Origin of the sequence: Thaumasiovibrio clandestinus (assembly GCF_047250365.1) — a bacterium.
Taxonomy (GTDB): Bacteria; Pseudomonadota; Gammaproteobacteria; order Enterobacterales; family Vibrionaceae; genus Thaumasiovibrio.
Window position 1 is genome coordinate 1 of the sequence record NZ_JBLBVL010000019.1, and the last position, 57,671, is coordinate 57,671.

Consider the following 57,671-nt stretch of genomic DNA (forward strand, 5'->3'; position numbering starts at 1 on the left):
TGGTGTACTGACGGCTGATCGGCAGTGGCGCCCAACAAGGAAACTGACATATCTATTCCCTGTAAAAGCGCTATCAGTTCGTTTTAAGAAGGAGATGCTTTCTCGCGTTCGTCAAATTATCGATACTCACAACAACTTACTGGATGATGCGCGAGAAAAGTCTTGTGTGGTTTACAGTAAACCGGTATTACACCAAACAGAAGCTGTTGTCGGCTACCTCTCTAGGTATTGCAATAGAATAGGATTAAGTCCTAGCCAGTTGAGCTATGAGAGTGATGGACGAATAAATCTGAGTGTGCCAACAGGCATTTATCCATAGTGCTTCGACAATGGATAAATGCTTAAGCGTTACCGAACTCAGCTACGTATTTCATTGTGTTACACAGTAGTCATTGGTTTTGTCGCATATCGACGATTGACAAATAGGTAAATAAGTTTGGACTGAATATCTTCGATCTCTCGAGAAAAGGAGATCAAGAAATGAAAATAAAAAATCGACCTATTGTATTATTAAAATCAAAATCTCAATGTGTAACTTATTCAGGAGATCCGTTGCATGACAAGGTGCGGATTATTTCTGCTGCGGCCAACTCAAAGAGAAAAATATTGTCACGAGCTGAGATAGCAAAAACTATACTCATTGTGGAAGAGGAATAGTGAATGAGTGATAAAGTTAGAATATTTGCTTATAAGCCGTTTAAAGATTCGCTCTCCCCTGATGTTTATGAGGCTTTAAAAAACAAGTTTCGTGAGTACAAGGAAAAAGGTGTGCAACCACATGATTTTGGGAGAGATACGACGTTTGATTTTCCCGAAAAGCTTCGATTATCCGGGTTGCGACATATACATATAAAAGATAAAACGTCCAAGCGTTGGAACTTGAAGAAGTTTGCATTTGATAAAACTAGCAATACAGCTCTTATCTATTCTAGTAACTATTTTGATGACAATTGCTATTTACTTATTGGTTTGCTAGACAATGCTCATCACGCCTACAAAAATAACCTATTATATTTATTGGAAATGTCTGATATTGCTGATAGCTTTAGCAATAAAAATTTATAGGAACAAATATGAAAACCACTTTAAACTGGAAAAAAGGCACACCACCAACTCCCGGCATTTACTTTGTAGCACTGAAGTTGGGGCAATCTATAGGTAGATATGACTTCATGCTGTGGAGTGGAGAGGTGTGGGAGACAGATCAGCAGGTTGAAATTGTAGCCTATGTAGATGCCGATGATATCAAAACGGCGTTATCCCCAGAGTGGCCAGAGAATCCTGATAGAGAATTGCCTCAAACCAATAAAAAAGATCTCCCTAATGATATTTGGGTAGAAGATTAAAACTAAAGGCTAACAAATAAGGATACGTGTCGCGCAGCCGACACTTCTATCCGGTTGTTGGACAAGCCCGTATAACCTTATTAAGTAAATTGCTCGGAGGGAGTTTGATGGGCCTTGCGGCTATCTCGGTCGGGTGGCGCCGACACAGCGCATAGCATGCTGGCAACATGGCAGTCCCGTTTTGCTTTCTGGGGTGTAGTGGATGAGTAAAACTAGCCACTAGTTCGTAGGTGTTTTGAATAATTTACCTTAGCAGTACTTATCCAAGACCTCGCAATCACCACGGATTCGTAACAAGGTTTTGTCCAAATGAGATAGAAATTGATCAAACGTTATGTGATCAAGCTATATTGGCTTCCGACAAGTGACAGTTTTACCAAAAGGAGTGCCTTAAAATATCAAGCCTGATCACCACTCCAATATTTCAGTTGTTAACTAATTGATGGTTCGGTAACGCTGTAACTCACTCAATAACCAATCACTGCTATAAACAACGGGGCGCCCTTCGCAATGCACTTGATATCTCTGCTTACTTAGCATGCTTTTCGTCGCTGAATATTCAATAAAGTCTTCCGCTGCTTGGATGTCATCAGCATAATAATCGGCTTTCTTTTGAATGTGCTCAAACGCTTTAGGTCCTGTATGCAAGACGCCATTTCGTTCATAGAAACAAGGCGTCATACGGACAAATTCCAACAGGTGCTCGATCTCTGCTTGAGGCGATGACATAACACTAATCGGAAGCAACAACGAAAGAATAAAGCCTATTTTTTTCATAATCTTACCTGTTCATCTATCACGCTTTAAAACAGTGTAAAAAGCTGTTCAACATTATCTTTAAAGTGCTACGCCCTTAGTATACACAAGGTGACGATAACGAACGGCTCCAAAAAGAAAGCCTCTAATGGTCTGTGTAATATTTTTAATCGCGAACACGTCACCATTACCACCACAATTCAACGGCATCGTTTATCTATAATAATATGAACCCTTCCTTTAAAACATTGAAGTGACTCGTAAATTACTTGTAATCAACCCTTGCGTGCTACACAGCAATACAAGGTAAATAACAGTTAGCACATATTTCCCTCTCGATTATTTTCCACCACCTACACTGTTGATGTAAAAATCAACAAGAAACAATAACGTGAGGGAATACAATGAATAAGATCAATAAGCTAATATGGCTATCTGCACTGATAATATCACCAGCAGCACTAGCCGAAAATATCACTATAGAGTATGAAGATACCAGCACCTACTACGGTGGGTTTAGAGGAAAACTAACGTTTACAAACAACAGCAATACGGACATTGATGGTTGGGCACTTTCTTGTGTCACTAACTTCACCATTACTGACGCTTCTGGCGCCATCGTTACTTCAGGTACGCCAACAACATTAACTAATGAATCATGGACAAATATGATTCAGGCAGGAGGCACTCGAGCAATAGAGTTTGGTGGAGAACCTGAAGTCAATCAAGATTCATTCAATGATTGCACCTTTAACCAAGAACCCGTCACCATCGCCATTAATGGAACAGACAACGCAGAAGATCAACATGATGCAAGCCAGCTCTCCGCTAGCTTCAAAATGACCTCATCATATGAAGGCGCCTTTCGAGGAAAAGTTGTTATCAAAAATGATGATGAGGTGAAAACCTCCTACTGGCAACTCGCTTGTGATACTGATTTTACCATCAGTGATGCATCTGGAGCTGAGTACACACAAGAAAATGGCCGTTTTGAATTTAACAACACCGAGTGGGGTGCGGAAATTCAGCCAGGCAGCAGTGCAACCATTAATTTTGGCGCGACTCCTGCTTTAACGGAGCAAGCGTTTGAAAACTGCACACTCAACAGTATTGCCACTGATATTCATATCCTCTCTGGCGCGGCAGAAGGTATAGAGACACAAACCATCACTTTCCCTGAACTAGACGCAACTGAACAAATTATCTATCAACATACGATCCCATTAGGACAAAGCGAACTACTGATCGCTGGTGTAAGTGATCCGATCGTCAAAACCAATAATGATGAGGTCATCACCGTTTCAGCTAACGGCAATAAGGTTCTGCTAAATGGCCTTCGTTCAGGTCGCGCAAGTTTGAAAATATCTGACGGGCAGAGCAAAGAGCGCTACATCGGAATTAGGGTAAGGAACGCTGACGGAAGCCTACCTGGTATGCCAAATTACCTCGCGGTAGGCTCTGTGTCCGAAGACTCAATTGCCGATTTAGACTTCTGGAAAAGCTTCGATGAGGAAGGCAAAAATAAGCGTGTCGATATTCGATACATTTACCTAAATGGCGGCCCTTTCCCTCTCGTTCAAGCAGGTTGGGCAACCACTGAAAACCGGCTTAATACGAAAGGTGGACGCGCAATTAGCTTCATACGTGAAAGCTTGAAATATGGCATGATTCCTTCTTTTGTTTACTACAACATTCCAGATGGGAATGAAAGTTATACTCGGAATATGAGTCATCTCATCAGCCAAGAATATATGCAAGCCTATTTCACCGATCTAAAATACGCCATCGACATCATCAATAAAGAAGCCGGCGATGAAACGGTACAAATGATCCTTGAGCCTGATGCATTGGGTTACATGGCGCAAAATGATGATGACCCCGTAACGACGTTTGTTTATACCCAAGCTGCGTATGAACTCGGCTTTCTGGGCGAAGGCGATCCTGTTTTCGACAATACCCTGACCGATTTCGTTAGCGCCGTTAACTACATTATTGAACGTGACGCACCGAATGTTGAGTTTGGCTGGCAAATGAACCTTTGGGCAATCAAACCAGGAGGCTATACAACACCTGTTGGTGTGCGGGGATTAATGCATATTACGGATGAAGGTCCAGCACATCAGGGCTATTTGGGTTGGGAGCAAGGTCGAATAAATATTTACGAAGAAGCAAAAGCGATTACGGATTACTACCTGCGTTCTGGGGTCAGCAGCTATGGTGCTGATTTTATCTCCATTGATAAATATGGACTCGATGCGACAGGCTATGGTGGAGACAGCGCCATCAATATTGCAGAAGAGCCTGAGAAGTCGACTTGGTTCTGGAATGCCGATCATTGGAATAACTATTTGCTCTTTGTTAAAGCGATGAAAGACATTAGCGATCTACCCGTTGTGTTATGGCAAATTCCCGTTGGCCATATCAACTCCAGTACCGCAATCAGTCCATATAGTGCCGATGGGTCGTTCCCCAACCTAACTAATACACCGATGAAATATGAAGACTCCGCTGCCACTTATTTCTTGGGTGACCAATTTACACCCGGTAGTGCTGCAAGGATGGCTCATTTTAGCCAGAACAAAAGTCTAGATGCCAAAGTGTACACTCAAGGTAACGACATTATTTGGGCGGACCACATGCAAGAAGCGGCAGATGCCGGTGCACATACTGTACTCTTTGGTGCGGGCGTCGGGGTTAGTACTGATGGGGTAGGTCTATCTGAAACCCATCCGACAGATGGGTTCTACTGGATTCATAAGGTGCAACGCTACTATGAGAACACGCCTATTGCATTAACAGTCGAACAATAGTCGCATGAACAACAGAGATAGATAATCATTGAAAGCAGCCTATATTGGCTGCTTTTCATAAGCCAAGTATCGAATGCAACAATGCAAACTAGTTAAAAACATCAATCGCGTTAGATTGGGCACAATTAACACCGAAACGACATAGACAAACTTTTGCATAATGCTGTTTGACTTCAGATATAAGCCATTTTCTTTTCTGCCCTCGCAAAAAAAGCGCAACAACCATTGCCAAGTGCAACAACGATTCAATACAATCAGATAACAATAAGGACTTATTACTTTGTAATCTATTAATAGGAAGACAAATAATGTGGCATTTAGAGCAACTACAAACACTGCTTTCAGAGCATGCCGGTTGGGAAGTCACGCTTCAAAGTGGTACCCTGCTGATCACCAACGAAGACAACATCGAAGCTTACCTCGCTGTCGCTGGAGAACAAATTTTAGTTGAGGTGCTGCTTTTCCCATCAACGTCTGTTAATGATGCCAACTTGCTAAATGAAGAGATCTTACGCACCCATAAGATGTTTCCTCTCTCAACAATTGGCATTAATACCATTCAAAACCAAAGCTACTACGTCGCATTTGGCTCACTCTCTTCACAATCCAAAGCAGAAAGTATCGTCATCGAAGTGGCAACGCTATTCAAAAATGTTGAAGCATTTATTGAACTGTACCAAGAGCACTTAAAATAAGGAAAGATCATGAGCGTGTGGAAAAAACTGGTGACCGCGATTAAAGGCGGTGCCAACGAGGCGGCAGAAGCCGTTGCTGATAGCCAAGCATTACGTATTCTTGATCAGGAAATTAGAGAAGCAAAAGAAGAGCTACGTCGTTCTGATCAGGCATTGGTTTCAATTATTGCTAAGCGCAAAGTGGCCCAACAGAAGATTGCTGCCATCACCAGCAGTGTCGATGAGTACGAAGCGCATGCGCGCGCGGCTATGGAGAAGTCCCAGCAAGATTTAGCCCTTGAATGTGCGAAGAAAGTGGCCGAGTTGCGAAACGAGCTAGACAGTGAACAAGTCTATCTAGATCAATTTACAGCCTCTGAAAGCACCATGCTGAGCAATATCACTCAAGCCAAAGAGAAACTACGCCAACTTGAGCAACAGGTCGATGTTGTGAAAGCGAACGAAGCCGTTCAAAAAGCACAAACTGCCGTATCTGCGACCAATGTCGGTGCCAACGCAAAAATGCACACCGCCGTCGAATCACTCGAGCGGATCAAACAACGTCAAACCCAACGTCAAGCCGAACTTGAAGCCGCAGCAGAGTTAGCAGAAGAGCAATCAGGCAGCAGTTTAGATAAGAAACTGGCTGACGCTGGGATTACGCCAGGAGGAAAAAGCTCTGCCGAGGATGAACTAGCACGAATTCTTGGTAATAAGTAATGCCGATATGGTTAGCTTTGCGCCAATGGGCTTTTAAACACTTTAATCGCTTAACTGGTCGAAATTTACTCATTCTATTTGGCAGCTACGTCATCTTGTCGTGGCTTGCCTTATGGCTCGCGAATGAACACGACCTTACTGCGTCTTTTACCGACTTTCTCTATTATTTAGTCGTCACAGCATCAACCGTTGGCTATGGCGACATGTCACCTAGCACCGCACTGGGCAAATGGTGCTCATTGCTCTTTATTATTCCAGCCGGGCTGGGATTATTTGCGATTATTGTCGGTCATATTGCGTCCATGATGGTGGATTATTGGCGCAGAGGAATAACCGGAAAACGAGGAATTAACGTGACCGATCATATCGTTATTTTAGGTTGGAACGGACAGCGTACTTTACAGCTCATTCGAATGCTGCAGCACGATGTAAAAAGCAAACAAACCATCGTACTGTGCGTAAGACCAGAGATGGAAAATCCGTTGCCAGGAGAAATTGACTTTATTCGTACAGAGACCTTTACCGACCAACAATCGATGCAACGCGCTTGCCTTAATAAGGCCAGCACCATTCTGATTGATAACCCAGAAGATGACATCACGCTTAGCTCAGCGCTCTACTGCGCAGGCATGAATCCCAACGCGCATATTTTGGCATACTTTAATGATGAAACACTCAGTGAGCTGTTGAAGCAGCATTGCCCTAATGTCGAATGTATTCCGTCAGTATCGGTTGAGATGATGGCCAAGGCAGCGGTCGACCCCGGTTCAAGTCGATTGCATCATGAACTCTTAGCAACCAATAAAGGCATGACACAATATGCTGTTACCTACCCTTCAGGCACAACAGCAACCAATGTTAGTGTTCTATTTGAGCGATTCAAGCACACGTTCAATGCCACCCTTATCGGGTTGGCTGACACCGAGGGTCGCATTACCTTAAACCCCTCCCTTGATACCGAAGTTTATTCAGGAATGACGCTATTTTATATTGCTGATGAGCGTGTCTCAGACTTTCACTGGTAAAATATTATGTTTGATTGGTTCAAAAAGAAAAGCGCTTCAGACAACGCGGCGTCAGTTTCACCACCGCCTGAGGTGCTAGGGCTATACCTTGGCGGAGCCTTTGAGCTAGACCCACTAAAACTAAAGCTTATAGAACCAGAGCTGATCATTGAAGGAGCAAGCCAAACGCAATTGATTCAGGCGGTTGGTGTTGTTCAACTTGATGAAAATACTCGACTGGTACGCTACTACACTGATGATGATGGGTTTATCCAGATCTTACAGCATGGTACCGAGGATGCGGATATTAGTGAGGTCAAACTGTTCTATTTCTATGAAACAAAATCAGTTGATACCTCTTCGCAATGGCAACAGTGGTTAGACAACGACATTGTTAACGATAGCTGGCAGCTGGAAGGGCATCACTTTGACAAAGTCTGGGACAATATAAAGCCCGTTGCTATGACTGAAAAAACATGGTCTGCCTCAAACAATATAACTGAAACAGATCAATTCGCCATGCTGTACGAGCGTGAAGTTAATAGTAACCTGTTTGAAAGTCTCATTGTTGCTGGGGAAGAAAAAATACAACAGGGACAAGCAGAGCGTTGCGTCGTGATCAGCACCGGATTTGCTCTCTCCCCTACCGATTTTAAACTTATTGCTTAAGGATTCTCTGTTATGTTGACACAATACCTCTCTGGGCTTCCCGCTTTCCTGATGTATTTTGGTTTATCTCTGCTGTTCTTACTTGTTTTCAAGTTTATTTATACCCGTGTAACCCCACACGATGAATGGCACTTAGTAAAAGAAGAGAAAAACAGTGCTGCCGCGATTGCATTAGCTGGGGCATTTTTAGGCTACGCACTTGCTATTGGCGGTGCTGCTAGCAACGCTGTCAACCTGATTGACTTTGCGTTATGGGGCGTGATCGCGCTGGTGGCGCAAATTGTCGCTTTTGCCATCATTCGCTTTGGTTTTATGCCCAAGCTGGTTGAACGGATTAAAAACAACGAACTCCCTGCTGCGATCATCATGGCGAGCATGTCCCTTGCGGTGGGTATTTTGAATGCCGCATGCATGACGTACTGATGGAGGTGATATGAAGCGAAGTAAAACGATCAATGCTGATCACCTACGCAAAGAGTGGCGCTGGTTTACCCTTGCGCCTATTGCCGCAGCAGTTCTTACAGGCTGTGGAGATAAAGAGGTTGATGGGACCATTTATCAATCTGTTGCTGATTGTGTGGATGACAATCCAGCTCAATCCGAATCCTGCCAATCTGCCTATGAGCTAGCATTAGTTGATGCGGAACGAACTGCACCTAAATACAACTCATTAGCTGATTGTCAGGCAGAATTTGGCTCAAACAGCTGCATGCATAACCCTCAGAATAACTGGTTTATGCCTGCAATGACGGGGTTTATGTTCGCTCGCATGCTAAATGGTTCACAATATTATTCGCAACCCATGTATTACTCTACCTATCCAGGTAGCATCTACTACGATCGCTGGACCACTGCTGATGGCTATCGTTATGATCGCGTTAGTCAGCGAACCAAAGTGAAAATCCCAAGCGAAGATATGAAAACCAAGCCGACAGTATCGCGCACAATAAAACGGGGTGGGTTTGGCTCTACAGCAAAAGCGAAGTCAAGTTGGAGCAGCAGTAAAAGCAGCTCTCGTTCCTCTGGTTGGGGGGGATAACTCGAAGGGATTGCGTCACTCATTTCGAAGATATGACAGATACCACGCATCTGTCATATCCATTCACATCACTCAGTCACACTACCTGTACACATCACTGGTGCAACATCTAAATGCTCAGCATTCATCATTGAAGATATGCGCTGAACCGATGACAGCAACAACGATTGCTCCCACTCTTCTAGCTTATGAAACTGATGAATAAAGTTCTCTTGTAGAGGTTGCGGTGCTTTACTGAGGGTTTCTTCACCGGAAAGAGTAAGATAGGCATGCACTTTACGTTTGTCCAGTACGCTACGGCGGCGTTCAACTAACCCTCTTTTCTCAAGGCGGTCAAGAATCGTCGTCGCAGTCGCTTGGCTCATATTGGTATTATTCGACAATTGACGGATGGTAACCTCTCCCGCCTGGCGAATTTCACGCATTAAAAGCAGCTGAGGTGCAGTTAACCCCGCTTCCTTATTTAGTTTCTTTGAGTGCAGATCGATAGCTCGAATGATCTGACGTAGTGCTATTAACACTTCTTCATGTTTATCCATTTTTACTTCCCAGATTGAACAGGAAGAATTTACCTCAATTCTCTCATTGAGAGTAGTAAAATATATAATATTTAAACCGATATTGAGCCCTATCACTAAGGCTATCGAACCCAAACATTTTCCTAACGCTGCTCAAGAACATGATTAGCTAAATCTAACACGACATGGCGAATATGATGGTCATCAAGTTCGTACAACATTTGTTTACCCTTTCGCGTCGATTTTAATACCCGAGCTTCACGCAAACTGCGTAAATGATGGCTGGTTAAGGGCTGCGACATGCCGATCTGTTCCGCCAAACAACACACGGGCTGCGGCTCATCGAGGCAGGCAATGACCAACTGCAACCGCTTCGGATCCCCCAGCAAGTTAAATATTTGCACTAAGCGAGCCATCGCTTCATCTGAAAGCTGGGGTAAATGACGACCACAACTTGATTCTTTATTCATAAGTTAAACACTGATTCTGTATCCTTTTCTAACACTACCATGTGTATGCTCGAATTTCACGTATGGCAAGCTTTAGCCCACACGCATAGTGGGGCTAAATAATAATGACCAGATCATTCAGATTGAAACAGATTAGGAATTAACTCGCTTGCAGGTTGCCGTATAAGGTTTTATACAAGCCAGTACGATTAACCAAATCAGCATGATTTCCTGATTGTGAAACCTTGCCATCTTCCAGTACATAAATAAGATCAGCCTGTTTCACCGCAGAAAGGCGGTGAGCAACTATCAAGGTGGTCCGGTTCGCCAAAAACTTCTGCAATGCCTCGTGTAACGCCGCTTCTGTTTTCGTATCTAGCGCCGAAGTTGCCTCGTCCAATATGACCAGATCAGGATCAGTTAACACCATACGCGCAATGGCTAAACGCTGACGTTGACCACCCGATAAGCGCACCCCTTGACGCCCAAGTGCAGAATCTAAACCAGCGGGCAGCTTTTCAGTCACGTCAGTCAGTTGTGCCACCTCTAACGCTTGCCACAACTGGTCATCGGTATACTTGGTGTCACCCAGCGTGAGGTTTTGACGCAGAGTATCATTAAAGATCATCGGTTGTTGCAGCACCACCGCCATCTTTTCTCGCAATGCTTCGTAGCTCACCGCTTCAATTGGCTCACCATTAACGCAAATATTACCACTGTCTTTTTGGTAAATACCCATCAACAACTGGATCAAGGTCGATTTACCACCGCCAGATGCCCCCACCAACGCAACCCGTTTTCCCGCAGGAATGTGCAAACTCAACCCATCTAAGACTTGGCGCTCTTCATCATAGCTAAAGCTAACATCACGAAACTCTATGTCAATTGAGCGACAGGATTTGAAGGGGTCAACGGTGGCTATTGGACGATTTTCTTCCTCAAGATTGAGTAACGCATTCAAGCGCTTGATAGCCGCCGAGGCACCAAACCAAGCATATTGAATCCCAAGCAGTTCTTGTACTGGGGATAGCAGGTACCAAAGATAACCAAACACGGCAAAAATTTGCCCAATCGTTAGGTCAGCAAACAGTACCATTATCATCGCCGCCGCGCGGAAGACTTCAAAACCAAGCATAAACATTAAAAATGAAACTCGGTTAGCAGCTTCTGACTGCCATGCAAAGCGGTCGGCGTCTTCACGAATCCCTTCTGCATCCGATTTTAATCGTGCTAGATAATCTTTTTCTCGGTTTGCCGCTCGCAATTGATAGAGCCCTTCAAGGGTTTCAACCAAGCGCTGCTGAAACCGCTCAAATGATTGATTTTCTTTGCGCTTAAGTGTTTTTACTCGTTGTCCCATAATACGTGATAGATAAACAATCACCGGATTAAGCAGCAGAATGAACAACCCTAAACGCCAATCTAACCACAATAGAACGGCACCAATGCCAATAATACTCAACACACCAACGACTACTCGACTGAGCGTGTCACCAATAAACTTATCGATAGTTTCTACATCAGTCACCAAATGTGAGGTGATCCCACCACTGCCTTTCTCCTCATACTGTCGCATGCTAACACGCCCCAGTTTATCGAGAACGTGGTGACGGATCAGACAAGTGAGCGACTTCGCCACCAGTGTAAATTGCCGACTCTGCAGAATATTCAAGCCTTGGCTCAATGTACGCATAGTAATAATGAGCACCAAAGAAAAAACAATATACGCTGCAGGTTGATGCCAAGCTTGTGGCAACAACACATTCATCGCGTTCACGCCCCAAGCGGGCTTATCTAACAAAACCTCATCAACCATAATGGGCAATAGCATTGGGATTGGCACACTGATAAAGGTGGCCAACACCGCCACGACATTCGCGATAATCAGGCGTTTCTTATGCTTCATTGCCTGTTGATAGATCCAGCGTGTGGACAAAGACGTTAATCGTACGTCACTCACAAAATTTTCCTCATAAATGCTATTTGCCGCTCCGTCGCTGCACAAAAACAGCAAGCTGAACAAAGCACGCCGCCCTCCCACTGTGGGTGGGCTGTACGGTTAGAATACTTCGCCAACATCAAACGACTTATCATTAGAACTCGTATTCGAAATCAATACCCCAGTTTCGGCCAGGCTGAGTTCGACGATCAATCCCTTGGCTCGATGCTGTTTGATTAACTAAGTCGCTATAATGCCAGTACTTCTTATCGAAAACATTGAACACACCAGCACGCAACGTCATATTCTCCGTTGGCATGTAGTACGTGGTAATATCCGTTATCGCGTAACCCGCCGCCTTGAGGTTCTCACTGTCTGACCAATCACTGCCTTCTTTTGCAGCAACAGCCTCAACAGAGATTCGCCCGCCAAAATGGCCATGCGGTTCGTCATAGCCCACTGCCATATAAGCCGTTAGTGGTGCCACTGAATCAATGGCATCTCCCGTTTCACGATCTTCACCTCGCGCCCAAGCAAGAGACATATCGACAAAACTGCCTTGCGGTGCCGGCACCAGTGCAGCCAAATCGGTTTGTGAGCTCACCTCTGCACCGTAAATTTTGGCTTTAGCAATATTGACCTTTTTCCATTGCTCTTTAACATCTGGATCGTCGCCTTGATAATCACAGTTATCTAAGCATCTATCCTCAATAAAGTTTTTGTAATCATTATAAAATGCCGACATCTCAACACGGCCAAATCGATGGGCAAATCGCGTACCAATTTCGTAAGCAATGCTCTCTTCAGCTTTCAAATCAGGGTTAGGCAGAATATCGACCCCCATTGAATACTGGTAATAGAGGTCTTGCAGCGTTGGCGCCTTAAAGCCCTGACTTATTTGAGCAAACGTACTGAAACTGTCTGTCCAGTGGTACACCGCGCCCGTTCTGAAAGTAAACTTATCATTGCTGGCCTTCTCGTAGCCCGAACCACTATTTGGCGTCGATTCAAAACTGTCGTAGCGTGCACCAAAAGTAACAACTAACTGATCATCCAGATAGAAGCCCTGATCCTGCATATACACACCCCAAATATTCGACTTCGCATTTGGAACCTCTGGCGCCGCATCAACCACACTACCATCACTGTAATAGTAGTTGGTATAATCGAGATCAAACTGGTTAGTTAGGTAACTAAGACCATAACTCAACTCATGGTAGCTCGATCCCCACTCAAGCCCTTTATTTGCGTTAACATCTAACTGCGTAGATTCATCGGTACCATTACGTTCACGCTCACGGTAGCCCGGCTTAGAAATCATCGGGTGATCAGTGGTATGATCAAACGTTGAATGATTAGATTCACTACGTTGCCAAGCTAACAACCAATCAAGGTCATCAAATAAGAGCTGATCAGCCTGCCATTGGTGCTCTAAGCTAAATCTAATGCGTTGGTCTTCATCATTGGCACTGTTCTGAGAATAAACCAGACCTGGCATTATCTCATAACCGTTATTATGCAAAAGATCGCCATCAGCCTGACGGTTAAACACCTCTGCAGTGAAACCAAAACGGTGGGATTCACTTGCCTGATAAAAGAGTTTACCTAAAAAGTTATCCTGAGTGATATCAAATGGATCTGCCTGACCACGATCGCGCCCTTCAATATCCGCGCCGCTACTGTGCGTCTGTGTCTCATGGCCCGTTCGCTTTGTATACATCACCAACGACTCCCAGTCGCCGCTTCTATTGGCCAAGGTTACCGTGGATTTAAAACTCTCATTGACGCTGGCGTATCCACCTTTAATGGATGCATAGCTGTCGTCACCCGACGCAGTAAGAAAGTCTTCAGGCCGCTTGGTACGCATAATCACCGCACCAGCTAGTGCATCTGAACCATACAAACTTGAAACTGGCCCTTTATTGATCTCAATACTCGTTAATGTATCTGTTTCAACGGTATTTTGATTTTTACGCATCACATCTGCACCTGGGTTATACAGGCTAGATTGCTGTACCCCATCGACAATAGTTTTTACATAATTGTCTTCACGCCCGCGAATATTAAAACCTGACAAACCGAAGCGCCCTTGCCCTTCCATGCTAACACCTGGCTTGGATTTCAGTATTTGTTGTAAGTTTTGGGACAGGGTATTTTCAATATCCTGATCACTCACTGTCGCGACACTGGATGCGACATCACGAATTTCTTGTTCGGTACGTGTTGCAGAAACAACCACTTCATCAAAAGTAAATGTTTCGTTGGCAAAGGCATGAGAAGAGCATGCCATACTCACTAATAACGCAATTCTTGAAATTTTCATTTGAGTCCCACAAAATAGGCGTGCTAATTTAAATCATTCTTTATTTAGGCGAAGTAATTCACGCACCTAAATATTCTGCAGGTGCGTATAGCAAACAAATAGTTTAATTCTTCAATCACTTTTATTTTCTGACGTGCTCTTCCCTGATATGAATAATATCGCGCAGAGAAAGACCACTTACTTCAAAATAAAGGCCACCCTCAGTGACCGCATCCGGGTCATTACACGTATACCTGTTTCATCGCATTATAACGTTCAACCTGCTCTGGCAGCAGGTTACGTGCTTTATCACGACCAAGATAAACACGGAATACACACCCACCCTCTTTATTAAAGAACGCGATATGGTGAGTATCCATCCCATGAAATACCTTGCTGACAAAGGCGATATTGGTGATCAAATCGATACGCAAATGGCCATTTAATCCTTCACGGCTCAACAAATTATAATAACCGTGCATGCTCTTGCCTTTAGGGAAAGGCGCTTTAACTTCAAAAATAGAGCCGAAGTTATTAATAATGGTAGTAACACGCCCCCAGTCAGGTAGTGCCGTTAAAATCGTTTCAGCGTGCTTGCCATCTGTTGCAACTACCATCTCTTCTGGTAGTGCCATACAAGCTTCTGCTTCAGTCAAGTTAGCTTTAGTTGCAAGATCCGTTACTGACATGCCCGCATTTTCTTCTAATAACGCAGCAATTAATTGTTTCGCATCTTCAAATGTACATGTCTCGTACATGATATTCTCCTTGATGTCGGTACATTACGCACCGCAAATATAATAAATATAAAATGAACGAATAACGTTAAGCTGCAGATTGTGCCGCTTTCAACGTCGCAATCGTACGGATCGTATTTTGTGCCAACGTCACTGTCCAAAATTCACCAGCGAGCGTTAAGGTCAGGTATTTAGACGATATGTTCACTAAGCCATTTTTTTGCCATGCACTAAATAACGGCATTAATTGCTCAAAAAGGTGAGAACCGGCAAGACGATTTAGGTGCTGCTGAGAAAGTACACCGCGGTCAAAGGCCGCCTTAACACAAGCGGTTATCTCGCCACCACCCGCGCTACGCATCATCATTGGCACTGGATATTGCTGTGCATTAACCGCTGCAATGTAATCATCCATATCGCGGGTTTGCATCATTTGCAGGCCACCAACATTGCCACCCGCACCAGCACCAACAGGCAGTATCTCGGCGGTTGTTTTCGCGAGGCTATTGTAAATACTGCGTTCACGATTATCTTTGGCCCAATGGTTACAACTTAAGCGGCGCTGATGATGCCCTGCCATAAACTGCACACCACGCTCAAACATTGTTGCTTTTGTTGGAGTATCGGCTGGCATTGGTAACTTACCTTGCTCAACCATCCGATGCATCGGTAAACCCTGCATATCAATAAGCTGATAAAGATCAACACCATGAGCACCTGACTCTAAGTAACCATCCAAGTCGGTTTGCCAAGTATCTAACGTTTGATGTGGTAGGCCGAAAAGTAGATCAATCACAATCGGCGCGGCATTATATGCCACTAGATCCTGAATGCGACGAACGACAACATCACCATCATCAAGGCGTTTCGCAGCACGGCGTACTTTAGTATCAAAGCTTTGTACACCAAACGAGAAACGGTTGAAGCCACCTTCAAGAGCATGCTCAAACTTCTCATCGTCAAATTTGTTTACTCGCCCCTCTAAGGTCAGTTCACAATCTGGCGTTAATGGAAATAGATCTCGGATCATGGTTCCCAGAGTACGCAGCTGAGCAGCGCTGAGATCTGTCGGCGTTCCCCCGCCGATATACACCGCTTGGAAAGGCGCAGACTGTGTCCATGGCTGTGCTGCTTTACGCGTTAACTCGACTGTCAAGGCGTTAAAATAGGCATCAATTAAAGACTTACTAGACGCATATTGGAAAAAGTTACAGTAAGTGCAACGCACTCGACAAAAAGGAATATGTACGTACAAGCAACGTGGGCCTGCATTCTCAGGCACGGTTTGTAACGCACTGGACAACGCTTGCTGTACCTGCGGTGGGGGAACCGGTTTACTTTGGCCTCCTGGATGAGCCATACCTTTTTTAGCAAAGGCGAAACGAAGTGGATCTGGGCTTGACTGCCCAACCAAACTAACATCATTCAAATCGATCATAGAAACCACATTAAACAAGTAAACACCAGTGCATTAACAAAATATTTACACACCTTTTCAACAACTTGCCTAATCATACAAAAGCAAAGATAAAATGCAAATGATAATTGCTATCATTCGCATTTTATGAATAATAGACACCAGTTCACATAATTATCAGATTCGATATGAATTTACGCCGTTACATTCTCTTTGGAGCTGCCTCTGTTCTAATTCACAGTACGGCATTCCCTAAACCGTCCCCCACGATAGAGTTGGGGGTTCGCTCAGACGAAGAAGGACACGTAGTCAGTTTGTCGTTTGTCTCAGTACAAACTCCGCCGCCTGCACCTGAACCAGTTATCGAGCCTGAACCGATTGTCGAACCTGAACCGATTATCGAACCTGAACCGATTATCGAACCTGAACCGATTATCGAACCTAAGCCGATTATCGAGCCTGAGCCGATTGTTGAACCCGAACCGATTATTGAGCCTGAGCCGATTGTTGAACCCGAACCGATTATTGAGCCTGAGCCAATAGTCGAAGTCGAGCAAAGTGATGCGTCAGAAAGTACGCCTGAAGAGATCAATCATACTCAATCGGCACAACCTCAACTTATTGAAAATCCAACTTTTGAGGCAAAACCAGGGCCCATAAATTACCCTCGTTTTGCTCGACGTCGTGGTTTGGAAGGAACCGTCTGGATAGAAATTGAGATGAACGCAGATGGCTCTCAACATGCCCTGACCATCGTTGAATCATCAGGTCATGACGTATTGGATGAAGCAGCATTAAACGACGTTGCTAAATGGCGACTGTCACCTTTTTATGAGAACGGCACTGCCATCGCGTATCGCGTTAAGGTTCCTGTTCGTTTTAAGCTTAACTAAGAGAAATCACCATGAGTATTTTTACGTCCATTCAACACCAATTAGGCGTAATGAGTTGGCCATTAACAGCACTGTCTGTAGTAACACTAATGATAGTTCTAGAACGCTTAGTTTATATTCTGCTAAATAGCCGCTTTCATAGCCGTAACGTGCTAGGTAAACTCTACGAGCTGGATGTTAGTGATCAAGACCAACTGACTGCTTTTGCTGAATATCACTCCCAGCATCGTTCACCGATCTCGCGCGGCATCGTGATGTTATTCACCCATCGTCACTTCCCGAAAAATCTCCGTGAAGAAGCAGTATCAATTTGGCTACACACCCAACGCCAGCGTTTCGTTTCTGGGCTTCGTATTCTTAATATTATCGGGGTGATCAGTCCACTTCTCGGCCTATTAGGCACCGTGTTAGGTTTGATTGGTATGTTTGAAGGTATCGCCCAAACCACCGGTTCTGTTGCACCATCGGATCTGGCTGATGGCCTTGGTTTGGCAATGGCGACAACAGCTGCAGGTCTTATTATTGCACTTCCCGCGATTACCTGCTCACAACTGTTCTCCGTTTGGGCCGACAAAGTGATAGCGAAAATTGAGTACACCCTCAATCACTGTAACCTTTATCTTGAAGGCCTATCTATCGACCAACCGCATTGTCCTTCACCTTGTGCTGAGCATTGTGAAAAAGTAGCGAAGTGCTGCGCATGATTACATCGACCACTTCGCAAACCAATGCCGACTTTAAACCCGATTTAACCCCCTTGTTGGACATCATTTTCATCGTAATGGTTTTCTTGCTACTGACTGCCAGTATCAATATCCAAACGCTAGAAATCGACATACCGACAACCAATGAAGAGCGGGTTCTTTCCGATGTTGAGAGCGATGTAATTGCCATTAATATTCACCCTAATGCGCCTCACTGGGCAATAAACGGCGACCAATTCGAACAGTGGGACACGTTTACCAATACATTGCTCGCCAAAATAGAAGCAGAGCCGGAAACACCGGTGATCTTAGGCGCCGATGGAACAGCGCATGTACAACTGATGATGCAAATGTTGACATTTATGCAGAAAAACAACCTATCTCAAACCCAAATTATTATGGAAGAGGCAAACTAATGAGCACGCCTTTAATGAACAAGCTTAAATATTCCGCTGTTGGCCTGATTGCAATGACACTGTCATCTGCCGTTATCGCTGACCAAGATGTACGCATTATCAGTGCAGGCTCAACTAGCACTGAGATTATTTATGCACTTGGTATTGAGGAGCGACTCGTTGGTGTTGATCTCTCGAGTCGCCATTACATTGACGAAGATAGCGATATCCCAATTCTCGGCTATCAGGGTCAATTGTCACCTGAAGGGTTACTCTCACTTGCGCCAGACATGATTATTGGCTCTGACGAAATGGGGCCAGAGTCGACAATCAATGCACTTCGCAATGCCGGCGTTGCGATAGAGACCGTTTCAACGGGAAATCACGCCGCAGATCTTGTTCAGCGTATTGATGAAATTGCCACAATTACCGGTCTATCATCAAAAACAGAAACCTTAAAAAAAGCGGTTAATCAACGCTTTGAAGCGCTAGAACAGCATAAGCCAGAGACAGCGCCTCGCGTGTTATTTGTCATGATGTCGGAAAATCGTCCCATGACCGTCGCTGGCGATCAAACACCGGTCAATACCGTGATCAAACTCGCTGGTGGCATCAATCCAGTAGAGGCGAGTTTCAATTCGTATAAGCCCATGTCAATTGAAGCTATCTTAGAAATTCAACCTGAATACATTATGCTTGCAGAACGAACATGGGAAGCGATGGGTGGCATTGATGGAATCCTCGAAAAGAACCCGCTTCTCGCTGCAACCCCTGCAGGAATTAATCAAAATTTCATCCCAGTGCGTAGTGCAGCCATCATCAGTGGATTTGGCCTGCAAAGTCTCGAGCTAACTGAGACGCTCCAAGCACATCTCAGCAGCGAGCCTAATCTGTAATGCGTACTCAATCTAACCGTTTGCCGTTTGGCACCTTATTGCTGTGGAGTGCCATTTCACTTTATGTGGCCGTGGTAAGTTCCATTTCATTAGGCCCAATGGATATTAGTTTTTGGGACAGTATGCGCGCGTTGCTACCCTTAGATTCTGATTTGCCAAACCACATTCTAATGGTAATCCAACAAGTACGTCTTCCCCGCACTTTGCTCTGCATTGCCATTGGTGGACTGTTGGCAATGTGTGGCACTGTCATGCAAGGACTGTTTCGCAACCCGTTAGCCGATCCTGGGATTATCGGCGTCTCTGCAGGCGCTTCGCTAGGTGCGGCTATCGCTATCGTTCTTTTCGGTGCGCTTGCTGCAAACTACCCAATTTTACTGTTGCTCGGTACGGTACCAATTTTCGCTTTTATTGGTGGCGCACTCACGACGATTTTGGTTTATAAGCTCGGCACCAGTGCCAACGGTACATCTGTTGCAATGATGCTACTCGCCGGCGTGGCGATTGGTGCTCTTGCCGGCGCCGGGTTGGGCTTAATGAACTACTTTGCCGACGATCAAGCACTTCGCGATCTCTCTTTATGGAGTATGGGTTCACTATCAGGGGCTAACTGGAGTGGGATCACCTTGGCATTCTGCGCGCTTGCCATACTGTTCACCCTATTTTATCGAGATGCAGATAAACTTAACGCCTTGCTACTGGGTGAAGCAGAAGCTAACCATATGGGTATCGATGTTCAGAATTTAAAGCGTCGCCTTATTCTACTCACCGCCGCTGGCGTTGGCGTGACCGTGTCACTGGCAGGAATGATTGGTTTCATTGGCCTAATCGTGCCACACATCGGGCGAATGATTGCGGGTCCAAACCATCGTCGTCTAATTCCACTTTCGGCTATCCTTGGCGCCCTTCTGCTACTGGTCGCCGATATGATTGCAAGAACGGTTGTTGCTCCACTTGATATGCCAGTCGGTATTGTTACTGCGCTAATCGGTGCCCCGTTCTTTATTTGGCTATTGATTCAACAACGAGGAAAGCTGGCATGAGTGCGATCTGTTTCAACAACCTAAACCTAACGCTAGGCACGAAAACCATTCTCGAAAATGTTTCCTCCAATATCAAAGCTGGCGAATTTACGATTCTTTTAGGCCCGAATGGAACAGGTAAAAGCAGCCTTCTTAAGCTGATCAGTCGCGAATGGAAAACAAAAGGTGAGGTTGCCTATTTTGAAAAGTCACTCAAAGACTGGAAGCCGTCACAGTTAGCCAAACATCTTGGGATACTGCCTCAGCACAGTAATCTCACCTTTGCTTTTAGTGCACGAGAGGTGGTAGAACTCGGCGGTTTAAACCTCGTCGCATCACAACAAGATATTGAAGCGATTGCTGCCAAGAACATGGCGATCACCGATGTGAGTCACCTCGCCGAGCGTATCTTCCCATCTCTGTCTGGGGGAGAAAAGCAACGCATTCACCTTGCGCGCGTGCTAACTCAAATCGAACAAAGTGGCGAGCAACGTGCACTATTACTGGATGAACCAACATCGGCATTAGACTTAGGGCATCAACACAAAACATTAAGCCTAGCGAGAAAAATGGCTAAACAAGGAGCGGCAGTGGTGGCTGTCATTCACGATCTCAATCTTGCTGCCCAGTATGGTGATAGGCTAGTTTTACTTAACGGCGGACACGTTGTCGCCGACGGTAAGCCTGATGAGGTGCTAACGCCTGAGATTGTAAATGCAGTCTATCAGTGGCAAGTGAATGTAATCCCTCACCCCACAGCGGGCTACCCTGTCATTATCAGCTAGCCGATTACGCCAAGGTATGCCTAGTAAATAAATCTAATTAAACAGTATTAACGCCTGCTGATGAGTCAAATTGAATACCGGTACATCATTGGCAGAGCAATACCTTCATTGAGGAGACAAAATGAATACAATTGTCGTTTGGGGCGCGGGTAACGGACTTGGTCTTGCTATTGCTGAACATTTTAATGCGCAAGGTTTTCACGTAACAGGTATCTCACGCAATCCAGACAAATCTGCAGCAATGCAAAGTGCATGTAAACAGGTTTATCGCTGTGATGCAACCGAGCAAGATCAGGTAGAGGCTGTCGTTGAGCAACTCCCTCAGGATGCTTGGGTCATTTCTACTATGGGTAGTTACAGTGCGGAAGTGCCTGTTGATTATATTGGGCATCGTCACTTGATTAACGCCCTTCAAGCGCGTCAGATAAATCGCTTTCTCATGGTGACATCGCTCGGTTGTGGCGACTCTTGGCAATATCTGTCAGAGCGCGCTCGTCGCGGCTTTGGTGGAGCGGTAAGGGAAAAATCGCTGGCCGAGACATGGTTAACCAGCAGTGAACTTGACTATACCATCGTACGTCCTGGGGGCTTAAACCAAGGCCCTGCAACTCAACAAGGTGAGCTATCGCAAGGTGTTGAGGTGCACGGCCTAATCAACCGCGGCGAAGTGGCGCGACTCATTCACACGTTGCTTGCTGACCCTGCGAGCATTGGTCAAACTTATGCGTGCGTTGATCCAACAGCAAAGCGCTAACGACACCAAGCCAGCAACGCGTAAATTCGTTGCTGGTTGTCACTGTAAAGCACACCTTCACATCGGAACGCTTTAATTAGTGACGTGGCTTGGTGCCATAGCGAACCAGATCCTGCCCGTTTTCGAACACTTCTTCCGTGATCCAACGAGCCAATAACAATTGATTCTTTTCGTCTAGCACAGCAACAAAACGGCGGCCATCGGCGTTATTGGTTGCCATGGCAACACCCGCGACATCTTTTAACCCTAACCCGCCATTTTCAATCGCCAGTAGGAATGTCTCTAGCTCTTCAAGGCTGTCGATAATGTCTTTTTCGTTGTTCATGCTTATTACTCTTTTATATGGTCTATTTTACTCAGCATTAAATTCAGCATACTCGAGCGGCAGCTAGCTTACCAGAGCGAGTCCAATGATGGTATAGGCTTGATGCGGTTGCCTTTGCAGCGATTCAATAAGGGCAATAACGACATTCGTTTCAATCTAAAGCAACTAAAACGTTACAAGCGCTTTTTGGATGATAAATCCGATGCATTACCATTAGCTTTTCTTTTTGTGGCACCCAACATTATTACCAATTGTTGGCTATTCGCAAACAACTGGGCAGCATGCCATGCTCTGTAATCAGCAAGGTAAAATACTTATCCGCGCGGAGTAATGGCTGTGCTGCTAAGCCGCAAATAGATCACATTACACATAAAACAACACCCGCCGATAGCGGGTGTTAGTCAAAATCAGACGCCTGTCGTTATTGCACGAATTATTTCATCGCTAACACTAGCGCAACCAGCAGACCACCCGCAACCAGGAAGGGAATAAAACGAGAAGCATGCTTCTTCTGCTCGGAATTTGCGTGAGTCGAAGACCCTTGCTCTGCTGACACCTTCTGGCCAATAACAGCCTCGTAAGCTGGTGCGGTTAACGCCTCTTCAATTAACCCTTTCGCGTCTTTTATTGGTGCTTTAACACCTTTTTCAATCAGGCGTTTACCGGCAAAACGTGTCAGGTCAACTTGCTTATCACAACCAATAACAATCGCATCTGCACGTGCAATCTCTTCCGCTGTTGGGCTGTTCTCGACACCTAGTGAGCCATTGGTCTCAACCTTAATCTCGTAGCCCATCTCAGCTGCCGCTCTTTCTAGAGCTTCTGCGGCTAGGTACGTATGTGCCACACCTGCAGGGCAACCCGTCACACCAATGATGAAACCTTTATCTTTTGCTGACGTTTCAACTACCGCTTTTTCTTCTAACAGCAACTGTAAGGCATCGTGTGTGTTATCAACGGCTAAAAACTTTTCAATAAAACCATCTTCAATTAATTTCGACGACAGCTCAGCCAGTACTTCGATATGATGATTAGCGCCATTATCAGGCGAGGCAATCATGAAAAATAGTTTAGATGGTAGTCCGTCTTCCGCGCCATATTCAATACCTGAACGGCTAATACCGATAGCAACAGCCGGGGAGATAACAGCGTTACTTTTCGCATGCGGCAGTGCGACACCGTCTTCAAAGCCAGTGTTACCTAACTCTTCTCGTGCCAACACATCTTGCAAGAATAGTTCTTTATCACCAATGCGTTTCTGCGAGTATAAAATCTCGATCATTTCGTTGAACACATCGTGCTTAGTTGTCGCTTTAAGATCTAAGCATATCAGTGACTCATTAATTAAATCGGTGATCATGCCAATTCCCCTTCAGTATTTGTAATTGCAGTCGTGGTTTACGTTAGGCAATATTGTCGATATTCAACAGCCATTTCTCTAGAGCACCCAAAAGTCTTTTACTGGATTTTTGTAATACCACATTTAGAATGTGACATAGCTCTCATCTTTAAATGGATCGAAAGAAGACGGCTCGTCATAAAGCGATTAAATAACAACGACTTAAATCGCAAGTGTGAAAATAAAGAAAGTCTTATATAGATAATCTCAACCGTGTACAGATAAGAATATCTATAAAAAATCTAAAACAGCTCACATAAACGAGAGGTATATCACAAACAAAAGCAATTACCTAGCCATTATTTTACCTCGATATGCAACATGTACCTTACTACTTATCATTCTTGGCAACGACCAGCACTCGTGGAAACCGGACCCATATAACCCCAAAAGCGCCCTGTGGACGCTTTTTAGATGAAATAGATAATGTCTAACTAAACAATGTTAGACCCAAACTAACACTAATAATTGCTAAGGTTAATAAATAGACTTGGCTATCCGAAAAACGTTTTAGCAATCTAACGGCAATAGGGACACCAATGAAAGCGCCTGCTGTCATAATAATTGCAGCAATCATATCACTCTGCCCACCACGGCTATAATTCAATGCAGTTAATGACGAAAGCACCAACGCCATAACAACCGACGAGCCAACCGATTTCTTAATATCGACACCCAATAGTGAATTAAATGCTGGCAATAACATTACACCACCACCAACGCCGGTTGAACCAAGGATTGAGCCGCAAGCCATCCCGGCCCCAACAGCGGTTGAGTTTGATCGCGACACAGCATCACTCGGCTGATTGGCCTGACGATACTTTCGGTAAATCGAAACAAGTGCAAAGAGCATTACGGCTATAATGGCAGCTTCAACAGCAACACTGACCATTGGCCCCACGGTGCTATGCTCGACAAGGTAAATAATCAACGTTGTAGTAAAAAGCGTCATCGGCACCGCACCAAGTAACATCCAACGCAGCGGACGCCAAGCAACGTTACCAGCTCGAATATGAGCAAACCCCGCATTCACTTTGACAAGAGTCGAGATAATGCTCGCCGTACCAACGGCCATAATCGTTTGCATCCCAAAAAACACGGTCAGAATAGGAATAATGAGTACGCCACCGCCAACGCCAGTTAATCCAAGGCACATACCAATTAGCGCGCCAAATCCTAGCTTTAATAACGCATCAAAAGAAAAAAGAAGAGAAAAATAATCCATAGCACACCTCAAAAATCAGACATACTAAGGATAAATCAGAAAGCAACCATGCTATTATGTCGCGTGACATAAATATAATTTTTTAGTTTATGTCCTATGACATAAACTAAAGCGATGCTTTTAATTAGATTTTCACATATACGAACAACAGAGAGGAAAATGTTTCCAGCTACTTTTCACTGCCATGAGCTGACGATAAAAAGAAAGCAGGTTATTTATCGAGCAAATCAACTTGCCAATGGCTTCTACTATCTTGAAGAGGGGCTAGTCGGTTTGTATCGTATCACGGAAACAGGTAAAGAAAATCTACTACGAGTCTATGGCAGGGGCGATTACTTTGGTTATCGAAGCCTTTTCAGCCATCAACGTTATCATCTAACGACCCGCAGCTTGCTGCCAACAAAGCTTCAACACATTCAGTTGCGGAGCTTAGACCAGCTACAACAACATGCGCCAGAGCTACTAAAACACCTCATGAAAGAGGTATGCCAAGAGCTTGGCGATGCTGAGAATCGACTGTCAGATATTGCGGCTCACAGTGCTGCGGTAAGAATCATCGATGCAATACTCCATCTTTTCCAGCACTTTGACTACTACCCTTGGACTAGTCGTGAAATTGCAGAATACAGCGGTACCGAAACTCAAACCGTTATCCGTTTGTGTCGACAGCTAAAACAAAAAGAATTATTAGACCCAACCAGTAGGAAAATATCACCTGTCGATTTTCATCGATTGAAAAGTTATCGCGCGGTATTGGCAGGGGATAAATAAAAAAACAGTGCACTTTTCCGTCGAACATCTATCGACATACCAATCTAGAATACGCCTAAGTTAAAAAATACCTGTGTCCGAACTCTATTTTATTGTCAATATTCTAACTAGAAGTAAGAACAGTTATAAACTAGACGATAAACCGCTAATGATAAGTTATTAATGGTTTCGCAATTGTCCATACGCTTAGCACAATTGCGAGACAGTAAAAAGGGCGCCCGCTTTATTCATTTTCTTCACGGCATCATACCTAAACTGTCTCGCACGAACAAAGTGCAAGCTTTTCTTAGTCTATCGATGTCTCTATGTGCGCGTGCTAGTTACTTGTCTAACTCTTGAGTCTGTTAATTTCTCTCCCAAAGCATACTATCACTGCACACACATCCTGAACAAAAAACAACCTAAACAAGAGACCACTTGCATAAGTAAGACTAACTATCCAGTTCGCTCTAAACAACTTAAGTTATAGAAATTGTCTAGTAGGATAGACTTTTCCATCTAGTTAAATGATGTTTGTAATTTCGGTAGAATGACTACATATCTTCTATCTGAAGGTCCAATGCGAAGAAAAAATCATCGAGTTCAGCATCCATACCTTCAGAGCTAGCGATTTTCATCAGTTCTAATTTACTATTCTCAATGTGTTGCCAAACAGCTTGCTTAGCCTCTTCTGCCGACCGTTTTTGCAGTGCCATAAGAATTCGTTTATGGTCGATTATCCACTGATTCTGCAAACGTTCTTCATGAAGATACTTATGGTTTAACTCACGCCAAAGCGGATTTTTAATTCGAACAGTATTCCACATTTCCGCAGCCTGACGAATAAGCACTCGGTTTTGCGTCGATTCTGCAATTAGATGGTGAAATCGCTCGTCTAGCTGTTCAAATTTTTCGCTATCTCCGCATTTTTGACTTTCTTGTTGGTTGAGAACTTTCTTCAACTCTCTCAGTTCATTAAACTTAATCTGTGTCGCGGCAAAGCCAGCAATATTACTTTCTATAATCTGTCGCGCTTGCAATAATTCAAAAGGGCCAATATCACTTTTGGGTATAAATGCGCTACTCGAAGCTTTATCAGGTGAATCAATAAAATAGATTCCAGCCCCCTGCCTAACAATAACGAGCCCTTTCAGTTCCAACATGATAATCGCTTCGCGAATCGTTGCTCGACTGGTTTCAAATCGCTCGCTCAGCTCGCGCTCCGACGGTAATCGCTCACCGGCTTTGAATACACCCGAATGCAGTAGCTCTTCGATTTGTAGGCCGATATCATAATATCTTCTTTTTGTGTTTTTTTCTTCAGTCATATTTCATCCGGGGTTATCAAGTTTATTCATCAACCTATTATCCGCTAATACGACCAATTCTATCACTACTTGTGCCAGTTTCAAAAATGCACATGTCACGGATATTGAAAAATTGGGTATAATTACTGAACAGTTCACGTTCGTAGGCGTCCACCGGTGGCATCTGAAGCAGAAAAAGCGAAGACCAACACTGCTCATGCTGACTATAATCACACATTAATCCACCAATGCTGTTTTTGGTTTACCAATTGCACGGAGTGCGTTATATTCTCGTCATTAAATCAGCATTGATGAAGGATAGATATGTCTATTTTATACAGCAAACTTTACATTGATGGCCAATGGTCCGACGCTTCTTCTAATGAAACGATAACCATACTTAACCCAAGTAATGAAGAAATCGTAGGCTACGCGCCCAGCGCAACACGCCAAGACGCTCAAAAAGCGCTTCAGTCTTCAGAGCGTGCAGCAAAGGCATGGGCTAACTTACCTGCGCAAACCAGAGCAGGTTATGTTGCTAAACTCGCAGACAAGCTAGAACAAAACGCTGCTTGGTATGCCCACTTGCTAACAAATGAACAAGGGAAAACACTCACTGATGCTTATGGCGAGGTATCTGGATCTGTCGGCTTTCTTCGTTATGCAGTCGAATCGGCTCGACGCATAGAAGGGGAAATTTTCACTAGTGAAAACCAAGACGAACAAATATGGATTCAACGTGTGCCCTATGGAGTAACCGTTGGTTTGCTTGCCTGGAACTATCCTTTAGCCTTGGCCGCTCGTAAGCTAGGTAATGCGCTTGTAACAGGTAACACTATGGTAGTTATGCCACCGGCAGACACACCCTTAGCTGTGCTTGAATTCGCTAAACTTATCGCAGAGTGTGATTTCCCCAAAGGTGTAGTCAACATCATTTCTGGTGAAGGCGCTGTGGTTGGCGATGAACTAGTGAAAAATCCTATTACTAAACTCGTTACCTTAACTGGTAGTTCAGAAGTTGGTTCCATTCTTTATCGTTCTGCTTCAGACAACATAACGGCACTTAACTTAGAGCTTGGCGGTAAAGCTCCATTCATTGTATTGGATGATGTCGATGTAGATAGCGTCGTCGAAATGGCTGTCAACTCTGGCTTCGCTAACTGCGGTCAAATCTGCACTTCAAATGAGCGCATGTACATACATAAAGCGATCTATGATGAGTTCATGGCAAAATTCATTGAAAAAGTCGGAAAACTAAAAGTCGGAAACCCTTTAGACAGCGATACTGATGTTGGACCAAAGGTAAACGCTCGAGAAATTGAAAACCTGACACGCATGGTAGAGAGGGCTCGTGAACAAGGCGCAACTATCGAGATTGGCGGCGGTAGACCAGAAGGTGCTCAATTTGAAAAAGGCTATTGGTTTGCTCCAACGGTAATCACTAACGTAACCAACGACATGGACATAATGAAAGAAGAAACATTTGGGCCAATCGTTGCAGCAATGCCAGTAAACAGCTTTGAGCAAGCTCTCGAGTATGCGAATGATATCGATTTGGGTCTATCTGGATATGTATATACTAATGATATGCGTAAAATTATGCAGGCAGTCAACGAACTAGAAGTAGGTGAAATCTATATTAACCGCCCAAATGGTGAGCTATTAAACGGTTATCATACAGGGTTTAAACGTTCGGGCATTGGTGGTGAAGATGGGAAATACGGTCTAGAAGGTTATCTACAAAAGAAGACCGTTTACATAAATTACCAATAAAAATTTTCAGCAATACAATATACTGCTGAACAAATATCTCTTGGCTGAAAGTCCGAGCTCATATCAAGCTCGGATTTTTTATTTCTGAAAAAGACAACTCCAATAGCAGGTTACCCTTACCATGACACTGGTTAACAATCGACTAATTAAAGACTGAATTGATCTACCAGTTGTGATCAACAATGCATTTAGTTTCGACCCATTCGTGTAGCATAGGTTCACCAATATAGAGAATAGGATAATCAAATGGACCTACATACCCGAAATGCAACCAAATATGCATTAATAGTAGCTTTTGGAGGCTTTGTTTTCGGCCTTGATGCAGCAATCATTTCAGGCACAATCCGCTACATCGGCATCGAATTTGGCTTAAGTAACCTACAGATCGGCACTGTCGTCAGCGCTCCAAGCTTGGGCGCGATAGTTGCCCTTTTCTTCGCAGGAAAAATAGCTGATGCATGGGGACGAAAAAAAACGCTCATTTTAATCGCTGTGTTATACGTTTTTTCTGCCCTATGTTCAGCGCTCGCCCCTAATTATGAATTTCTTGTAGCAGCCCGATTTGTTGGAGGGTTAGCTTTTAGCTCACTATCACTTGCATCTATGTACATAGGAGAGGTCGCTCCCTCACGCCTTAGAGGCAAACTAGTCTCTTGTAATCAGTTTAATATAGTCATCGGGTTATCTGCAGCATACTTTATAAACTATTACTTAGTCGTCAGTGCAACGGAAAGCAACTTTCTCTTGTCACATGCCGGCATCTGGCGAACCATGCTAGCTTCAGAACTTATACCAGCATTTCTATGGCTTGGATTGTTATTGAAAGTACCAGAATCACCTCGCTGGCTAATTATTAAAGGACGCCAAAGCCAAGCTAAACAAGTCCTCAGCAACCTTTATTCTCATGAAGAAGTTATTAATACAATGAATAACTTCAATATGACAACGAAACAGGATAACCAACACACTTTTACCATTCAGTTGAAACAACTACTGAGTTCTAAGTATCGAACAGCCTTAGTTATTGGCGTAACTATTGCTGTTGTTCAAGGTATCACCGGCATGAATGCCATCTTATTTTATGCACCGACAGTCTTCGAGCAAATTGGGTTTGGTGGAAATGCCGCCTTTCAGCAAGCAATCTATATCGGATTAACTAGCATCATATTTACTATCATTGCTATTTTGTTTATTGATAAGTTAGGCCGCAGACCACTACTGTTAATTGGATTACTCTGTGCTGTTTTGAGTCACCTAACCTGCTCTTATGGTTTCAATAGCGCACAATATCAAATCAATGAAGCCACTATCGCTGAGCTTAGCCAAAGCATTAATGTTGAACCCTTGAGAGAAATCAAAGACCAAAATTTTGAAAGTGATCTCGCTTTCAAAGATGCTTTATCGGTTATTTATAGCGATGATGAAGTTCGTCAATATCAAAGCATTCTTATTGAAAAAGCAATTCATGTTAACCCATACCTTGTGTTATTTGGGATTCTTGGCTTCATTGCGGCATTCCACATTTCTATTGGTCCTATCATGTGGGTGCTCTTTTCAGAGATTTTTCCAAACGCTATCCGCAGTGCCGCCATACCTGTTTCAGCTATAGTAACTAGTATTGCCAGTTATCTAATCCAACAGTTCTTCCCTTGGCAACTTGCTCAGTTCGGTGCAGCAAGTACGTTCATGATGTATGCCATATTCAGTGGGATCGGATTAGCCCTCATGGCCAAACTACTACCTGAAACAAAAGATAAATCAATCGAAGAGATTGAGTTCATTCTAAAATCATCCAAAGAAAAACAAACGAGCTTAGTATCTGACCAATCTTAGGTGTTGTTTAGCAGGGGCTGAAAATGCCCCTCTTGCTTTACGTTAAAGCCCTTAAAAGAAAACATCATTAATAATAACTCACACAATAGACAACATAAAATTTCAAAGGAAATATTGTAAATGAAACGGATATTTTTACTCTCATCAATTTTGCTCTCACTGACAGGGTGTGGAGGTGAGTCAAATAGTAACCCATCAGCTCCTGATGACAGATTCGGTGTTGTGCCCCTTCACTCAGGACCTAATAGTAGTACAATACTTACTGATATATCTCGATCTGGTTATACCTCTGTTTCGGAAGTTCCTGCTGATGTTCATAACCTTAGTGTTCCAGCTCATGCTGGCCCAAATAAAACCTGGCAAGAACAAACTGCACTCTCCGATGATTTCCAGTACACGTTCAACCCTACGGCACATCAAACAGATTTTGGTGAGGGGCGGTGGTATAACTTTTATCACTCAGATTGGGATGGCCCAGGTTCAACATATTGGCAACACGATCACGTAGCTGTCAAAGATGGCTATTTGCAATTCTCCGTCTCTCGCAGCGATCGCGATGATAAGCAGGGTAAACCAGGTGTCAATGCCGGGTGTATTTCTTCTAATAATCAGGTCGTCTTCCCTGTGTTTGTCGAAGCTAGCGTTAGTATGTCTGACATTTCACTTGCCGCCGCTGTATGGCTTCTAAGCCCCGATGACACGCAAGAAATTGATATTCTGGAAGCGTACGCTGGAGGCGGCAATGGCAATAATTACTTTTCAAAATTCATTCATTTAAGCCATCACTCATTTATTCGAAACCCATTCACGGATTATCAACCCAAAGATGTCAACAGCTGGTGGCGAGGCTCAACCGATGCTCATCACCTTGGAGGACATGAAAGCTGGGGGGCCCATTCGTGGAATAATGGCGACCGTCAGTTTGTGCAAATAGGCGTAAACTGGGTCAACGAGTATCACTTTGAATACTACATAAACGGTGAGTTGGTACGAGTTCTCTACAACAATGCATTTGCGACAAAAATGTACGATGGAACAGGCTGGACATGGACTTATAGTTATCCCAAGCTCGATTCACACAACGAGCTTCTCATGGAAAATGGGTATCAAGCCGTGCATATCTACAAACAAAACCGACAGGATTTTAACTTTTCAGACTTAGAAGCGGCGAGTAATTTATCACCAGCTTCTGTTATTGATCCTTATGGTTATCAAGGTGGCAAAGGATTCTACAAACCAATGGATATCATTGTTAACAACGAACTACAGAGTTGGTGGACATTCGATCCAACGGATGACGATCTTGCTGATACATCCGGAAAGAGCACTATGCTAGTCGATTGGATTCGTGTCTTTAAGCCAACACAAGAATAAACCACTAATCATGCCTGCAAGTTAGCTGGACTATGCTTGCAGGTATGACACACGAAAAGCCATAGGGGTAACACCATTGTTAACCGCCTTAAACTGACGATGGAAGAAAGACATATTGTTATAGCCACATTGAAAAGCAATTTGTTCAACTGACTGTTCAGTGGAAATCAACAAGCTACACGCTTGGCTGATACGATACTCATTTAGAAACTGAGTGAATGACTTTTCAAACGTTCGCGAAAAATACTTACTGAATGACACCGGTGTCATATTCGTTAGTTCTGCCATCTGCTGCGCCGTTATTGTGTTGACATAATTCCTATTTACATAATCCAATATGGCAACAATGCGCTTGTCGACCTCTATAGAAGGAGCATGCAAAACCCCTTGTCCCAAGGAAGTAACCTCTGTTTGCAAACTTAAATCATGCAATAAATCAATAAAACCTAACGTTCTTTTGAATGGACTCTTTAGCTGCAACGCTATCAGTCTCTCACCAAACGCACTAGCGCTATCAAAGGACAGCCCAGCACTACAGTTATCAAACATTGACTTGATGCTTGAAAACTCAGGTTTATCAAGCCAGTTCTCACCGAGAATGTTGTTATCCCACTGAACAAAAATCGATTTCACACCACGTTTGGTTCCCGTATTGCTTTTCCAACAATGGGGAACATTAGGTGCTATTAAGGCAAGCTCCTGAGGCACAAAGTGACGTATGGTGTTACCAGTGTACGCAGAACCTGCCCCCTCAACGATAAAAGTCAGTTCCCACTGAGGATGATAATGCCAAGGAAACGTAAAACTGGTTTTTTCATAGCGGTTGAAAAACAGCGACTGCTGCTCGGTATTGGGCACATGCTCCAAAATGGGTTTCATTTGACGGCTCCAAAGCTTGTTCTAGTTCTAATTTTCCACCCAAACCCAAAGATACACAACTGAAAGGGGAAAAATAGTACACACATAGTCTAATAGAGTATTTAATCAGGAACCACTAATCCTCTTATGCTGTGCTTATCAAATCACAAATATGTATAAGGAGAGACAGCATGGCATTTGATGTTTTGGTGTCCGGTCTTAATGTTGTCGACCTCTTGGTGACTTTGCCTGAGCAATATACCCTCGGCAGAAAGCAGGAAGTCGACAATATTGTTATTCAAGGTGGTGCACCAGCCGGCAATGGCGCCTGCGGTATGGCCGCTCTTGGCCTCAACACGGGTTTTCTCGGCTTCTTAGGTGATAACGCGCAGAGCGAGATCGCCCGCTCCGAATTTCAACGCTGTGGCGTCGATACCAGCCTGATGCTCAAAGACCCAAGCGCTTTACCAGCTACCGCTCTGGTCGAAGTGGACGCAAAATCTGGCGAGCGCACCGTTTTTTATACCACCCACGGCTATCGCGCCCTGGCTCCGATGGACATCGATCCTCAATGGCTCGACAACACCCGTCTGATGTACGTCGATGGCTACGACATTGAAGGTAACACCGCCTTGCTTGAGCTCGCCAAGGAGCGAGGCATCCTGTCGGTTGTCGATATGGAAGCGGGTGACCGCCAACAGCTACTCAAGATGCTCAAACTGGGCGGCCACGTGATCCTGCCGCTTGAAGCAGCACAGTTCATCAGTGAGAAGGAGCAGGCCGAAGAGTGTCTGCACAGCCTGGCACAACTCACCGACGCGCAACTGGTGATCACCGACGGTGCCAACGGCAGCTGGGCGCTTGGCAGTGATGGCATTGTCCACCAGCCATGCTTCCGCGTTGCAGTAGTGGATACCACCGGCTGCGGTGATGCCTACCATGCCGCTTACGCCTACGCGCTGCTTCAGGATTACAACCTCGCGGCCCGGATGGAGTTTGCCTCTGCATTCGCCGCCATCGTCGCCACCTACTTCGGCGGAAGAACCTACTTCCCGTCACCAAGCGAAGTTGAGTCTTTCATCAAAGATTACGAATAACAGGAAACCACTATGACAGTTAACTTCTTACAACGTACCGGTCTGCTTGAACAAAGCATGCAATCACTGGTCGCAGCAAAAGCACCACGTAAAGACGTACCAGTTGGCTTTATTGGCATTGGCTTCGAGCTGCACTTTGACTGGGCCAAAGCCAAGCAGTCTTATACTCAGGCCGTTTCTGATGTAAAGAGCGTGTTCAGCGAGTACAACTCGATGCTGGCGGAACAAGAACCGATCCAGACCAAAGAAGAGATGCTCGAACTACTGGAGCGCTACTATGCCCAGGGGATGAAGGCATTGGTGGTCTACCAAGCCTCTTACATTCAGGGTGACCTGGCGCTGGCGCTGGCGCAGTGGCTGGCTGACCACGATGTTCCTGTCCTGAGTTGGTCTCACACCGAGACTACCGGTGGCAGCCTGACCGCTAACCGCCTGTGTGGGCAAAACTTCCTGCTTAACAACCTCTCTTCTATGGAAGTGAAATACTCGTGGATCTTCGAAGAGCCGGGCGATGCCAGCCTGGAAGAGTCACTCGGTCGCTTTATCCGTACCGCGTCAGCCAAAGCACGCCTTAAGCATGCCAAACTGCTGATGGTCGGCGGGATGCGCGTACCGGGCTTCTACGATTGTGAGCTGAATGAGATGTCAATCGCCAAGCACTTTGGCCTGGCGATTGATCGCATCGACATGCACACCATCTGGCGTCATGGCGAAGACAAGTATGACGACACTGCTCTGGCTCCTTTGGTAGACAAGCTGCTTTCTAACCCCAAGGTAGCCAACAACTTTGTCAAAGACGACGAGCTGAAGAAATCGGTTCGTCTGGCACTGGCTATCGCCGATTTTGCCAACAGCAACGGCTATATTGGCGTGGCACTGAAGAACTGGCCTGAGCTGTTTGAGAACTATGGCATCTCTGGTGATGGTGCGGGGGCTCTGGTTCAGGATCTCGGTATCCCAGTCGCTGATGAGTCAGATATGGGTGCCCTGCTAACCATGGTGGCGTTTAACGAGTTCACCATGAGCGAAGGCTTGCCAACCCTGATGGACTTCTCTTACGTCAACCACCAGGAGAACAAGGTGGGTATGTGGCACTGCGGCGGCACATCCACCAAGCTGCTGCGTGACAACACCCAGCTTGAGATCCGCAATCACAGCATTCTTGATAACTACGACCCGGAAACCTCTTACGGCATGCTGTTTGAGTTCCTCCAGGAGACGGGCCCGATCACGATCGCCAAGTACCAATACCCACATGCATCAACCATCTTTGCTTTTGAAGGGGATATCGTTGACTCACCGATGCGCTACCGCGGCTGTTACGGTGAAGTCAGCCCAACCACGCTGTGCTCAAAGTCGATTGCCAGTTCAATCATGAACTACGGTATGGACCACCACTGGGTCGTTGCCCGTGGCCATCTTCTGGAAGACCTACGTGAGTTCAACTACTGGATTGGCATTGAAGAACTTGCACCAACTGCAGCGACTACCACAGGTCGCGGCTTACCGAAAAAACTCGATTTCTAAGGGACGGAACCGACTATGTCTAGCAATTTAACCTCACTGCTGAACACTTATCGCCGCGATAAGCGCTGCCTGGCAGGCTTTAATATCAATGATATCTACGACCTACACGCCGTCGCACTGGCTGCTAACGAACTGGACTTGCCATTTATGGCGATGACCTACCCGCCGGTCGCTGAGCTAAACGGCACCTACCTGTGTCGCAAGATGGTGGATGGTTTTGAGCGTACCGCCAAGCAAAACATCTATCTGCACCTTGACCACAGTACCTCAGTGGACCTATGTAAACAGGCGATTGATGATGGCTACGACTCGGTAATGATTGATGGCTCGCACCACGACCTTAAGACCAACATCCAGATGACCCGCGAAGTGGTCGACTACGCGCGTAGTGCCGGGGTAACGGTAGAAGCGGAGATCGGCAAAATCATGGGCCGCGATGTGGTAGTGCAGAGTGAGGACGACTACCTGGCCTCGGTGGCTGAGGTGGTAGCCCTGTGTGAAGAAGCCGGTCCGAACATCGTTGCCGTTGGTATCGGTACCGCACACGGCTTTACCCCGACCACGCCGAAGATCCACTTTGACCGTCTGCAGCAGATTGCCAACGCCGTACCGAATCCGCTGGTTCTGCATGGGGGCACCGGTATCGCCGATGCTGATATCCAGAAAGCGATCACCATGGGCATCGCCAAGATCAACATAGGTACAATTGTCCACACCACCTACATGCGCGAAGCGCACGCCGAGATCAACAAGGATGTCGGCTCTGCCTATCCACCGGTGATCATGAAAGACGTGATCCCTCGCGTACAGGCTGTGGTCCTAGACCGACTCAAAGCGGTTAACCCCCACCTATAACCTTTTATGCGCTCTCACACTCCCCTCGTGTGTGGGCGCGCTTTTTAAACGCATAGCCATGCGCTCCTCACCACCTTGCGTGGAGAGTATCGCTATGTCTTTAAACAATCTTCAGAGGTAACAACATGGTAGTATCTATACCTAACCAAGCTAGTGTTGCGGTCCTAACCGCATTGAAAACATTCGAATTCAAGCAGTACCCGCTGCCTGAGATCGCCGATGACGAGATCCTGGTGCGCGTCGAAGGCTGTGGTGTGTGTGGCACCGATGTCCACGAATACCGCAATGACCCTTTTGGCGTGATGCCAATTGTGCTTGGCCATGAAGGTACGGGCGAGATCGTCAAATTGGGCAGCAAGATCAGCAAAGACACCATCGGCAAACCGGTACAAGTCGGCAGCAAGCTGATCACCAGTATTATTCCTTGCGGCGAGTGTGACCCTTGCGTCAACACCCCGGGAAGAACCAACCTGTGTGAAAACATGGGCTGTTATGGCCTGATGGGCGACCAGCCAGAGAACCGCTTCAACGGCTGGTTTGGTGACTATGTGGTGCTCAAGCCGGGTTCGACCTTCTTCAATGTCTCTGAGTTCAGCCTGAAAGAGCGCATTCTTATTGAGCCGGTCGCCGTCGCCGTCCATGCGGTAGAGCGAGCAAAAACAACTGGACTTATCAATTTCGCTTCAACAGTTCTGATCCAAGGTGCAGGCCCTATCGGCTTGTCGGTGATTGCGGTGCTAAGAACTCTCGGAGTGCTGAATATCATCGCTGTTGACGGGCAAGTTTCTCGTCTTGAACTTGCTAAGGAACTGGGCGCAACCCACACTGTAAACTATCATGATTTCGACTCAACCGACTCACTGGTCGCCGAAGTGCAATCACTCACCAAAGGTCGTGGCGCCAAGTTTGCCTTCCAGTGCACCGGCGTGCCAACAGCAGCCTCTACTGCACTAAAACTTGTTGAACGAGGTGGCGGCTTGTGCGAAGTCGGTTTCTTTGTAAATAATGGAGATGCATCGTTCAACCCTCACTTGGACATCTGCAATAAAGAGATTACGCTGGTTGGCTCTTGGGCATATAGCCCTGAAGACTACCCAAATGCGATTGGATGTATGAAAGGTATCAAACAGATTGGTTTGCCCATCGAAAAACTAGTCACCCATGAGTTTCCGTTGTCAGAACTGACCGAAGCGATAGAGACAAACATCAGGATGGAAGGCGTAAAAGTAATAACTGTTAATTAGTAACTATATCCATCGACATCACACCAATAATTGCGCCCCTCATATTAACGCGATAATGATAGGGCGCAATTTCATGTTACATCGTCTACTCGTTCACAAAATTCAGTGGATAAATTTCATGGTCGTGCATAGTACCATCACTAGAAGTGAACGTAGCTCGCAATGAGTAAAAATGACCATCCGGCAGTTCGGCAGTTGGTATAACTCCCTCTAGAGGGATAGTAAGCGTTGTGCTACCCGATTCATTCCCTATGGCCGTTTCGTCAACGACAACAATGTCTCGTTTAGGTATCCATTTACTTTGAAAATGCCTTAACCAGACTCGAACGCCGCCTTCATCAGCAGAGATCGCCTTATTACCCGTACCTGCATTGTAATCGAGTGAAATAGTCATGTTCTCCCCCAAAGGTAACGGCTCATTTGCATAGTGTTGGCTGTCCGATATTTTAACGAAGCCTTTTACAGGAGCAGCCACCGTTACATCAATACGTTGTTCTATTGACTGATCACTGGTAGAGCGAGCCATAATTGTAGTGCGACCAGCATTCCCCCCGGTAACAACACCTTCATTGCTGACTGATGCAACACTACTATCGGAACTAGACCATTGCAATGTGGTATCGTCCGGCAATAGAGGATTAAACGTCACTTCTAACCGAGTATTTTGACCACTTAACAACGACAGTTCACTCTGTCCAAAGTCTATCGCTGTAAGCGGTCGTGGAATCCAGTCGCCAATCGTTACCTTGACGGTAGCTTCAGCACTGTTTGCTTTGCTAACTGCTTTGACTATCGCACTTTGTCCGGGTTTACCTAGAGCTACCACTGTCCCCAACTGATCGACTGAAACAATATTGCTATCACTACTACTCCAGTTTACAGAAAGATCTGCGTTTTTCGGGCTAGCAGTAATCTCCAGAGGCATTGATGTACCAGCTCTTAACTCTGTAAGCGGAGAGTGAATATTCAATGACTCAGGATCGAGCAAATCCGTATAAAATAGCTGATTGGCTTTCTTGTTCCGAAATTCAACTTGCTCGCCATTTCGCCATGTAATAACGATAGATTCGATCTCTTCCACATCACCAATACCGAAGTGTACAATGTTAAGCAAGCTTTGAGAGAACACCTCACCCGCTGAACCGACTCGCTTCCTCCATGTATCATTTGCGGTTTTAACCGTAACCTTGGCACCAATGGGGTCAATGTTGTCAACTGGCGAGTAACCAACGCGAACCGTCGCGTAATTACCAATATTCTCAGTTTGGTTGCTGTACAAATACCATTCACCAAACTCACTACCACTTAAAATGTCAACGCGACCATTTCTATCAAAATCAAACGCCTGCCCCATATCTCCGTAGCCTGGGCCACCAACATCCGATGCACCATGCATAGTGAGAGCTTCGTATCTGCCATTGTTATTCAATAGCATGAGGTCAGAAATCCTATGGTTAACATTCCCCCAACGATAAATCAATAAGTCTTGCTTTCCATTGTTGTTAAAGTCTCCGGTCGTTACCCCTTGCGCATTTCCGCCCATTGGAATACCCCATTGTTCAGAGACATCAACAAACTGATCACCATCATTGCGAATCAGAAAATCACGAAGGTTTCTGTTTTCAGGTACAAACTGCAGATTATAAGAAGTGACGCCAGTTAAATTAAACTTATAGGCCCAAAAAAGATCTCCCTTTCGAACCAGAGCAGCTCTCCATTTGCCATTTCCTACATGACCGAAGTAGACGCCACTCTCGCTAATGTCATCAGGCCAACCTTCTGCATCTTCAGCAGTGAACTCGAACTCTTCACCAGAAGCGACTGGTGTCGCCATTTTATTTTTACCTAAAAAGATAGGATAATCCTTGTTGCGGAATCCGAATTGTCCAAGAAAATAGTAATTATCGAGCTTAAGCGTTCCCTCCGCGGTGAACTCCCACTCCTCTGTTCCATAATAAGGTCTTGGTTTAATTGAGAACTGCCGTAATTCCGGATCGAAATCAACCGACGGGGCTTCCCCCCTTCCGTGCTCAAACTCTTTCCCTCGTGCAAAATAGAGATCAACATTGCCATCATTGTCAATATCCAAATCCACGACGGCAGATATCTGTTGGGCTTCAACTAATTCCTGCGGAAACTTGGAGGTAATATTAGTAAAAGTGAAATCCCCATTACCTAACCACACTGACATTGGCCGCGAATGCCCATACAGCACCAGATCATCGATACCATCGTTATTTAGATCAGTAATCAACGCCCGTTCTGTTTTTTGATCTTGTATACCCTCAACCTCAACCATCTCGAACGAACCATCACCAAGATTCCGATAAAAATGATGTTGTGGTTTATCACCAAATATACTTAATTCATTAACTAGGACGAAATCCAAAAGGCCATTCCCATTGAAGTCACCCCACTTAGCCCCACGACCACGCGCGCCTCGTTCAATCCCAACATCTCCGGTATAAAGCACAAACTCGCCATTATTGTTGTTATAAAAATTGGTTCGTGTCGGATTTCGGCCATTACCGCCCCCTTGGGATAAGATTAAATCTAGGTCCCCATCGTTATCATAATCTGCAAATGATGTTCCATGAAGATCATGCATAAACCACCGAGAAAGATCCTTATGGTGCTTCGTTACCGTGCCATCTCCGTTATTCCAATATAGCTTACTAGATACGTCATTATGATTGTTAGCCACAAAATCATAAAACCCATTATTATTAATATCGGCAACCGAAGGGCCACCATATTTCAATGAGCTAACTTTATCCAATCCTGCTTGAACAGAGATGTCTTCATACTGAGGTACGACAAGGCCATCCAGATCTTCAAAATGAAGGCTTTCAATCGTGACCTTTGACGTTAAAGCCTTCAATTTAAGCTCTACAGGTCCCAGTTCATCGAAGTTAACTACAGCTGAGAGCGTATGTTTACCAGGAGAAGCAATGTTGTAATTATCAACAATAAGCTTGTTATTTGCATAAATACTGAACGTCGAATACGCTCCCTGATTGTCGAGTTCAAGAACAATTCGCTTAGTTTTACTATCACGAACCTCCGCCTTCATTATGACCGACTCTACTGGGTCGACCATAATTGGAGTCTCAATCAACGGTTCTGCGTTGACAGATATCAGCCCCAAAAGAGAATAAAGTGAAACGGAACGCAACACCCGCATATAATTATATTTACTCATTCCTTGCCCTATTAAAAAAAGAAATTAATATCAACACGTCAAACAAAATAATCTTCATTATCATAATTTAGTCATCAACAACCCCATAAGAAAAAAACACCTCATAACTTTAAATGTTATTATTTCCAAGCGTCCATGTATTGCGCTAGAATGGCAAATTTTAGACGCTAATTGACCTGAGCTACTTAATGTGAACGTTATCACACACCCCGCATGAATTACTATGAAAGCCAAACCAGAGACATATTTGAACGAAGCGCAACACTTTAGAGTTTTCTAGTCTGCGCTTCGATACTATTTATTATTATTCACCTATTGAAATGGTGTATATATTAGAAGATTCAGGAAAGTTAATTTCGGGCAATAGAATCATAGATTATCGACCCGGACACTTGATTTTCGTGCCATCTAACTTACCTCAGCGATTTTTATCCAATAGCGATTACAACTGGGCTAAGTCGATTATCATTCATGTTACACCTGACATTATCAATAGTGAACTATTGAGCACTTCCTACTTTCAACCGCTAAAAAATCCTCTCAAAAGCACAGCGAAAGTATATATCCATAACTCTATTGATGAGCCCACCGCAAATATAATAAAGCAATTAACAAACAATAATAAAAACATGCTCTCTTGCGCAATAAGATTATTAGAGCGCATCTCTTCTAGCTACATCGTAAATCACGTAGACATAGACTTCCAGCATGAATTAAAAAACAAAAAAATATCATCTGCGCTAACATGGCTACAGAGTAACTATAAAAGAGACATCACACTTAAAGAAATAGCAAAATATTTAAACATGGACACTTCCACATTCTGTCGACAATTTAAAAAAGGCCTTTGGCGTATCAGCAAAAGCAATTCGAATCAATCTTTTGTCAGGGGTGCCGCAAAACCAAAAATAGTTTGAAATATTCGGTCCAATTGTTCGCGCTGTTCTGCACTGCCATTAATCGTAACCAACCCCTCTACTTTTGCAAAAGTCCAACTCAACTTTCTCGTGACTAAGCCATGTAATACGTCGGTCTCAGTGATAAGTACCGGTAAGTCGCCACTTTCTTTGTACGATAAGTTTATCGACGTGCTCGTGGAATCGAATGAAGACAGGTGACCATCAATAGGCTGGCGCAAGTGAAAAGCAACAGACTCATTATCGGCATTTTTCACCATCTGAAGGAAGGAAAAAAGCACCATCGCGTCATTGGATGATGGGGTAAGAAGTCCCGTTTTTCGGTTATGTTGAATATAATAGCTAATTGTATGAGAAAGCTCAGCAGTCAATCCGTCAACTTCGAGCCCATGAAAGGGACAAGCAATACTCGGTAGAGCTAGAATTGCTGCAATCCAAGACACAATACGCGTATTGGTTATTTTCATAATATTAACCCCAAGGAGGTTGGCACATTATGCCAACCTCTTTTTGTTGCTACTTGCTATAACGCCTTTTATACATCTGACTATGAAGACGCTGTGCCGCCTCTACCATAGGTGCATAAGGGACATCTGCCGTCGATACAAAACCAACATTATAGTTCTCACCATCAAAAGAACGACCAGCAATAGGTGAGTCAATATACTGGAACCAGTGTGCGCCGATAAAGTATGGGTTATCGATAACCGTATGCATGTATGCTTCATACATTTCACTGCGTTCTTGCTGATTAGCTGCACAAACCAACCCTGGGTGGTAAAAACCAACATCTTTTGAGCCAATATGAAACTCACCGATGATGCTCGGCATATCAATCTCCGGCAGGAAATTCCAAGGTTCGGGATGTAGTCCTTCTTTGTAGTAGTTATAGCTAATAACGTCACAGTGTTTTGCGGCTGCGCGCACGACATCAGGAGTCATACCCCAATCGGCAAAACGCACGCCAAGATACAGGTGATTAGGAAGCTGAGCTTTAAGCTCCTCATTCACGATCCGGAAGTATTCAGAAGCATACACTTCAAGTAAAAAACCATAGTCTGCAAGTTGTGCGTCGTTGTTTTCGAGTCCCTTCACACCACTAGCAAACTGTTCCCACGACGCTATCGTTGTTCCCCAGGCTATGTTTAAAGCATTTATCTCACCATATTTATCTTTAAGCGTTCTGACGAACACTGCTTTCGTTGGGCATTCTACTGCATCACGGCCAAGAGTATGGATAGCAATACCATGCTGCCCTTCAATCGAGCCCATTCGTCCCCAACTCTTTTCATTGTCGATAAAGATACCAACACACCAAGGCGTGTCTTTTATCTCTGAACGAACTTGGCTAACCGTAGCACGAGCACGCTCTCTAAATACAGGGTCAAAAGGATCTGGAAGTGCCGCCCAGAAATCGTCACCACTGCTCACCGTTTTAAAATCACCAATGATCCAACCGTTCGCAAAAAAAGGAATCTTCTCATTACTATAGAACTCAGGGTTAGTCCAGTTGCCTAATGAAGTAAAGCCCCAGTTAAGCATTCTATCCATAGTGACTTCACGCCAAGTATCAAGATAGTTATTACCATACTTCCTCTGCAAATTGGCCGCATAAAAGCTAAAGGTTTCTCCACGTTCTACCGGACCTTCAAATAATTCTCGCATATAAGCATAATGCTCGCCCAATGGTTCATCGTAGTCAGGTAGCCACTGGAAAATGTCCCGACGAGACTGGTTTGCGACAAATGCTGTCGCCTTAGCTTCACTCGGAACAGTAACTTTCTCTTTAGAGTCCTCTGGTGTAACGTCGTCGGATGTTCTTGCCTCTACTTTACCGTGATCATAGTCAACACCAGTAATCGTATAGGCATTTGCGAGACGAATAATATCTATACCTGTCGCAAAATATGGGTAACCTTCTGGATCGACCAATGACCATTTCCCATCGATCTTTTGCGTTCTGAAGTAACCTGTTGCTTCTTGTCTCGGTCCATTTTTAAACCCACCGAATCGACTACGATCTGGCATTGCCCCCTCTTTTAGGACCTGGAGTTCACGTTCAGTTCTTTGGGCTAGGTCGTCATCAGACTGAACTTTTTCAGCATATTCCGCATCTCTATTCTGTCCATATTTATCGATAATGCCTTCCAAAAAGCTTGGATTAGGCTCAGGGTTCAGCATCAAACGGAAGTTATCGAACACAAGATGATGATCAATAAGAGTGCCATGAACACTCAATTCGATTTTTTTAACACTAGTTAAATCGACATTCATTAACCCCCACATCCAAGTAGCATAAACGTAGGGAGTATCAAAGGAGGCTGGGTTTGAACGAAAACCAGAATCGAAGTTCGTTTTACCTTTTAAATACTCACCCTTTAGCTCAACAAGATAAGTATCACTCGAGTCTTTCGGAATATTGACACATCGGCTATGCATCTGTCCTTTGTGGTCAAAAAGATTGATGAACAACTGGGTGGAGCGATGCCCAACATTTGCCACATCAAAAGCAAAACTAAAGGCAGGTAATTGGCTCCAGTCCCATACTTCACCTTCACCGGGCTCTAAAAATACCGATGTGTAGAAGTTATCTTTGCTTTTCGTGTCAACTTTCAAGGCATGTTTTCCAGCCGTAATCCCCACACTATCGGTGATGATCGTCGCGTCTACATTATTAAAAGAAAACTGCTTAGGAATGTGGGCATCATCGAAATCAAACAGACGTATAGAAGTATCATGTTCAGAATACTTGTTAGCATCTGATTCTAAAACTGACATGGTGTAAACCTCAAAGTAGTAACTAGCAGTACTGTATGTCTGCCGCCAAAATAATTGTCAACCAATTTACCCTAATACATCAACCCGATCATTGATCAGGTTCTCAAAACTAGCATCACGTATATAGAATTTATTCTATTTAGCCCCATACTTCAGAAGGTATTTACGCAAAAATGCCGAATAAAAGGCAAAAATCAAGAGCAAGATCGAATATTTATTTATTAACTTAACTAGCTTGACATATATCTATACAATCCTAGCAAGATAATTCTGCACTTGCGAAATAAAACGGGGATTATTCATAGTCGTAAATTTAATTAGTGGTGATAGTGACTCGTTCTTCTGGATTCATATCTTTACCTTATTTGCTAGGTTATTATAAGGCTCAATTTTTCTCCAAGATCATCCACTACTCCTATTGTCTGAAACCAGAAAAGCCATCGCTCAACATGCCTAATACAGGAAATCAGGTGTCATGTTGGATGGCTTAAACCGAACAGAGGTTATTTAGTTTGTAAACACTCAATTGGTACTTTTACTATAGCTTTCCTTACCAACATTGATTCGCATGTCGCACAAAGAGGTCTATGTAATTGGTCTGGATAGAACAGGGCAAAGTCTCCCTTACTTAGATTGACATACTGTTCATTTTCGACTGTACTGAAAAACATCACGTCATTATCAATATCATTCAGACTTTTCAACTTTGCATCTAAATGATTACTGTACCCAATAGTTTCATTACCGTTAAGAAGAATCTGGATATCTACATACTTTTTGTGTATCTCTGCCTGACGATTTTCCAGTAGCTCAGTCTTACCTTCAGCAAGCACAACAAAGACACCTTTGTTACCAATAGGGAATTTTCCGTTAGTGTGATTGTTGCTAATTTCAATAGCATTCTTTATCCAGCCCCTAATATCCTCGCTGACATAAGGAATAAGAGACAACTGATTAACATTACCAAATAGCACTCAAGTACCCTCATTCAAAAAGGAGATGCCAAAGCACCTCCAAACTAAGTTAAAAATTTTGATGGTATACGGCGTTGTTCTTTAGATTAATAATCTGCTTTAGAACAACATCTTCCGGTGCATCTCGCTTATACCTTTCAGGGTCTTTTGAATCCATAACCAAACTGAATACTTCATACCCATGATTTTTTGCGGCCTGATAAAAATAGTCCAAATCCGCGTTTTTTGAAAACGAATTTGTAACCGCAATTTTCTCTACGCCATCGCGCATTAATTGCAGCACAGATTCTCGACAATAATTATCCGCATGAGGCTTTAGATTCTCATCATACTTATTACGCCCGTACTTAGCGTAATAATCCCAGCATGAGACAACGTCTTCACATACAGTATTTGCAAATTCTGTTTTACCTGTTCCAAAAGGACCACGTACAATATATAGTATTTTCATAATTACTTTCCCTATGTAGTCTTATGCCGTTACCGTCTCGCTTGATTCATCCTGGCTTACATCGGGCTTTGGCGAACTCAAAGTAAACATTGCAAGTACTGTCGCCATTGCAGCAAAAACACCGAAGTAAATGTAGCTCATTGAAAACCCGTGAGAGTCGTACATTGTCCCCATAAAAGGTGAAGCAATAGCAGTCATTATGTTGTTAACTACTTGGAAACCGAACATATAAGTGAACGAATTGACCTTTTTGTCAAACTGCTCTGCAATATAAGCAAATATGGAAACAATAAGTAATGGATTGACTATACCGAACAGAAGCTTGGCAATGACTGCTAGATAAAGATTCTTTTCTCCCAGACCGGCGTAACCTATCATAAGTAAGAACGAGGTAATACCAATAGCCGTGAGAATTAGGCTTCCCTTTGCGCCGATTTTTTTAATGACAAATGGAACACTAGCACTTACTAAAAATAGGAATATTGCCGTCAACCCATCCATATTTGAGCTAAATATGATCCCTTCTTCTTGCGTTGGGAAAAAGCTAATAAAGTAACGTGTAAACTGAGTCATTGACGTCCAAAATACGACTGAGATAGTACCAGCGTATGTCATGAACGCCCACATTTTTGGATTCTTAAGAAGTTCAATAACGTCCGATTTTTGAATTTTCTTAGCGGAGATAACCTCATTGTCAATTTCATCCAAATGTTCCACACGCAAAGAAAATATAAAGAATAACATCAACAATGCAGCAACACTACACGCCACAAAAATCAGGTCAGGGTCAATATTATAGAGATAGCCAGCAAGGATAGCGGATGCCCCCCACGCGGCAATACCGAAACCATTTACCAAGCCGAAATCATTGTCGTGGCAACGTGCAAAACGGTCTGAGTATGAAGCGATCACACCACTGCCGGCCTGGAAAAGCATACCCAAGTAAACAGAACCTGCTATGATTCCAGGTATGAAAGTGGTCGATTCACTCAGCAGTGGCCCATATACATAAATATAGAAAGGACCGATCATTACGCTCAATACTGAGATGAAATACAATAGGTGTTTTTTTAGCCCAAGCTTATCCATGGCGTAACCCATCACAGGCTTGAACAATACCGCAATACCAGTCTGCAAGCCAAACAGCACGCCTATCTGTGAGCCATCAATACCTACTCTATCGTTTAACCAAACTGCAAATAGTGACCCTGAACTTAGCGACCAGAAAAAATTGTAAAAAAAGTACATCAGGCAAATTTTGCCCATCGCTACTTTATTGGAATCGGTTTTCATAATTACTCCGTTATAAACCTAAACTGCCATTACATGGCCTGCCTTAAAACCCTACAACGAATACTACACAATGATTTACCAATATAAAGTGACAGGTGTAACACTTTTCGCCACTGGGTAACTTACTGAGAGTAATGGTCAACCAATTTATTTGTGTTTTTGTGGGTAATTAATAGAATAGTGATTAATAAAGCGACAGACCGCCATTAATGCAGCAAAGAAATGCAGCAAAGAAATGCAGCAAAGAAATGCAGCACGGTAACCTTATAGGATACGAATTCAAGTGGCAATTGCGTAGAAAACAATTGTAAACAGCAGTAAAAACGTGAACTAAACCTTACAATCTGCTCACATCCTAGATCAGAAGTACTTTCAAAAAAAGGCGACGCGCCTAACATGTAGGCACCCGCCTAGTCGCAAAACATACGAATCTTAGCTGGTTAAAAACTCGAACACCCCACGTGCGACTGGAATTCCTTGTTTTAAACATTCTTGCGTGTAAGCAATCTGTGGATCATTTGGTGCCATCACCTTCTGAGCACCAGGGACAGGTTTTACTTGTCTTAATTCACTGACAAGTGCAGCCATTGTCGCTGAAAAGAGAGGGGTACCTAAACGCTCTGGATTAATGACGATAATAAGACTAGCGAGGTTGCGATACTTCTCATAGTCACCATACATCTTAACGATATGATTTCCATAGTTTGCTCCCATCAGAACTCCGGTTAGTGCATCGATAGCCAATGCGATGCCGGAACCTTTGTGTCCGCCAAATGGCAACAAGTTTTCGACTTTATGTGGATCAGTCGTTGGGTTGCCATCAATATCAATTGCAAGACCATAAGGAATTTGAGATCCGGTCTCTTGAGCATGTAGAAGCTTTCCAAATGCAGTTGCGCTTGTTGCCATGTCAACAATCATAGGGTGGCTACCCTCAACAGGAAAACCGAAAGCAATGGGATTAGTACCCAAAAATCGACCAGCTCCGCCATGTGGTGCAACACAGGAATCCGTTTGAGTCATACCTATCCCTATCATCCCAGCTTCAGTAGCCATGTTCATAAAATAAGAGAGGGCACCGCAATGAGATGTACTTTTAATACTAACAAAACCAAGTCCTGTCTCATAAGCCATGTCAATCGCTTTATCTGTTGCTTTAATCAGTGCAGGGTGACCTAATCCATTATCCGAATCCAACACCCCAACCGAAGGAGAAATTACATCAAACTTGTGTTTGGCATTTGCATTTAAACCACCAGCATTTAATCGTTGGCAATAATGCTCCACTCTCATAACGCCATGAGAATGCACTCCAGTAAGATCTGCATAAATAAGAACATCTGACACATCAATTGCATCACTTTCAGAAAACCCTGCTTCCGTTAGTTTCTTAAACGTCAGCTCCCTCAGTTTCCCTTCACTTACCTTTACTGTTGTCATAGCTGGCCTCTCGAGCGTACACAAAGCGTACGAAAAATCTGTTTCTTCAAGTGTTCATTACGTTTTAGTGGCTTAACCATAATCTGGCCAACCAATAGATGTATTTATAATTGATAGATCGATGAATTTCAGTGAACCATGTCACAGTGGCACACCAAACATGGGAAATTGGCACGCCAAAGCAAAAAATAATAAATATATTTACTCTTTTTTCCTTTATGCAATGCTACTTTTGGTCATTGTATCTCTAATATAAATCGACAAATATTATTTATTTAAGTTACATGCTTATTACTTAAACAACTAGAAATGCAGTATGTATCGCCCAAATGTGCACGCTATCACGCTATCTTACTTTGCTACGCCTAGTCTATTGCACCAAATTTAAAATTGGTTTACCTTTCTAGCATTATTAACTTCAATTGGTTGAAGCAAACATGGAAAACTCAAGTAACAAACTTAGTCTCGCCAGCCAACGTGCTATCGAACTAGGCTACGATGCTAAAGGCCCAGAGTGGATGATTGAATTTGATGTCGCTATTCTCAAAGGTGACTTCGAGTATGAAGAAGGTGTCATTCGTCGTGACCCGACAGCCGTAATTCAAGTCGATGGCATTTATCATTGTTGGTATACCAAAGGTGAAGGGGAAACCGTTGGTTTTTCTGGAAATGATCAAGACAAAGTTTTCCCTTGGGATCTCACCGAAGTATGGCACGCTACATCCAACGACGGCATCACTTGGAAAGAACAAGGTCCGGCCATTCAAGCAGGTAAAGCTGGTCAATACGATGATAGAGCGGTATTTACACCTGAGGTTTTGGCACATGATGGCAAGTATTATTTAGTATATCAAACCGTTAAATCGCCATACACAAACCGTCAGTTTGAAGAGATTGCTATAGCATGGTCAGACACTCCTTACGGTCCCTGGACAAAGTCTGAGGCTCCAATTCTAAGTCCGTCGAAAGACGGAGAATGGTTAGGCGATGAAGACAATCGTTTTAATGTTAAATCAAAAGGCAGTTTCGACAGCCATAAAGTTCATGACCCATGTTTAATGTATTTCAAAGACAAGTTTTATCTTTATTACAAAGGTGAAACCATGGGCGAAGAGATGAATATGGGAGGTAGGGAAATCAAGCATGGCGTCGCGATCGCTGACCATATCCTTGGGCCATATGTAAAGTCAGACTATAACCCAATAACCAACAGTGGCCATGAAGTTGCTGTTTGGCATCAGAACGGCGGTATCGCATCTTTGATTACGACTGACGGCCCTGAAAAGAACACCATTCAGTGGGCAAAAGATGGCATTAATTTTGAAATAATGTCATACATCAAAGGTGCTCCTGAAGCTTTAGGTATTTACCGCTCTGACGAACAAGACACTACTTCAGAGCCAGGATTAGAGTGGGGCCTTTGCCACAAATACGACGAATCTTGGAACTGGAACTACATCTGTCGCTATCGTGTAAAACGTCAAATATTAGACGTAGGCACCTTCCAAAACAGTAACTAATCTTATCGATAGCCTATATATTGTTAACTAGATATAGGCTATCGCTGCCCCCAGTCTCTCATAGCGTGACCATCATTCACCACACCTTGTCGACCATCTATATACTGGTCTTCTTTCTTTTGTCTGAACTTTGCTTTCTGTTAACGGTTTTATGGTTGGAATTTAGCCTTTAGTTTTGAGGCAATCAATTAGACCATAAAAAAACTAGCGATGTGTTATATCGGTAGCCCGCTCCACTGGAACTCAAAGCCATAGAAAATGGTTTTCCTATCGGTTAAACAGGTAGAACAACTCTAATCTTTCATCATCTGAATATCTTGAATTGGTCAAGCACATGCTAATAATCAACCCATATTAATCAATAAGTTGTATTTATACGAAAACCATCAATACTTGTTAGGTAATAAAACGGTTCATCAAAGATAGGGCTGTATTACCTTCAGATAGTAACCGTTAGTATGAATTTCTGATACTTGCGTTGTAGTTTATTCGTACTAAACACGGTTTCATTTTAGTTTTGAGGAAATGGTTATGAAATTTCTATGGATTTTAGCATCATTAATAGTTTTATCAGGCTGTTCAACATCACCAGATATAATGGCTGAAAGTGACGCTTGGAAAACATATGGTTACAAACAATCGTTAGTCGGTTACTACCCAATCCCACAGCAGACGATTGCGGAACTCTCGTTTGAAAACCGAAAGGCATATAAAGAGGGCTACAATATCGGGCGAGCAGAGTACTGTAGCTATCCAGCCGTTCTCAGAAGACAATATATGGATGACTACTATGGGCGAATATGCTCGCGTTACCAAAAGTTCTAATGTGAACCGTTAGAGAGTGACTCTGAAGCGTTAATGATATACGCTTCGGGGTTGCACTAACCGTTACTCCTTGATTTAGTGACCATTGAGTATTGCACCTGCAAACAGTCATGCATAATCGACCAAAAACAAGGCCAAAACGATTATGAAGTCGAACTTGACCACTTTTCCCACTATTCTTCTTGGAGCAGGATTTGATCTTGCGTCGTCTGCATTAAAGTTAACCTATTGGAAAGTTTTTAACTTTCCTATTCGGTATTTTTCTTAATTGAACATCTCCCCTAAGTTTACAACAACCACCTTCCTAGACGGGAGATTAGAGTACAAAACGCTTAACCTTAGGCTAAGCGTTTTAGTTAAAACTAAGTATATTTAGCCATCAATTAACTGGCTAAATAGTCATATACACCTTGTGCTACTGGAATTCCTTCCACCTCACATTTGGCTTTATACGCAACCTGAGGATCGTTAGGTGCAAGCACTTGCTCAGTTCCAGGAGCCGGCTTTACAGCTCTCAACTCCCCGACCATCGCTGCCATAGCAACGGCAAACAATGGGTTGCCTAATTTTTCTGGATTGATCACAATCACTAGGCTAGCCAATTTACGCATCTTGTCATAATCACCATACATACGTACGACATGGTTACCAAAATTAGCCCCCATAAGAACACCAGTAAGTGCATCAATAGCCAAAGCAATACCAGAACCTTTATGTCCACCAAACGGCAACAGGTTTTCAACCTTGTGAGGGTCCGTTGTTATATGACCCTCAGAATCAAGGGCTAGCCCTTCACCAATCGGCTGATTGGTTTCTTTCGCATGCAGCAACTTACCGAATGCCGTGGCACTTGTTGCCATATCAATAATCATTGGCGTACCACCCTCTACCGGAAAGCCGAACGCAATGGGATTAGTTCCCAAAAAGCGCTCAGCACCACCATAAGGGGCTACACAAGTGTCCGTTTGGGTCATGCCGATAGCAATCATACCCTGACTCGTTGCTTTCTCCATGAAGTAGGACAATGCCCCGCAGTGCGATGTATTTTTTACACTAACAAAACCTATTCCGGTCTCTTTTGCTAATTCAATACCATGTTTAGTCGCAGCAATCAGTCCAGAATGACCCATACCGTCATCAGAGTCTAACACAGCAACTGATGGGGATATTTGTTCAATACTAAACTTTGCATTCGCGTTTAGACCACCTTGTTTCAGGCGATTACAATAGTGTTCAACTCGCATTACACCATGCGAATGGACTCCGGTAATATCAGCATGAACCAAAACATCAGTGACTTCTCGTGCTGTTTCTTCTAGAAGTCCAGCGCTCAATAGTTTATTCAGGGCCAGCGATTTAAGTTCTTCAGGCATAACATTAACAGTAGACATGATCTTCTCCCTTAAAAATTAATAACGCCTTTAACCAGTTCTTTATTTTCAACAACATCTTGCTTATAGCTATTGCCGAATGTCGCAAAGTCATAGTCTTTATTTTTCATAATCTCTTGAGAGATGGCACCCGACGCCATCAATTCAATTACGCGTTCAAAGTCAACGCGCGTAGCATTACGGCTACTTAATAATGTCGTTTCTTTTTTGTGGAACGTAGGGTCATCGATGACCAAGTCACCGATATAAAGACCTACGAATACGATCTTACCACCATGCCGGATAAGTTCGACGCTCCGGCTCATTGAACCTTTATTACCTGTCGCATCAAGAAGTACACAAGCTAGCTCACCACCAAACGCATTCTTCAATTCTGATACATAGCTATCTTCGAGCGGGTTCAATGCAGTAAGCCCTAACTTACTTTCTACTTGTGCACGACGACCTGCATCAACATCAGCAACTACAACATTCGCGCCTTCTGCTTTTGCAATAGCAGCAGCTGCCAAACCAATAGGGCCCGCACCAACCACCACCACATTGTTGTTCTCTTTTAATTCTGCCCGGCGAACTGCATGAGCACTGATGGCAAAACACTCTACAAGCGCTCCTTCAGAGTCTGTTACGCTGTCAGGTAACTCAACTAAATTGTTTTCATAAACGGCAAGGTACTCGGAAAAACCACCATCACGATGAACACCATAAAGCGCAACATTTTCACAGCAATTTGTTTTGCCTTCGTTACATGCAGAACACACTCCGCACGGAACACACGGGATAACCGAATAACGCTTTCCAACGGCAATCTTGGTACAATTCTCACCAACCTTCTCAACGATGCCTGCAATCTCGTGTCCCAGAACACGAGGGTATGAAAAGAATGGTTGACGACCGGCATATGCGTGAATATCTGTGCCACAGATTCCAACAGCATTTATCTTTAGCAATACTTCGTTAGGTAAGAGCACAGGGACATCGCGCTCAATATACTCAATGTGATTTGGTTCATTACAAATAAGTGTTTTCATAGCTATACCTTAATTCTTTGACACGGAATCAATAATATTCTTGATTCCTTTTGATTCGATTTCTGTGAATGCAGTTAAAACTTGGTCTGTGAACTCGCTGTTATCTTGCTTATGCGTACCAAAGATTTTTTCAATCGATAGCAAAGCTACCGCTTTCTGTTTCAATTCGACATCGGCTGCTGAGATTTCTTTATAAATAGCTTCTAATGGGTCACAGATTGTTTCACCGTTTGCCGCTTGCTTTAACGTGTAATGCATCCAGCCTGCAATCGCGAGTGGCAAACAAACCCTCTCGACACCACGCTTTTGTAACGCCATATAAGGGTCAATAGAACGTTGCGGTAACTTCTGAGAACCATCCATCGCGATTTGCCCAGTCTTATGTTTAATATTTTCATTAGAGAAGCGCTGGATTAATAAGTCCGCGTAAGTATCGAGGTCAACTTCTAATCCTTCTTGTAGCGACTTTGCTTGCTCTTGTTTCATCAAACGAATGGTTACTTTTTTCAGTGATTCATCTTGCATACATTGATAGATGAATTCATGACCAGCTAGACTTCCGTTGTAAGCTAGAAATGAATGACTTCCATTTAACATGCGAAGTTTCATTTCTTCATAAGGTAGAACATCGCAAACAAACATCGCTCCGGCTTTATCCCAGTCAGGTCTTCCGGCAACAAAATTGTCTTCTACTACCCACTGTCTAAAGTCCTCACACACAATTCCACATGGGTCGCGATATCCCGTTTCCTTTTCTAAAACATCAAATTGATCTTCTGTCATTGCCGGAACAATTCGATCAACCATGGTACTTGGAAATGTGACCTCGGTTTCAATCCACTTAGCAAGCTCGGCATCAATTGCCTTAGCAAAAGAAATAACCGCCTCTTTCGTCAACAAACCGTTTTCCGGTATGTTGTCACAAGAGAGCACGCTAAAAGGGGCTAATTGCTTGTCTTTTCGCAATCGCAACGCCTCTGTGATACAACCAATCGCCGATTTTGGTGCTCTTGGATTAGCTAAGTCAAACTTGATTAACTCGTTAGTCAAATCCAAACGCCCAGATTGAGGATCCGTACAGTAACCTTTTTCTGTGATCGTCAGCGAAACTATTCGCACCTGAGGTTCCGACATTTTTTCAATCGCTTTAACGATGCCCTCGTCCGGCGTATGAATTGATTCGGATACTGTGCGCACCAGACGCGAGTGAGTAGAATCTGCTGACTTTTCAACCACACTGAATAGTCCGTCTTGAGCTTTAAGATCATTGATTAGATCAGAGGGCCCAAATAGGTTAACCTCACAAATGCCCCATAGCTCACCACTCTCTTCATTCGTCAAGTCGTTGTAAACCGCTTGATGTCCTCTGTGGAAAGCGCCAAAGCCCAAGTGCACAATCTTTGTCTGTAGTTTCTCTCGATCGTATGTTGTCTTAGACGTGAAACTTGCGTCCGAAATAGTATTTGATGATGTCATTTGCAAAGCCCGATTTATTGACCATTATGTAACGTAACGGCCCAATAATTGCCGTTTTCAGTCAATTATAAACACATAGGCACGACCAATACAATAGTATTGGACGACCAATTAAGTTAAAAAAACAAAGCCAGATTAACACCCCACATATGCAACCTAGTTAAACAACAACACAATAATCAATTATGACCATGCATAACAACAACTTAACCGCAAGGCGGGAACATGAACCAGCCTTAACACTTCTACAAGCAATTGGTTGACCATGCGGCGCGTAAGATTTAATATAGTCGATAGTTCAACCAGGAGTAGAACTATAGGCCTACTCTCTTTTGGAATGAGAATAAATTATGAATAGTGAGATAACCAAAATGGAAGCAAATTGCGCCCAAATACTGAGCTTTGGTGAACCGATGTTCGAATTTAGTCAGCTTAGGGATGTAACACAAGGTGGTGACTTCTTAAGTGGGTTTGGTGGAGACGCATCGAACTTCGCTATCGCAGCAGCGAGACAAGGCGCAAATGTTGGAATGTTGACGCACCTTGGAGATGATGAATTCGGTAAGCGTTTTTTGGAATTATGGCAAAAAGAAGGAGTAAGTACCAATCAAGTTGTTTCTAACCCCAAAGCTCACACCGGTGTGTATTTCATAACGCACAATGAGCAAGGCCATCATTTCTCATTTATGAGAAAGAATTCTGCTGCGTCTCTCATATCACCTCAGGATATTCCTGTGGAAGCGGTAAAAAGAGCCCAACTATTGCATACTACCGCAATAACACAAGCTATTAGCTCAAGCAGCTGCGATGCTGTATTCGAAGCCATTGACATTGCAACAAAGCACAACACACTTGTCTCCTACGATACCAACTTACGTTTAAAACTTTGGTCATTAAAACGAGCAAGAGCAATTATCGAAGAGACAATTTCTAGCGTTGATATCTGCTTTCCAAGTATCGATGAAGCACAGCTGATTACTGGTATTGAGCAGCCCGATGCGATCATAGATCACTACCTAGCTTTGGGTGCAAAAATAGTGGTTCTAAAACAAGGCAGTAATGGGGCAACTGTCGCTGATAAGCATCAGAGATTTCAAATCAAGCCTCACACGGTCACCGCCGTGGACGCCACTGCGGCAGGGGACTCATTTGCTGGGTCGTTTTGTACTCATTTTGTCAATGGCCTTTCCCTCGAAGAATGCTTAGCGCATGCCAACGCAACCGCGTCTATTACAATCACTGGATATGGTGCAGTTGCGCCATTACCAACCCTTAAACAAGTAAAATCGCGTCTTGCTGGAACCTTTTAATCTAAGGATATTTATATGTCTAAACTTAACGCACAACTTTCACAATTTAAAGTTATCCCAGTTATCGCGATTGATCGTGCAGAAGACATCTTGCCTTTGGGTGAAAAACTCGTAGCAAATGGACTCCCCGTAGCAGAGATCACCTTTCGTTCAGATGCTGCAGCCGAATCGATTCGGCTACTAAGAAAGTCATTCCCTAATATGTTGATAGGTGCGGGAACGATCTTAAATGAAGATCAAGTCGTTTTGGCTAAAGAGGCTGGTGCAGACTTTATCGTTTCTCCTGGCTTGAATCCAAATACAGTAAAAGCCTGTCAAAAACATAATATTGAAATAATCCCTGGCATCAACAGTCCATCGCTTGTTGAACAGGCCATGGAATTGGGCATCAACACCGTTAAGTTCTTCCCAGCGGAGGCATCTGGTGGATTAAACATGTTGAAATCCCTTTTAGCACCGTACCCATCAATTAAAGTAATGCCTACTGGTGGAATCAACCCGAAAAATGTACATAATTACTTGGCTATCCCACAGGTATTAGCTTGTGGAGGCACTTGGATGGTAGACAAAAAGCTAATCCAAGAAGGTAAGTGGGATGATATTGAAACATTGATTCGCGATGTCGTTGAATCTGTCGCTTAAATATACGGAACGCAGAGAGCAATATGAACACTACTATCAAACACATCGAAACCAAGCTATTCAAGATCCCTCTAGCAGAAGTGCTATCAGATGCCAAACATGGGGATCATGACCATTTCGAACTCATTACGACAACAATCACGCTGGAAGATGGCAGTGAGGGCACTGGATATACCTACACTGGCGGCAAAGGCGGGTACTCAATCAAAGCAATGCTAGAGCACGATATACAACCAGCATTGCTAGGAAAAGACGCTACTAACATTGATGAAATATATGATTTTATGGAGTGGCATATTCACTACGTTGGGCGCGGTGGGGTCTCTAGTTTTGCAATGTCCTGTGTGGATATTGCGCTGTGGGATTTGAAAGGCAAGCGAGAAAACCAACCTCTTTGGAAAATGGCAGGCGGCAAGAACAATACTTGTAAGGCCTACTGTGGTGGCATTGATTTACAGTTTCCATTGGAAAAGCTCCTCAACAATATCCAGGGTTATTTGGACAGTGGATTTAATGCCGTCAAAATTAAGATCGGTCGAGAAAACATGCAGGAAGACATCGACCGCATCAAAGCAGTGAGAGAGTTTATCGGTCCTGACGTGACTTTCATGATTGATGCTAACTACTCACTCACAGTAGAACAAGCCATCACGCTTTCTAAGGCCGTAGAACAGTACGATATCACCTGGTTTGAAGAGCCTACTATCCCAGACAACTACCTAGGTTACGCTAAGATTTCCGATAACACCTCGATACCTCTTGCAATGGGCGAAAACTTGCATACCATCCACGAGTTTGGTTACGCAATGAATCAAGCAAAGCTTGGTTTTATCCAACCTGATGCTTCAAACTGTGGTGGCATTACAGGTTGGTTGCAGGCCGCAACTCTCGCAACAAAATTTGGCATCCCCGTTTGTACGCACGGCATGCAAGAACTTCACGTCAGCTTGGTCTCCGCTTTCGACACTGGCTGGCTTGAAGTGCATAGTTTTCCAATTGACCAATACACTAATCGACCTCTCGTGGTT

51 protein-coding genes and 2 pseudogenes (1 of these 53 running past the window's edge) are annotated in these 57,671 nt (G+C 43.9%); 31 read left to right on the forward strand and 22 right to left on the reverse strand.

Annotated elements, in window-relative coordinates; genetic code table 11:
- The 4 genes and pseudogenes from ACKLNH_RS17675 to ACKLNH_RS17690 form a co-directional block, all read left to right on the forward strand.
- Positions 1-295: pseudogene (locus ACKLNH_RS17675) on the forward strand (transposase); the annotation flags it as partial.
- A 185-nt stretch (positions 296-480) separates the two neighbouring features.
- On the forward strand, positions 481-657 hold the full coding sequence (locus ACKLNH_RS17680; protein ID WP_154218409.1) for a hypothetical protein: 177 nt from the start codon (positions 481-483) through the stop codon (positions 655-657).
- A 3-nt stretch (positions 658-660) separates the two neighbouring features.
- Positions 661-1,065 carry a type II toxin-antitoxin system YafO family toxin gene (locus ACKLNH_RS17685; RefSeq protein ID WP_069510005.1) on the forward strand — a complete coding sequence of 135 codons (405 nt, stop codon included), beginning with the start codon at positions 661-663 and terminating at the stop codon, positions 1,063-1,065.
- An 8-nt stretch (positions 1,066-1,073) separates the two neighbouring features.
- On the forward strand, positions 1,074-1,346 hold the full coding sequence (locus tag ACKLNH_RS17690) for a hypothetical protein (protein WP_413113586.1): 273 nt from the start codon (positions 1,074-1,076) through the stop codon (positions 1,344-1,346).
- Between the two features lie 435 nt (positions 1,347-1,781).
- On the opposite strand, the gene ACKLNH_RS17695 is transcribed toward ACKLNH_RS17690, so the two are convergent.
- Positions 1,782-2,123 (reverse strand): DUF5329 family protein, encoded by a 342-nt coding sequence (locus ACKLNH_RS17695; RefSeq protein ID WP_413113587.1) that lies wholly within the window; start codon positions 2,121-2,123, stop codon positions 1,782-1,784.
- Between the two features lie 383 nt (positions 2,124-2,506).
- Between ACKLNH_RS17695 and ACKLNH_RS17700 the strand changes: the two genes are divergently transcribed.
- The 7 genes from ACKLNH_RS17700 to ACKLNH_RS17730 all read left to right on the forward strand — a co-directional run bounded on the left by ACKLNH_RS17700 (position 2,507) and on the right by ACKLNH_RS17730 (position 9,018).
- Positions 2,507-4,912 (forward strand): cellulose binding domain-containing protein, encoded by a 2,406-nt coding sequence (locus ACKLNH_RS17700; protein WP_413113588.1) that lies wholly within the window; start codon positions 2,507-2,509, stop codon positions 4,910-4,912.
- 305 nt (positions 4,913-5,217) lie between these two features.
- The gene (locus ACKLNH_RS17705; protein WP_413113641.1) at positions 5,218-5,607 is read left to right on the forward strand and encodes a DUF2170 family protein; all 390 of its coding nucleotides are present in this window, start codon (positions 5,218-5,220) and stop codon (positions 5,605-5,607) included.
- A gap of 9 nt (positions 5,608-5,616) precedes the next feature.
- Positions 5,617-6,306 carry a PspA/IM30 family protein gene (locus ACKLNH_RS17710; protein WP_413113589.1) on the forward strand — a complete coding sequence of 230 codons (690 nt, stop codon included), beginning with the start codon at positions 5,617-5,619 and terminating at the stop codon, positions 6,304-6,306.
- Positions 6,306-7,331 carry a potassium channel family protein gene (locus ACKLNH_RS17715; RefSeq protein WP_413113590.1) on the forward strand — a complete coding sequence of 342 codons (1,026 nt, stop codon included), beginning with the start codon at positions 6,306-6,308 and terminating at the stop codon, positions 7,329-7,331. The genes ACKLNH_RS17710 and ACKLNH_RS17715 overlap by 1 nt, the downstream gene beginning before the upstream one ends.
- A 6-nt stretch (positions 7,332-7,337) precedes the next feature.
- Positions 7,338-7,979, forward strand: a complete 642-nt coding sequence (locus tag ACKLNH_RS17720) for a YjfK family protein (protein ID WP_413113591.1) — start codon at positions 7,338-7,340, stop codon at positions 7,977-7,979.
- Between the two features lie 12 nt (positions 7,980-7,991).
- Positions 7,992-8,402, forward strand: a complete 411-nt coding sequence (locus ACKLNH_RS17725; protein WP_413113592.1) for a DUF350 domain-containing protein — start codon at positions 7,992-7,994, stop codon at positions 8,400-8,402.
- 10 nt (positions 8,403-8,412) lie between these two features.
- Positions 8,413-9,018 (forward strand): DUF1190 domain-containing protein, encoded by a 606-nt coding sequence (locus tag ACKLNH_RS17730; RefSeq protein WP_413113593.1) that lies wholly within the window; start codon positions 8,413-8,415, stop codon positions 9,016-9,018.
- A gap of 68 nt (positions 9,019-9,086) precedes the next feature.
- On the opposite strand, the gene ACKLNH_RS17735 is transcribed toward ACKLNH_RS17730, so the two are convergent.
- The 6 genes from ACKLNH_RS17735 to hutW form a co-directional block, all read right to left on the reverse strand.
- Complete coding sequence (locus tag ACKLNH_RS17735) at positions 9,087-9,557, reverse strand: MarR family winged helix-turn-helix transcriptional regulator (protein ID WP_413113594.1); 471 nt, start codon at positions 9,555-9,557, stop codon at positions 9,087-9,089.
- 122 nt (positions 9,558-9,679) lie between these two features.
- Entirely contained in the window at positions 9,680-10,006 is a 327-nt protein-coding gene (locus ACKLNH_RS17740) for an ArsR/SmtB family transcription factor (RefSeq protein ID WP_413113595.1), read from the reverse strand.
- 139 nt (positions 10,007-10,145) lie between these two features.
- Positions 10,146-11,945 carry an ABC transporter ATP-binding protein gene (locus tag ACKLNH_RS17745; protein WP_413113596.1) on the reverse strand — a complete coding sequence of 600 codons (1,800 nt, stop codon included), beginning with the start codon at positions 11,943-11,945 and terminating at the stop codon, positions 10,146-10,148.
- Between the two features lie 133 nt (positions 11,946-12,078).
- Complete coding sequence (locus ACKLNH_RS17750) at positions 12,079-14,247, reverse strand: TonB-dependent hemoglobin/transferrin/lactoferrin family receptor (protein ID WP_413113597.1); 2,169 nt, start codon at positions 14,245-14,247, stop codon at positions 12,079-12,081.
- Positions 14,248-14,468: 221 nt separating this feature from the next.
- Entirely contained in the window at positions 14,469-14,984 is a 516-nt protein-coding gene (hutX, locus tag ACKLNH_RS17755) for a heme utilization cystosolic carrier protein HutX (protein WP_413113598.1), read from the reverse strand.
- Between the two features lie 67 nt (positions 14,985-15,051).
- On the reverse strand, positions 15,052-16,401 hold the full coding sequence (gene hutW, locus ACKLNH_RS17760) for a heme anaerobic degradation radical SAM methyltransferase ChuW/HutW (RefSeq protein ID WP_413113599.1): 1,350 nt from the start codon (positions 16,399-16,401) through the stop codon (positions 15,052-15,054).
- A gap of 167 nt (positions 16,402-16,568) precedes the next feature.
- Between hutW and ACKLNH_RS20665 the strand changes: the two genes are divergently transcribed.
- The 7 genes from ACKLNH_RS20665 (at position 16,569) to ACKLNH_RS17800 (ending at position 21,829) form a co-directional block, all read left to right on the forward strand.
- Complete coding sequence (locus ACKLNH_RS20665; protein WP_462476588.1) at positions 16,569-17,273, forward strand: energy transducer TonB; 705 nt, start codon at positions 16,569-16,571, stop codon at positions 17,271-17,273.
- 11 nt (positions 17,274-17,284) lie between these two features.
- On the forward strand, positions 17,285-17,977 hold the full coding sequence (locus ACKLNH_RS17775; RefSeq protein WP_413113600.1) for a MotA/TolQ/ExbB proton channel family protein: 693 nt from the start codon (positions 17,285-17,287) through the stop codon (positions 17,975-17,977).
- On the forward strand, positions 17,974-18,393 hold the full coding sequence (locus tag ACKLNH_RS17780; protein WP_413113601.1) for an ExbD/TolR family protein: 420 nt from the start codon (positions 17,974-17,976) through the stop codon (positions 18,391-18,393). Before ACKLNH_RS17775 ends, ACKLNH_RS17780 begins: the two co-directional genes overlap by 4 nt.
- A gap of 14 nt (positions 18,394-18,407) precedes the next feature.
- A complete protein-coding gene (locus ACKLNH_RS17785) occupies positions 18,408-19,268 on the forward strand; it encodes a heme/hemin ABC transporter substrate-binding protein (RefSeq protein ID WP_413113602.1) in 861 nt (286 codons plus the stop codon).
- Positions 19,268-20,311, forward strand: coding sequence for a FecCD family ABC transporter permease (locus tag ACKLNH_RS17790; protein WP_413113603.1), 1,044 nt, complete (start codon positions 19,268-19,270; stop codon positions 20,309-20,311). Before ACKLNH_RS17785 ends, ACKLNH_RS17790 begins: the two co-directional genes overlap by 1 nt.
- The gene (locus ACKLNH_RS17795) at positions 20,308-21,075 is read left to right on the forward strand and encodes a heme ABC transporter ATP-binding protein (RefSeq protein ID WP_413113604.1); all 768 of its coding nucleotides are present in this window, start codon (positions 20,308-20,310) and stop codon (positions 21,073-21,075) included. Before ACKLNH_RS17790 ends, ACKLNH_RS17795 begins: the two co-directional genes overlap by 4 nt.
- Positions 21,076-21,196: 121 nt before the next feature.
- Entirely contained in the window at positions 21,197-21,829 is a 633-nt protein-coding gene (locus ACKLNH_RS17800) for an SDR family NAD(P)-dependent oxidoreductase (protein WP_413113605.1), read from the forward strand.
- A gap of 76 nt (positions 21,830-21,905) precedes the next feature.
- Here the strand turns inward: ACKLNH_RS17800 and ACKLNH_RS17805 are convergent, their stop codons facing one another.
- The 3 genes and pseudogenes from ACKLNH_RS17805 to ACKLNH_RS17815 all read right to left on the reverse strand — a co-directional run bounded on the left by ACKLNH_RS17805 (position 21,906) and on the right by ACKLNH_RS17815 (position 24,778).
- Positions 21,906-22,154 (reverse strand): hypothetical protein, encoded by a 249-nt coding sequence (locus ACKLNH_RS17805; RefSeq protein WP_413113606.1) that lies wholly within the window; start codon positions 22,152-22,154, stop codon positions 21,906-21,908.
- 570 nt (positions 22,155-22,724) lie between these two features.
- Positions 22,725-23,514 (reverse strand): annotated as a pseudogene (locus ACKLNH_RS17810) (fructose PTS transporter subunit IIA); the annotation flags it as partial.
- A 469-nt stretch (positions 23,515-23,983) separates the two neighbouring features.
- A complete protein-coding gene (locus ACKLNH_RS17815) occupies positions 23,984-24,778 on the reverse strand; it encodes a sulfite exporter TauE/SafE family protein (protein WP_413113607.1) in 795 nt (264 codons plus the stop codon).
- Between the two features lie 159 nt (positions 24,779-24,937).
- Between ACKLNH_RS17815 and ACKLNH_RS17820 the strand changes: the two genes are divergently transcribed.
- On the forward strand, positions 24,938-25,549 hold the full coding sequence (locus ACKLNH_RS17820) for a Crp/Fnr family transcriptional regulator (protein WP_413113608.1): 612 nt from the start codon (positions 24,938-24,940) through the stop codon (positions 25,547-25,549).
- 533 nt (positions 25,550-26,082) lie between these two features.
- Here ACKLNH_RS17820 and ACKLNH_RS17825 read toward each other — a convergent pair.
- Positions 26,083-26,856: an FCD domain-containing protein gene (locus tag ACKLNH_RS17825; RefSeq protein WP_413113609.1), complete on the reverse strand. Its 774-nt coding sequence runs from the start codon at positions 26,854-26,856 to the stop codon at positions 26,083-26,085.
- A 303-nt stretch (positions 26,857-27,159) separates the two neighbouring features.
- On the opposite strand from ACKLNH_RS17825, the gene aldA reads away from it, so the two are divergent.
- The 3 genes from aldA (at position 27,160) to ACKLNH_RS17840 (ending at position 31,815) form a co-directional block, all read left to right on the forward strand.
- Entirely contained in the window at positions 27,160-28,608 is a 1,449-nt protein-coding gene (aldA, locus tag ACKLNH_RS17830) for an aldehyde dehydrogenase (RefSeq protein WP_413113610.1), read from the forward strand.
- 246 nt (positions 28,609-28,854) lie between these two features.
- Complete coding sequence (locus ACKLNH_RS17835) at positions 28,855-30,441, forward strand: MFS transporter (protein ID WP_413113611.1); 1,587 nt, start codon at positions 28,855-28,857, stop codon at positions 30,439-30,441.
- Positions 30,442-30,561: 120 nt separating this feature from the next.
- Positions 30,562-31,815: a LamG domain-containing protein gene (locus ACKLNH_RS17840; protein ID WP_413113612.1), complete on the forward strand. Its 1,254-nt coding sequence runs from the start codon at positions 30,562-30,564 to the stop codon at positions 31,813-31,815.
- A gap of 30 nt (positions 31,816-31,845) precedes the next feature.
- Here ACKLNH_RS17840 and ACKLNH_RS17845 read toward each other — a convergent pair whose 3' ends face one another.
- Positions 31,846-32,694: an AraC family transcriptional regulator gene (locus tag ACKLNH_RS17845; protein ID WP_413113613.1), complete on the reverse strand. Its 849-nt coding sequence runs from the start codon at positions 32,692-32,694 to the stop codon at positions 31,846-31,848.
- Positions 32,695-32,864: 170 nt separating this feature from the next.
- Here ACKLNH_RS17845 and ACKLNH_RS17850 point away from each other — a divergent pair, with 170 nt between their 5' ends.
- The 4 genes from ACKLNH_RS17850 to ACKLNH_RS17865 all read left to right on the forward strand — a co-directional run bounded on the left by ACKLNH_RS17850 (position 32,865) and on the right by ACKLNH_RS17865 (position 37,396).
- Positions 32,865-33,770, forward strand: coding sequence for a carbohydrate kinase family protein (locus ACKLNH_RS17850; RefSeq protein ID WP_413113614.1), 906 nt, complete (start codon positions 32,865-32,867; stop codon positions 33,768-33,770).
- A gap of 12 nt (positions 33,771-33,782) precedes the next feature.
- Positions 33,783-35,297, forward strand: a complete 1,515-nt coding sequence (locus ACKLNH_RS17855; RefSeq protein WP_413113615.1) for an L-fucose/L-arabinose isomerase family protein — start codon at positions 33,783-33,785, stop codon at positions 35,295-35,297.
- A 15-nt stretch (positions 35,298-35,312) separates the two neighbouring features.
- Positions 35,313-36,152 (forward strand): class II fructose-bisphosphate aldolase, encoded by an 840-nt coding sequence (locus tag ACKLNH_RS17860; protein WP_413113616.1) that lies wholly within the window; start codon positions 35,313-35,315, stop codon positions 36,150-36,152.
- 125 nt (positions 36,153-36,277) lie between these two features.
- Positions 36,278-37,396, forward strand: a complete 1,119-nt coding sequence (locus ACKLNH_RS17865) for a zinc-dependent alcohol dehydrogenase (RefSeq protein ID WP_413113617.1) — start codon at positions 36,278-36,280, stop codon at positions 37,394-37,396.
- An 85-nt stretch (positions 37,397-37,481) separates the two neighbouring features.
- Here ACKLNH_RS17865 and ACKLNH_RS17870 read toward each other — a convergent pair whose 3' ends face one another.
- The 7 genes from ACKLNH_RS17870 to ACKLNH_RS17900 form a co-directional block, all read right to left on the reverse strand.
- The gene (locus ACKLNH_RS17870) at positions 37,482-40,598 is read right to left on the reverse strand and encodes an FG-GAP-like repeat-containing protein (RefSeq protein ID WP_413113618.1); all 3,117 of its coding nucleotides are present in this window, start codon (positions 40,596-40,598) and stop codon (positions 37,482-37,484) included.
- A gap of 874 nt (positions 40,599-41,472) precedes the next feature.
- Positions 41,473-41,982, reverse strand: a complete 510-nt coding sequence (locus ACKLNH_RS17875; protein ID WP_413113619.1) for a hypothetical protein — start codon at positions 41,980-41,982, stop codon at positions 41,473-41,475.
- A 49-nt stretch (positions 41,983-42,031) separates the two neighbouring features.
- On the reverse strand, positions 42,032-44,293 hold the full coding sequence (locus tag ACKLNH_RS17880) for a beta-galactosidase (protein WP_413113620.1): 2,262 nt from the start codon (positions 44,291-44,293) through the stop codon (positions 42,032-42,034).
- A 503-nt stretch (positions 44,294-44,796) separates the two neighbouring features.
- A complete protein-coding gene (locus tag ACKLNH_RS17885) occupies positions 44,797-45,267 on the reverse strand; it encodes a NanQ anomerase/TabA/YiaL family protein (protein ID WP_413113621.1) in 471 nt (156 codons plus the stop codon).
- A 49-nt stretch (positions 45,268-45,316) separates the two neighbouring features.
- Complete coding sequence (locus ACKLNH_RS17890; RefSeq protein ID WP_413113622.1) at positions 45,317-45,718, reverse strand: ATP-binding protein; 402 nt, start codon at positions 45,716-45,718, stop codon at positions 45,317-45,319.
- Positions 45,719-45,739: 21 nt separating this feature from the next.
- Complete coding sequence (locus tag ACKLNH_RS17895; protein WP_413113623.1) at positions 45,740-47,011, reverse strand: oligosaccharide MFS transporter; 1,272 nt, start codon at positions 47,009-47,011, stop codon at positions 45,740-45,742.
- 432 nt (positions 47,012-47,443) lie between these two features.
- Complete coding sequence (locus tag ACKLNH_RS17900; RefSeq protein ID WP_413113624.1) at positions 47,444-48,451, reverse strand: Ldh family oxidoreductase; 1,008 nt, start codon at positions 48,449-48,451, stop codon at positions 47,444-47,446.
- Positions 48,452-48,888: 437 nt separating this feature from the next.
- Here ACKLNH_RS17900 and ACKLNH_RS17905 point away from each other — a divergent pair, with 437 nt between their 5' ends.
- Complete coding sequence (locus tag ACKLNH_RS17905; protein ID WP_413113625.1) at positions 48,889-49,971, forward strand: glycoside hydrolase family 117 protein; 1,083 nt, start codon at positions 48,889-48,891, stop codon at positions 49,969-49,971.
- A gap of 531 nt (positions 49,972-50,502) precedes the next feature.
- Entirely contained in the window at positions 50,503-50,796 is a 294-nt protein-coding gene (locus tag ACKLNH_RS17910; protein ID WP_413113626.1) for a DUF2799 domain-containing protein, read from the forward strand.
- Positions 50,797-51,179: 383 nt separating this feature from the next.
- On the opposite strand, the gene ACKLNH_RS17915 is transcribed toward ACKLNH_RS17910, so the two are convergent.
- The 3 genes from ACKLNH_RS17915 to ACKLNH_RS17925 are packed head-to-tail and all read right to left on the reverse strand — an operon-like array spanning position 51,180 to position 54,691.
- Positions 51,180-52,187 carry an Ldh family oxidoreductase gene (locus tag ACKLNH_RS17915; RefSeq protein WP_413113627.1) on the reverse strand — a complete coding sequence of 336 codons (1,008 nt, stop codon included), beginning with the start codon at positions 52,185-52,187 and terminating at the stop codon, positions 51,180-51,182.
- Between the two features lie 11 nt (positions 52,188-52,198).
- Positions 52,199-53,215, reverse strand: a complete 1,017-nt coding sequence (locus ACKLNH_RS17920) for a zinc-binding alcohol dehydrogenase family protein (protein ID WP_413113628.1) — start codon at positions 53,213-53,215, stop codon at positions 52,199-52,201.
- Positions 53,216-53,224: 9 nt separating this feature from the next.
- A complete protein-coding gene (locus ACKLNH_RS17925; RefSeq protein WP_413113629.1) occupies positions 53,225-54,691 on the reverse strand; it encodes a mannitol dehydrogenase family protein in 1,467 nt (488 codons plus the stop codon).
- A 350-nt stretch (positions 54,692-55,041) separates the two neighbouring features.
- Here ACKLNH_RS17925 and ACKLNH_RS17930 point away from each other — a divergent pair, with 350 nt between their 5' ends.
- The 3 genes in view from ACKLNH_RS17930 to ACKLNH_RS17940 are tightly spaced (at most 23 nt apart) and all read left to right on the forward strand, a layout consistent with a single transcriptional unit that may run on beyond the window.
- Positions 55,042-56,001, forward strand: a complete 960-nt coding sequence (locus tag ACKLNH_RS17930; protein WP_413113630.1) for a sugar kinase — start codon at positions 55,042-55,044, stop codon at positions 55,999-56,001.
- A 15-nt stretch (positions 56,002-56,016) separates the two neighbouring features.
- Positions 56,017-56,643 carry a bifunctional 4-hydroxy-2-oxoglutarate aldolase/2-dehydro-3-deoxy-phosphogluconate aldolase gene (locus tag ACKLNH_RS17935; protein ID WP_413113631.1) on the forward strand — a complete coding sequence of 209 codons (627 nt, stop codon included), beginning with the start codon at positions 56,017-56,019 and terminating at the stop codon, positions 56,641-56,643.
- Positions 56,644-56,666: 23 nt separating this feature from the next.
- On the forward strand, positions 56,667-57,671 hold the 5' portion of the coding sequence (locus tag ACKLNH_RS17940; RefSeq protein ID WP_413113632.1) for a 3,6-anhydro-alpha-L-galactonate cycloisomerase. It continues 84 nt past the right edge of the window; the window shows 1,005 of its 1,089 coding nt (coding positions 1-1,005); the start codon lies at positions 56,667-56,669; the stop codon falls past the right edge of the window.

Excerpts from the sequence above, each read along its gene's own strand:
- ACKLNH_RS17680 (WP_154218409.1), top strand. The coding sequence starts at position 481 with ATGAAAATAAAAAATCGACCTATTGTATTATTAAAATCAAAATCTCAA.
- ACKLNH_RS17685 (WP_069510005.1), top strand. The coding sequence starts at position 661 with ATGAGTGATAAAGTTAGAATATTTGCTTATAAGCCGTTTAAAGATTCG.
- ACKLNH_RS17690 (WP_413113586.1), top strand. The coding sequence starts at position 1,074 with ATGAAAACCACTTTAAACTGGAAAAAAGGCACACCACCAACTCCCGGC.
- ACKLNH_RS17695 (WP_413113587.1), bottom strand. The coding sequence starts at position 2,123 with ATGAAAAAAATAGGCTTTATTCTTTCGTTGTTGCTTCCGATTAGTGTT.
- ACKLNH_RS17700 (WP_413113588.1), top strand. The coding sequence starts at position 2,507 with ATGAATAAGATCAATAAGCTAATATGGCTATCTGCACTGATAATATCA.
- ACKLNH_RS17710 (WP_413113589.1), top strand. The coding sequence starts at position 5,617 with ATGAGCGTGTGGAAAAAACTGGTGACCGCGATTAAAGGCGGTGCCAAC.
- ACKLNH_RS17715 (WP_413113590.1), top strand. The coding sequence starts at position 6,306 with ATGCCGATATGGTTAGCTTTGCGCCAATGGGCTTTTAAACACTTTAAT.
- ACKLNH_RS17720 (WP_413113591.1), top strand. The coding sequence starts at position 7,338 with ATGTTTGATTGGTTCAAAAAGAAAAGCGCTTCAGACAACGCGGCGTCA.
- ACKLNH_RS17725 (WP_413113592.1), top strand. The coding sequence starts at position 7,992 with ATGTTGACACAATACCTCTCTGGGCTTCCCGCTTTCCTGATGTATTTT.
- ACKLNH_RS17730 (WP_413113593.1), top strand. The coding sequence starts at position 8,413 with ATGAAGCGAAGTAAAACGATCAATGCTGATCACCTACGCAAAGAGTGG.
- ACKLNH_RS17735 (WP_413113594.1), bottom strand. The coding sequence starts at position 9,557 with ATGGATAAACATGAAGAAGTGTTAATAGCACTACGTCAGATCATTCGA.
- ACKLNH_RS17740 (WP_413113595.1), bottom strand. The coding sequence starts at position 10,006 with ATGAATAAAGAATCAAGTTGTGGTCGTCATTTACCCCAGCTTTCAGAT.
- ACKLNH_RS17750 (WP_413113597.1), bottom strand. The coding sequence starts at position 14,247 with ATGAAAATTTCAAGAATTGCGTTATTAGTGAGTATGGCATGCTCTTCT.
- hutX (WP_413113598.1), bottom strand. The coding sequence starts at position 14,984 with ATGTACGAGACATGTACATTTGAAGATGCGAAACAATTAATTGCTGCG.
- hutW (WP_413113599.1), bottom strand. The coding sequence starts at position 16,401 with ATGATCGATTTGAATGATGTTAGTTTGGTTGGGCAGTCAAGCCCAGAT.
- ACKLNH_RS20665 (WP_462476588.1), top strand. The coding sequence starts at position 16,569 with ATGAATTTACGCCGTTACATTCTCTTTGGAGCTGCCTCTGTTCTAATT.
- ACKLNH_RS17775 (WP_413113600.1), top strand. The coding sequence starts at position 17,285 with ATGAGTATTTTTACGTCCATTCAACACCAATTAGGCGTAATGAGTTGG.
- ACKLNH_RS17780 (WP_413113601.1), top strand. The coding sequence starts at position 17,974 with ATGATTACATCGACCACTTCGCAAACCAATGCCGACTTTAAACCCGAT.
- ACKLNH_RS17785 (WP_413113602.1), top strand. The coding sequence starts at position 18,408 with ATGAACAAGCTTAAATATTCCGCTGTTGGCCTGATTGCAATGACACTG.
- ACKLNH_RS17790 (WP_413113603.1), top strand. The coding sequence starts at position 19,268 with ATGCGTACTCAATCTAACCGTTTGCCGTTTGGCACCTTATTGCTGTGG.
- ACKLNH_RS17795 (WP_413113604.1), top strand. The coding sequence starts at position 20,308 with ATGAGTGCGATCTGTTTCAACAACCTAAACCTAACGCTAGGCACGAAA.
- ACKLNH_RS17800 (WP_413113605.1), top strand. The coding sequence starts at position 21,197 with ATGAATACAATTGTCGTTTGGGGCGCGGGTAACGGACTTGGTCTTGCT.
- ACKLNH_RS17805 (WP_413113606.1), bottom strand. The coding sequence starts at position 22,154 with ATGAACAACGAAAAAGACATTATCGACAGCCTTGAAGAGCTAGAGACA.
- ACKLNH_RS17815 (WP_413113607.1), bottom strand. The coding sequence starts at position 24,778 with ATGGATTATTTTTCTCTTCTTTTTTCTTTTGATGCGTTATTAAAGCTA.
- ACKLNH_RS17820 (WP_413113608.1), top strand. The coding sequence starts at position 24,938 with ATGTTTCCAGCTACTTTTCACTGCCATGAGCTGACGATAAAAAGAAAG.
- ACKLNH_RS17825 (WP_413113609.1), bottom strand. The coding sequence starts at position 26,856 with ATGACTGAAGAAAAAAACACAAAAAGAAGATATTATGATATCGGCCTA.
- aldA (WP_413113610.1), top strand. The coding sequence starts at position 27,160 with ATGTCTATTTTATACAGCAAACTTTACATTGATGGCCAATGGTCCGAC.
- ACKLNH_RS17835 (WP_413113611.1), top strand. The coding sequence starts at position 28,855 with ATGGACCTACATACCCGAAATGCAACCAAATATGCATTAATAGTAGCT.
- ACKLNH_RS17840 (WP_413113612.1), top strand. The coding sequence starts at position 30,562 with ATGAAACGGATATTTTTACTCTCATCAATTTTGCTCTCACTGACAGGG.
- ACKLNH_RS17845 (WP_413113613.1), bottom strand. The coding sequence starts at position 32,694 with ATGAAACCCATTTTGGAGCATGTGCCCAATACCGAGCAGCAGTCGCTG.
- ACKLNH_RS17850 (WP_413113614.1), top strand. The coding sequence starts at position 32,865 with ATGGCATTTGATGTTTTGGTGTCCGGTCTTAATGTTGTCGACCTCTTG.
- ACKLNH_RS17855 (WP_413113615.1), top strand. The coding sequence starts at position 33,783 with ATGACAGTTAACTTCTTACAACGTACCGGTCTGCTTGAACAAAGCATG.
- ACKLNH_RS17860 (WP_413113616.1), top strand. The coding sequence starts at position 35,313 with ATGTCTAGCAATTTAACCTCACTGCTGAACACTTATCGCCGCGATAAG.
- ACKLNH_RS17865 (WP_413113617.1), top strand. The coding sequence starts at position 36,278 with ATGGTAGTATCTATACCTAACCAAGCTAGTGTTGCGGTCCTAACCGCA.
- ACKLNH_RS17870 (WP_413113618.1), bottom strand. The coding sequence starts at position 40,598 with ATGAGTAAATATAATTATATGCGGGTGTTGCGTTCCGTTTCACTTTAT.
- ACKLNH_RS17875 (WP_413113619.1), bottom strand. The coding sequence starts at position 41,982 with ATGAAAATAACCAATACGCGTATTGTGTCTTGGATTGCAGCAATTCTA.
- ACKLNH_RS17880 (WP_413113620.1), bottom strand. The coding sequence starts at position 44,293 with ATGTCAGTTTTAGAATCAGATGCTAACAAGTATTCTGAACATGATACT.
- ACKLNH_RS17890 (WP_413113622.1), bottom strand. The coding sequence starts at position 45,718 with ATGAAAATACTATATATTGTACGTGGTCCTTTTGGAACAGGTAAAACA.
- ACKLNH_RS17895 (WP_413113623.1), bottom strand. The coding sequence starts at position 47,011 with ATGAAAACCGATTCCAATAAAGTAGCGATGGGCAAAATTTGCCTGATG.
- ACKLNH_RS17900 (WP_413113624.1), bottom strand. The coding sequence starts at position 48,451 with ATGACAACAGTAAAGGTAAGTGAAGGGAAACTGAGGGAGCTGACGTTT.
- ACKLNH_RS17905 (WP_413113625.1), top strand. The coding sequence starts at position 48,889 with ATGGAAAACTCAAGTAACAAACTTAGTCTCGCCAGCCAACGTGCTATC.
- ACKLNH_RS17910 (WP_413113626.1), top strand. The coding sequence starts at position 50,503 with ATGAAATTTCTATGGATTTTAGCATCATTAATAGTTTTATCAGGCTGT.
- ACKLNH_RS17915 (WP_413113627.1), bottom strand. The coding sequence starts at position 52,187 with ATGTCTACTGTTAATGTTATGCCTGAAGAACTTAAATCGCTGGCCCTG.
- ACKLNH_RS17920 (WP_413113628.1), bottom strand. The coding sequence starts at position 53,215 with ATGAAAACACTTATTTGTAATGAACCAAATCACATTGAGTATATTGAG.
- ACKLNH_RS17925 (WP_413113629.1), bottom strand. The coding sequence starts at position 54,691 with ATGACATCATCAAATACTATTTCGGACGCAAGTTTCACGTCTAAGACA.
- ACKLNH_RS17930 (WP_413113630.1), top strand. The coding sequence starts at position 55,042 with ATGAATAGTGAGATAACCAAAATGGAAGCAAATTGCGCCCAAATACTG.
- ACKLNH_RS17935 (WP_413113631.1), top strand. The coding sequence starts at position 56,017 with ATGTCTAAACTTAACGCACAACTTTCACAATTTAAAGTTATCCCAGTT.